We start from the raw sequence: 55,206 nt of genomic DNA, 5'->3' as shown, positions 1-55,206 counted from the left end.
ACGGCACCTCGTAGTCTTCGGACGGAGCCGTCGGCTCCTCTGCTCGCGTTCCCCCGTCTGCGGGTTCTTCGGTCATGACGCCCCTGGAATCCCTCTTTGTTCGGCAGGCTATGCGGTGATCCAGGCGATCGGGAGTCCCTTCATCAAGAAGAGATCAAACGACTTACCGGTGAAGTGACCGAAATACCCCCTAGGATCCACTATCGGATCTCTGGAACGGGGGGACGATGGATCTCGCCATTGGGCCGTATCGCGTGATCAGCAGGCTTGGACAGGGCGGGACGGGAGAGGTTCTCCTCGCGCGCGGCCCCGACGGGCGCCAGGTCGCCATCAAGATCATCAACCCCTACCTGACCGCCGACCCGGGCTTCCGGCAGTGGTTCCAGCACCACGCCGAGACGCTGTCCCGGGTCGCCCAGTTCTGCACCGTCCCGGTGCTGGAAGCCGGACTCGACGGTGACCGGGCCTACCTGGTCACCGAGTATGTCGAGGGGCCCGACCTGCGCCAGCGGGTCGGCCGCCACGGCCCCCTGACCGGGTCGAGCCTGGACTCGCTGGCCGTGTCCACCGCCGTCGCCCTGCAGGCCATCCACGCCGCCGGCATCATCCACCAGGGGTTGAAACCGTCCAACATCCTGCTCGGCCCCCTCGGGCCCCGGGTGACCGGCTTCGGCATGACCCGTTTCCCCGGTCTGTCCGGCGTGCCCGCGCACACCGCTCCGGCGTATGTGTCGCCGGAGCAAGCACGGGGCGAGGAGGCCACCGAAGCGTCGGACGTGTTCGCCTGGGGCGGGGTCATCCTCTACGCGGCGACCGGGCGTGAGCCGTTCGGCGGCACCGGCCTCGACACGGCCGCCCCGGCGGCTCACGCCGGTCCCGACCTGACCGGCCTGCACGGCACGCTCCATGACCTCGTCGGCCGCGCCCTCGCCGGGGAGCCCGGCCGGCGCCCGAGTGTGCGGAACATCCTCCAGAGCCTGACCGGCGTCAGCGACCCGGCCGCCTCTCTCGCGAAGCCACCCGCGCTCCCCGCAACAAACACGCCCCCCGCGCAACTCGTCGCCGCAGACACACCCCCGGCACAACCACCCACCCCGGACACGCCCCCGGCACAACCACCCGCCCCGCTCCCCACCCCGGACACAGCCCCGGCACAACCACCCGCGCCACTCACCTCAAGCACGCCCCCGGCACAACCACCTGCCCTGTTCCCCGTCGCAAGCACGCACTCCGCGCAACCACCCGGCCTGGCCGGTGCCGGCGACACCGACACCGACACCGACACCGACGACGACCCGACCGCGTCCGTCGCGAAGTCACTCGTGCCGTTCGCCGCAGGCGCTTCTCCCGCGCAACCGCCCAGCCCGTTCTCCGCCGCAGTCACGCCGTCCGCGCAACCACCCGCCCTGTCCCCCGGCTCAAGCGCGCTTTCCGCGCAACCGCCCAGTCTGTCTCCTGCCATCCCCGGTGGCGGCTTTCCGAGCCGTTCCACCGAGAGGAGGCCCATCACCCCGGAGCGAGGACCCTGGTCACCTCTCATCCCCCTCGTCGCGGGAGTGGGGGTCGCACTGGTCATCGCCGGCATCGCCTGGTTCCTGCCACGGGACAAGGCCACCGCCGGCCTCACCGCACCGTCCCAGTCCGCCGCGGCAGGCAGCATGCCCGAAGCCACGCCTGAACCGACGGCCGACCCCGCGGCCGACCCCGCGGCCACGGCATCCGCGGCTCTCCACTCCCCCTCCCCTCACCCGACCGTCTCACCGTCGCCGTCGCCGTCGCCGTCTTCGGCGAAGGCCACGGCCAGCCCCACCCCGGTGCGGGCTCTGCCGCTCCAGGACGACTTCAGCGGCACCGATCGGGGCTGGACCGCGGCGGCATGGGGCAAGGGAAGGCGGCAACTGGGCCGCGGCGCCTACCGGATCACCACCAAACCCGACGGTTATCTGCCGCTCATCGCCCCCGGGACCGCCGAGGTGGAGAACACGACCATCATCGCGAAGGTCCGGATGCTGGGCGGCAAGGGCAACTTCGGAGTCTTCTGCCGAGGCCGGGACGACGCGGCCAAGCGCTATGAGTTCTCGCTCACCAGCAACGGCAACGCGTACATCCTCAAGAGCGGCCAAGCGGCCTCCTCGGTGAAGCACGTCCCGATTCCGGGCTTCCGCGCCACCCGGCTCACCAGTCTGGGGGCGACCTGCCGCAACAGCGCGGAAGGGACCAGGCTGATCCTGAGCGTCAACGGCAAAAAGCTCGTCTCCCAGCTCGACAGGGCGAAACCGTTCACCGCCGGCTCCATCGGCATGTTCGCCTACGCCTGGTCCGACGGCTCCGGGGTGGACGTCAGCTTCAACTCCTTCGAGGCCCGCCCCTGAGCACGGAAACCCCGGGCAACACACGGCCCCCGCACCGACCTGCCCGCCGGCAGGGTGACCTGCCGAGGTTTCCCGTGAAGTTCACCCTCAACCGCACCCCGAGAAGAGAGCACCGTCGCGACAGGACGCACCGGTACAAACAAGGTGCGCGCACTTGTACAGACAAATCAATAACTTGTACTTACTTGAGCAGCTGATACTGGTTTCCAATGCGCGCAATCTGGGCGACGATTCGCGTACATCCGGCCTTTACCAGGGCACTCCACGCTGATGTCTCCACGCGAACACGGAAGGAGCCTGGATGCGCCGGGTACTGATGGTGGCGGCAGCCGTACTGGCATTGGGCCTGACAAGCGCGCCCGCGACGGCCGAGGCCGACGGCACCCTGACCGCCGCCTCGACGTCGGTGAAGGCCGGCGAGCCGATCAGCCTCACCTACTCCACTCCTCGCCCCGACCCCAAGAACTGGATCGGCCTGTACGCAGACCCCGGCAACGGCCCCGTCAACGAGGCATACGTCGGCCCCTCCCTGAAGTGGGTCTATGTCCCCTCCGCCGGCGGCACCGCCACGCTGCCCACCGACGGCCTCGAACCCGGTAACTACGCGGCCTACTTCCTGGCCAAGGACGGCTACGCCTGGCTCGCCCGGCCGGTCAAGCTGCGGATCACGAGCAACGCGCCGCTCCACTTCGTCAGCGACCGCTTCCCGCTGCGCAACGCCCGCGCGCTCAAGCCGTACGCCGCGACCGTCAAGGGCCTGGTGCGCGGCGACGACCAGGGGCTGACCTTCCGCAAGACCGCCGGTCCCCGCTGGGTCACGGTCGGCGCGGACGGCGCGATCTCCGGCACACCCCGCACTCCCGACGCGCCGCGCCCCACGACCGTGACGATCGAGGCGCGCAACGCCGCCGGGGAGACCGCGTCGGCGACCGCCGAGATCGAGGTGAAGGCGCCCGGCGCCAGGCTCGTGCCGGAACTCAAGGCGATGAGCTGGAACCTCTGGCACGGCGGCAGCCAGGTGAACGGCGCCCGTGAGAAGCAGCTCAGGTTCCTGCTCGACCACGACGTGGACGTGGTCGGCATGCAGGAGACCTCGTCCACCTCCGCCAGGGATCTCGCCGAGTCGCTGGGCTGGGACTACTTCCAGGCCGGAAGCGACATGGGCATCGTCAGCCGCTACCCGATCGTGTCGCGGGGTCCGGTCCCCGCCGAGTCGGGCCTGGCCGGGATCACCGCCCGCGTCCAGGTGGACGAGCAGCGCAAGCAGGACGTCGCCGTCTGGAACGTCCACCTCGGCTACACGCCCTACGGTCCCTACGACGCCTGCTTCGGGAAGATGACCCAGAAGGAGTTGCTCGCCCGCGAGACCGCCTCCGGCCGTACCCCGCAGATCCAGGCGATCCTGACCGCCATGGAGCCCGACCTCAAGGACGCCGGGCGGACTCCGGTCCTGCTGACCGGCGACTTCAACGCCCCCTCCCACCTGGACTGGACGCCCGCGACCAAGCGCTGCGGCTACGACTCGGTGGCCTGGCCCACCTCGGCCCTGCCCGAGCAGGCGGGCCTGAAGGACTCCTTCCGCGTCGCCAACCCCGACCCGGTCGCCGCCCCCGGCATCACCTGGTCGCCGATCTACCCGACCTTCACCGGCGGCTACGGCCACGACGCGCACAAGGGCGAGCCCGAGCCCCAGGACCGGATCGACTTCGTGCACTATGCGGGAAAGCTCCGGGTTCTTGACTCCCGCGCCCTGGTCGAGGGCACGCCCAAGGCCATTCCGAACCACCGCGACAATGCCTGGACCTCCGACCACGCGGCGGTTCTGACGACCTTCCGCATGCGCTGACCCTTCTGCGGGAGATACGGAAAAGGGCGGCCCGCGCCGCCCTTTTCCCATGCCCGCGAGGAGTGCGAGGCGGAAACCGCCCCGACACGGCCGCGCAACACTTCGGAAACCGCCGATCTCTATGGTCCGGGAATGCGGCTCACACCACACGAGCAAGAACGCCTGCTCATCCATGTCGCAGCCGGTGTCGCCCGTGACCGCAGGGCCCGGGGGCTGCGGCTCAACCACCCCGAGGCCACCGCGATCATCGCGTCCTTCCTGATGGAGGGGGCCAGGGACGGGCGGACCGTCGCCGAGCTGATGGAGGCGGGACGCAACGTGCTGTCCCGGCAGGACGTCATGGACGGTGTGCCCGAGATGCTGGAATCGGTGCAGATCGAGGCCACCTTCCCCGACGGCACCAAGCTGGTCACCGTCCACCAGCCGATCCCATGATCCCGGACCGGAGACGACACGCCCCCGGCACGACGGGCGAGGAACGGTGGGCGAGCGATGAAACCCGGTGAGATCCAGTACGGCGAGGCGCCCATTCCGCTCAATCCGGGCCGCGAGCGCGTCACCGTCCGTGTCGTCAACACCGCCGACCGGCCGATCCAGGTCGGGTCGCACTACCACTTCGCCGCCGCCAACCCCGGTCTGGAGTTCGACCGCCGGGCGGCCTGGGGCACGCGCCTGGACGTCCCGGCCGGTACGGCGGTGCGGTTCGAACCCGGCGTCGAGCGCGACGTGAACCTCGTGCCGATCGCCGGCCGCCGGATCGTCCCCGGGCTCCGCCCCGAGTGGGCCGGACCTCTCGACGGGAGTCCCCATGTTCGTTGAACGGGCGCGCTACGCCGCCCTCTACGGCCCCACCGCCGGAGACCGGGTCAGGCTGGCCGACACCGACCTGTTCATCGAGATCACCGAAGACCTGTCGACGGGCCCGGCGGGGGCGGGCGACGAGGCCGTGTTCGGCGGCGGCAAGGTCATCCGGGAGTCGATGGGCCAGGCCAGGACCACCCGGGCCGAGGGCTCGCCCGATCTGGTGATCACCGGCGCGGTGGTCCTCGACCACTGGGGCGTGGTCAAGGCCGATATCGGGATCAGGGGCGGCCGGATCGTCGCGATCGGCAAGGCCGGCAACCCCGACACCATGGACGGCGTCCACCCCGGCCTGGTCATCGGCCCGTCCACCGAGATCCTCGCGGGCAACGGGAAGATCGTGACCGCGGGGGCGATCGACTCTCACGTCCATCTGATCTGCCCGCAGATCCTCGACGAGGCCTTGGCCGCGGGGGTCACCACGATCATCGGCGGCGGCACCGGGCCGGCCGAGGGCACCAAGGCCACGACGGTGACCGGCACCTGGTATCTCGCCCGGATGCTGGAATCCCTCGACTCCCACCCGGTCAACGTCGCGCTGCTCGGCAAGGGCAACACGGTCAGCGCCGAGGGTCTCCTCGAACAGCTCCGCGCCGGAGCATCCGGCTTCAAACTGCACGAAGACTGGGGCACCACCCCCGCCGCGATCGACACCTGCCTGTCGGTCGCCGACGCCACCGGCACCCAGGTGGCGCTCCACACCGACACCCTGAACGAGGCCGGGTTCGTGGAGTCCACGCTGAAGGCGATCGGCGACCGGGTGGTCCACGCCTATCACACCGAGGGGGCGGGCGGCGGGCACGCGCCGGACATCATCCGGGTCGCCTCCTACGGCAACATCCTGCCCTCCTCGACCAACCCGACCCGCCCGCACACCGTCAACACGCTGCACGAGCATCTCGACATGCTGATGGTCTGCCACCATCTCAACCCCTCGATCCCCGAGGACCTGGCGTTCGCCGAGTCCCGGATCCGGCCGGCGACGATGGCCGCCGAGGACGTGCTGCACGACATGGGCGCGATCTCGATGATCGGCTCGGACTCCCAGGCGATGGGCCGCGTGGGTGAGACGATCATCCGGACCTGGCAGACCGCGCACGTGATGAAGCGCCGCCGGGGCGCGCTGCCGGGCGACGGCGGCGCCGACAACCTGCGGGCCCGGCGCTACGTCGCCAAATACACGATCTGCCCGGCGGTGGCCCATGGCCTGGACGGCGAGGTGGGCTCGGTCGAGACCGGCAAGCTGGCCGACCTGGTCCTGTGGGATCCGGCCTTCTTCGGGGTCAAACCGGACCTAGTGATCAAGGGCGGCGTCATCGCCTACGCCCAGATGGGCGACGCCAACGCCTCCATCCCCACCCCGCAGCCGGTCATGCCCCGCCCGATGTTCGGCGCCGCCCCGGCCACCGCCGCCGCCACCTCGGTCCACTTCGTCGCGCCGCTGGCCATCGAGGACGGCCTGGCCGACCGCCTTGCCGTACGGCGGCGCCTGCTGCCGGTGGCCGACGTCCGCCGCCGTGGCAAGGAGAGCATGCCGCTCAACGACGCCATGCCGACGATCGAGGTGGACCCCGACACCTTCACCGTGCGCGTGGACGGCGAACCGGTCGAACCCGCCCCGGCCGAGTCCCTGCCCATGGCGCAGCGCTACTTCCTCTTCTGACGCCCTGATGAACGCCGCACTGCTGCTGCTGACCGATTCCCGGCTGCCCGCCGGAGGCCACGGGCACTCGGGGGGCATCGAGGCGGCCGTCAAGGTCGGGGCGGTCCACGACCTGCCCGGCCTCGCCGCGTTCCTGCGGGGGCGGCTGGCCACCGTCGGCCTGGTGGCCGCCGGTCTCGCGGCGGCGGCCTGCCGGCTCGGCACGGGCTCCCTCCCTTCTCCGCCGGCGGCGGAAGGCCGGCAGGCGAGCGGCACCGGGCCCCCTCCGCCGGCGGCGGAAGGCCGGCGACCGAGCGTCGCAGGGACCGCGCGCGACCTGCCGGAGGAGGGAACCGGCCAGGCGGCGCCCGCGAGCCGCTCCGGGCGGTGGGCCCTGCTGGACACGGAGGCCGACGCCAGGACCTCCTCCCCCGCCCAGCGCGAGGCGAGCCGTACCCAGGGCAGGCTGCTGCTGCGAACCGCACGGCGGATCTGGCCGTCACCGGTGCTCGGCGTCCTGGCGGGGGCCGTACCGCAGGGCGCCCATCACCCGATCGCGCTCGGCGCGGTGGCCGCGGCCGCGGGGTGCGCCCCGGAAGAGGCAGCGCTCGCCGCGGCCTACACCTCCGTCACCGGACCGGCCACGGCGGCGGTCCGGCTCCTCGGCCTCGACCCGGTCGCGGTGCACCGGCTGCTCGCCGATCTCATCCCGGACCTGGAGCGGGTCGCCGTGGAAGTCCCGGCGGACTGGGAGGCACTGCCCGCGCACGCCGCACCCGCACTCGACCTGCTCGCCGAGCGGCATGTCCGCGCCGAGCCGAGGCTCTTCGTCTCCTGATCGCCTGAAAGGACGGTGACGCCCATGGGCGCCAACCACGACGACCACCACCACCCGGCCGATCCCCGCGGCCGGGCGCTGCGCCTGGGCATCGGCGGGCCCGTCGGCAGCGGCAAGACCGCGCTGACCGCGGCACTGTGCCGGACACTCGGCCAGACGCTCAGCCTCGGCGTGGTGACCAACGACATCTACACCACCGAGGACGCCGATTTCCTGCGCAGGACGGGCGTGCTCGACCCGGAGCGGATCGCCGCCGTGCAGACCGGGTGCTGCCCGCACACCGCCATCCGCGACGACATCGCGGCCAACCTCGACGCGGTGGAGACCCTGGAGGAGCGGTTCGGCCCGCTTGACCTGGTGATCGTGGAGAGTGGCGGCGACAACCTCACCGCCACTTTCAGCAGGGGCCTGGCCGACAGCCAGATCTTCGTGCTGGACGTGTCGGGCGGCGACAAGGTTCCCCGCAAGGGCGGTCCCGGCGTGACGGCGGCCGACCTGCTCGTGATCAACAAGACCGACCTGGCCCCGATGGTCGGCGCGGACCTCACGGTCATGTCCCGCGACGCGGCGGCCGTACGAGACGGCAAGCCCGTGCTGTTCACCTCGGTCAGGCAGGAGCCGGGCGCGCACGCGGTCGCCGAATGGGTCACCGGTCTCGTCCGGTCCTGGGCCCACGACCGCACTCGCGCCCGGGTCCCGCGACCGTGACCCATCCGCCGGAAGATCATCCCTTTTCCGGGTCTGTCCCCCGGCGCTCGATGGCGGCCCGGGCGGCGATCGTCACCGAACGCGGCCCGGACGGCCGGACCGTGCTCACCACGATGCGGTCCGACCCACCGCTCACGTTGCGCCGGACCGCACCGGGCCAGGTGCATCTGGTCTCCACCGCGGCGGGGCCGCTCGGTGGTGACGACCTCGCGCTCGACATCGAGGTGGCGCCGGGCACCGTGCTGGACGTGCGGTCGATCGCGAGCACGCTGGTGCTGCCCGGTCCGGGCGAGTCTCTGATGACGGTCACCGCCCGGGTGGGCGCGGGAGCGTCGCTGCGATTCGCACCCGAGCCGACCGTGCTCGCGGCGGGCTGCCGGCACCGGATGGCGGTACGGCTGGCACTGGCCGAGGACGCCCGGGTGTTCTGGCGCGAGGAGATCGTCTTCGGCCGGTACGGCGAGCGGCCCGGCCACTGCCACTCCCGCTTCGACGCCACGGTCGCGGGCAGCCCGCTGCTCCGGCAGGAGTTCGTCGTGGGTGACCCCGCGATCGACACGAGCCCCGCCGTGTACGGCGCCGCCCGCTGCGTCGGCAGCGTCCTGGTCACCGCGCGGGCGCCGGAACCGGTGATCGGGGACGGCTGGGCGGTGCTGCCCCTGGCCGGACCCGGCACCCTGATCTCCGCCCTCGGGAGCGACGCCGTCGAGCTGCGACAACGTCTGGAAAGCGGTGAGTCACACCTGCCGGCGACATGACCAGGGGATTCTCGCGGTGTCCTGCCGGTCGTGGGGGCCTTCTGTCAGTCGTAGAAGCCCAGGCGGCGCAGCTGCTTGGGATCGCGCTGCCAGTCTTTGGCGACGCTGATCCGCAGGTCGAGATAGACCCGGGTGCCGAGCAGCGCCTCGATCTGCCGGCGGGCCCGGCTGCCGACCTCCTTGAGCCGGGTGCCCTTGTGCCCGATCACGATGGCCTTCTGCGACGGGCGCTCGACGAACATGTGCGCGTAGATGTCGAGCAGGTCGTCGCGGCCTTCCCGGGGAAGCATCTCGTCGACGACGACCGCGATCGAGTGCGGCAGCTCGTCCCTGACCCCTTCCAGTGCCGCCTCGCGGATCAGCTCGCCCACCAGCACCTGCTCGGGCTCGTCGGTGAGCTGACCGCCTTCATACAGCGGCGGGCTCTCGGGGAGCCGCTTGATCAGCACGTCGCCCAGCACGTCGAGCTGCTCCCCCGACTCCGCCGAGACCGGGACGATCTCATCGAATTCGGCGAGCTGGGAGACCGCCAGCAGCTGCTCGGCGATCTGCTCGCGGGTCGCCAGATCACACTTGGTCACCACGGCGATGACCGGGGTCTTCTTGACCGCGGCGAGCTTCTCGGCGATGAACCGGTCGCCCTTGCCGATGGGCTCGTTGGCGGGCACGCAGAACCCGATCACGTCGACCTCGGTGAGGGTGGACAGCACCAGGCTGTCCAGCCGCTCGCCCAGCAGGGTGCGGGGCCTGTGCAGCCCGGGCGTGTCCACGATGATGAGCTGGGCGTCCGGGCGATGAACGATGCCGCGGATGACCCGGCGGGTGGTCTGGGGCTTGGACGAGGTGATCGCCACCTTCGTGCCGACCAACGCGTTCATCAGCGTGGATTTGCCGACGTTGGGCCGGCCGACGAAGCAGGCGAAACCGGCATGGAAATCAGCAGCTGAAGAACTCACGCCAACCATTGTCGCCGATATCGGCCTCAGCTCTGACGCAAGGTCCCGTCGGGACCGGCCACGAGCAGCGTCTTGCCGCCCATGTCCCGGACCGCCTGCACGTCCGCCTCGGCCGGGCCCTCCCCCGCGGTGACCAGCGCGGCCGCCTCCAGGGACTCGGCGCCGCTGGACACGGCCATCGCCACGGCGACCTGCAGCGCCGACAGCGTCAGCGACGGCAGCGCCACGTTGGTCGCCGAATAGGTCCGGCCGGTCTCGTCTCGCACGGCCGCGCCTTCGGCGGCGCCGTTGCGGGCACGAGTGGAACGGGCCAGGACGATGATCTTGTTGTCCTCGGGATCGAGGGTCGCGTCACTCACACCACAAGGGTATTCAGCTTGCGGGAACCGGCGCGACCGAGGTCAGGCGGCCGCCCGGCCGGCCAGGAACCGGGCGAGCTCCTGAGTGCGCCGGACATCGACGTCGGTGACCCCGGCGTGCACCAGCGAGACCAGGGTGTGCCCGATACGGGCGAAGACCATGTGCATCTCGTAGGGGTATCCGTTCAGCCGGCCACGCAGCCGCCGGGCCTCCATCTCGTCGCCGACGGCGTCCATATCGAGACTCGAGACCGCGAAGGAGGTGCCCGCGCTCACCCGGCGGCTCATCACGACCCTGCAGTCGTTCAGCGCCTCGGTGAGCTTGGCGAAGTGAAACCGGGCGTCGTCTCCGGCGTAGGACATCAGGCCGACCCCGGCCAGCTCACCCAGCTTGTCGCCCGGGTAGGTCGCGGCCACCTGCGCGCCCAGCGCCTGCTTCGGCGGCCTGCCCCCCGCCGTGTCGAGGATGAGCCGGCACTCGCGGTCACGCGGCCGGAACGGGGGCTTCCACCCGTCGCGCAGCCTGGCCGAGAATCCGTCCGGCAGTTCTCGTGCCTGCGGCAACAGTCTCTGGAGTCGCGTCAGCTCCCCCACGGCCTCCTTCCGGGTGTAACCCGTTTCGCTGCCGCACGCAGTCGAAACCCCGGCCAGGGCCCCGCAGACAGCGATCGCAACGGCAACTCGCATCCCCCGCGTCATGACTAATCCCCCGATGTCACGTGCGAGGTGTCTTGCCCCGCCGATCCGCTTTCTTCCCCACAGGAAAAAGCGGCAATCATCGGGAAACGCGTAAGGGTGCCCTCATCCGCGTCATGCGGTCGAGGACACCCTTAAGCGAGCGACACGGGACCTTTGAGCAGCCGTCCCACGTGCTCTTTCTCCCCATGGGGCCATCCCTTCGCCGCGAACCCCTCCCGGCTCCGAGGACCTCCCCACCAGCTCCCGCGCGACCGGGTGCCGTGAGAAAACAGTGTCACGCGCCGCTTGCAGCCCGCTTGCGGACCGCTTGGCAAGACGCTCCACCGGCCCGGATCCGCCCACGACTCCGCCGACGCCGCTGCCACGCGGCTTACGCCCGACGCTCGCACCAGAATGCTCGTACTGCCGCCCGGGGCTCACGCTTCCATTCGAAGGCCGCCGCCCGGACCCGGACGCTCATGCCGGAGTCCGGCAGGCACACCGCTCAGCTCCGCCCGCCCGCTCCGGCCCGGTCGCGTTCAGGTTCTGCTCTGGTCATGCTCCTCCGGAGCTTCGGCCGAATCGGACTCGGCCGAGGCGATCCGCCTGACGAGAACCGTGCCGATCCGGTTGCGGCGCCCGGCGAGGCTCTCCGCCGTCAGGGTCAGCCCTCCCACCACGGCCTCGGCACCGGCGATCGGCACGCGGCCCAGCGCGTGCGCCAGCAGGCCTCCGACGGTCTCGACGTCGTCCACCTCAAGCTCGATGTCGAACAGGTCCTCCAGGTCGTCCACGGAGAGCCGGGAGGTCACCCGGACCGAACCGTCCTCCAGCGGCTCCACGCGGGGAGCCTCCTGGTCGTATTCGTCCGTGATCTCGCCCACGATCTCCTCAAGGATGTCCTCGATCGTGACCAGGCCGGCCGTCCCGCCGTACTCGTCGATGACGATCGCCTGGTGGATCTGGCGGGCCTGCATCTCCCGGAGGAGCTGGTCGATCGGCTTGCTCTCCGGCACGTAGGTGGCCGGACGCATGATGGTCTCGACCTGTGCGGCGCGGCCGTCGTCTCCCGCCTCCTGAACCCTGCGCACGATGTCTTTGAGATAGGCGATGCCTATGACGTCGTCCTCGTTCTCGCCGACCACGGGAATTCGGGAGAAACCGCTGCGCAGAGCGAGCGACAGGGCCTGGTTCAGCGTCTTGCCGCGCTCGATGAACACCATGTCGGTGCGGGGAACCATGACCTCTCGGACCAGGGTGTCCCCGAGCTCGAAGACCGAGTGGATCATCTCGCGCTCGTCCGGCTCGATGACCCTGCGCTCCTCGGCCAGATCGACCAGGTCCCGCAGCTCGGCCTCGGAGGTGAACGGCCCTTCCTTGAAGCCCTTTCCGGGTGTCACGGCGTTGCCGAGCAGGATGAGCAGCGTGGGAAGCGGCCCGAAGATCCGGGTCAGGCGATACACGAGGGGGGCGCTGGCGAGCGCGATCGGCTCGGCGTGCTGGCGGCCCAGCGTGCGCGGGGAGACCCCGACGATCACGTAGCTGATCACGATCATCACCGCCGCGGCGGCGGCGTAGGCCCAGCCCTGGTCACCGAACCAGTCGATGAAGAGCAACGTGGCGATCACCGTGGCGCCCAGCTCACAGCTCAGCCGGAGCAGCAGCAGGAGGTTCAGGTAGCGCGGCGGATCGGCGACGATCATCTGCAGGCGCAGTGCACCTTGGCGTCCGTCACGGACGAACTCCTCGGCCCGCACCCGCGAGATGCGCGTCAGGGCCGTCTCCGCGCTGGCTATCAGGCCGCCGACGACGACGAGGACGACAGCCGAGAACAACCACCCATTGGCCAGGTTCACCGCTGGGGGCGCACCTCCCGCCATGACTCCAGGAGCTCGCCCTGGAGGCCGAACATCTCCTTGTGCTCGTCGGGCTCGGCATGGTCGTAGCCGAGCAGATGGAGGATGCCGTGCGTGCACAGCAGCTCCAGCTCGGCCTCGGTGCTGTGCCCGGCCTCGGTGGCCTGCTTGGCGGCCACCTGCGGGCAGAGCACCACGTCACCGAGGAGCGCGGGGTCGGCGGGTGCGTCGCCCTCCTGCCGGGCTCCGCTGCCGGAGCCGGGCCGCAGCTCGTCCATCGGGAAGGAGAGCACGTCCGTCGGGCCGGGCTCTCCCATCCACTGCTCGTGCAGCACCGCCATGGCCTCTTCGTCCACGACCAGGATCGACAGCTCGGCGAGCGGATTGACGTCCATCCGCTCCAGGACGTGCCCCGCCAGCGCGACGATGAGCCTCTCGTCGATCTCGACGCCGGACTCGTTGTGGAGCTCGATGCTCATTGGTCGCTCCTCGCTCACGTTCTTCCCCGAGGACGCTTGACCACGCCCTTGATCGCCTGCGGCGCGCTCTGCCGCTGCGTCTCGTCATAGCGCCCATAGGCGTCCACGATGTCGCTCACCAGCTTGTGCCGTACCACATCGGCACTGGTCAGCCGGCTGAAGTGGATGTCAGGGATGCCATCGAGGATGCCCTGCACCACTCTCAGGCCGCTCTGCGTGCCATCCGGCAGGTCGACCTGGGTGACGTCACCGGTGACGACGATCTTCGAGTTGAAGCCCAGCCGCGTCAGGAACATCTTCATCTGCTCGGGCGAGGTGTTCTGCGCCTCGTCCAGGATGATGTAGGCGTCGTTGAGCGTACGGCCGCGCATGTAGGCGAGCGGGGCGACCTCGATCGTGCCCGCCGCCATCAGGCGGGGGATCGAGTCGGGGTCGAGCATGTCGTGCAACGCGTCGTAGAGCGGACGCAGGTAGGGATCGATCTTCTCGTAGAGCGTGCCGGGCAGGAAGCCGAGCCTCTCGCCCGCCTCCACCGCCGGGCGGGTGAGGATGATCCGGTTGACCTTCTTCTCCTGGAGCGCCCGCACGGCCTTCGCCATCGCGAGGTAGGTCTTGCCCGTGCCGGCCGGGCCGATGCCGAAGACGATGGTGTGCTTGTCGATCGCGTCGACGTAGCGCTTCTGGTTCACGGTCTTCGGCCGGATGGTCCGGCCTCGCGAGGAGATGATGTCGAGGGAGAGCACCTCGGCGGGACGGTCGGAGGTCATCCGCAACATCGCGATGCTGCGCTCCACCGCGTCCGCCGTGAGCTCCGCACCCCCACGGACCAGCTCCATCAGCTCCTCGAAGAGGCGCACCACGGTGCCGCTCTCCTCCGGGCTCCCGGTGATGGTGATCTCATTGCCACGGACGTGGATGTCGGCGCGGAAGGAGCCCTCGATGACCCGCAGCAGCTCGTCGCGCGAGCCCAGCAGGCTGACCATCGAATGATCATCAGGAATCACCACCTTCGCCTGGGTCCGGCTGGGACCCTTCGACCTCGGTGGGGGCGTTCTGCTGGAATCGTTTGTCTCGGACATAGGCGGGCCTTTCGGCCTGTTCGCCTCCAGATATCGGCGTGGGACTTCTACGCCATCGTATCCGTGATCGACGGGATCGCGCTTGCCGGTTTTATCCGGGCGGCCAGGTCAGACCGCGCCCGCCGAGCACGTGCCCGTGCACGTGAAAGACGGTTTGACCGGCCCCGGGGCCGGTGTTGAAGACCAGCCGGTAACCCGAGTCGGCGATCCCCTCCTGCTCCGCGACCGCGTGTGCCGCCTTGAGCACGTCGTCGGCGAGCCCGTGGTCGGCCGCGGCCAGCGCCGCCGCGTTCGGGTAGTGCTCCCTGGGAACCACGAGCACATGGGTCGGCGCCTGGGGATTGACGTCCCGGAAGGCCAGCGTGCGATCGTCCTCATAGACGATCTTCGCGGGGATCTCCTTGGAGACGATCTTGCAGAACAGGCAGTCGGCTTCGCTCACCATGCAGGCACCCTACCGCCCGCGACGTTGTCAATCGGTGATGATTCATCGTCCGCAAAGAAAGATCCGCCCAGATAAGGTGGGTATGCAAAACTTCAACAACTACAGACCAATGCAATTCGCACGATATGGCCCCCCTGGCGAGGACACGACTGGGTCATGCCCCCTAATGAACCGGAAGAGCGTAAACCCTCTGGGAAGGCCGCGCGTCCCACTGATGTGACCACCGAGACCCTCGTGGCCGACAGGTCGCTCGGGGCGGTGCCCGTCGAGTGGGACGCCGACATGGCCGTTACCGCGCTGTACAGCGCGCACTATCGGTCTCTTGTGCGTCTTGCTGTGTTACTCGTCCGCGACATGGCAACCGCGGAGGAAGTCGTGCAAGACGCGTTCGTCGCCATTCATGGCGCCTGGCGCCGGCTTCGCGACACCGACAAGGCACTCGCCTACCTGCGCCAATCGGTCGTCAACCGATCGCGCTCGGTGCTCCGGCACCGAGCGGTCGTCGAGAAGTACGCCCCTAAAGGACTGCCCGACGCGCCGAGCGCCGAGAACGGCGCGATCGGCGAGTTAGAGCGATCCGCCGTCATCGAGGCACTACGCAGTCTGCCCGCACGCCAGCGAGAGGCATTGGTCCTGCGCTATTACGGTGATATGTCCGAGGCGCAGATCGCTCATGCGATGGGCATCAGCAAGGGCGCGGTCAAGAGCCACACGGCTCGCGGTATGGCCGCCCTACGAACCACACTGGAGCAACTGTCATGACCGAGTCCCCCGACGAGTACGGCGAGCTGCTCCGCCGTGCCCTCAGCGCGGAGGCGAACTCGGTCGTTCCCTCCCCCGACGGATTGGAGATCATCCGCGCTCGCATAGAACGACGCGGGCTCCGCGGGCTGGTGTGGTGGCGCGCCGGAGCCTCTGTCGCAGGAGCGGTCCTCGTGGCGGCCACTGTCGTCATGATGGTCCCGCAGTTCCGCGAGCAGGTGATCCAGCAGGTCAACAGCGGAGAGGTCAACTACACCAAGTCGACCCCACCCGACTTGTCCGCCACCTCGCGGCCCCCGGTGGACGACGGAGAGCAGGCCCCGATCGTCCCCAGGCCGGAGACGTCGGCGCCGCTCCCCACCCAGTCCAAGCCCGCGACGCCGAGCGAGAAGCCGACCCCGAAGCCGACGGCGACGCCAACACCGACGGCGAAGCCCACGCCTTCGCCCACCTGCCCCACGGCTCCCGGTGAGGAGACGACGGTCGAGCCCGAGGAGAACCCCAAGGACTGCAAGCCCCGGTCCACCCCGACGCCGACGGAGTCCACCGCCCACACGGAGAGCCCGTGCCCGGCCGACGGGTGCGCACCGCCGGACGAACCGCTCCCGACGCCGACGGAGGCGACGACCGTCACCTCCAACAACGGTTAGCGGGTCACCAGCGGCCGGTGCGCGTCTGGAGCACCGCCGCCGCGGCCACCCCGGCCGTCGAGGTGCGCAGCACCGTCGGCCCGAGCAGCGCCGGTACGGCTCCCGCCTCCCGGAACGCGGCGATCTCCTCCTCACCCACCCCGCCTTCGGGACCGACCACCACGACGATGTCACCGGCGCCGGGAAGCTCCAGGGTGGAGAGGGGTGAGGCCGCCTCCTCGTGCAGCACGATGCCCAGTGAGGCGGCCGACAGCAGTGCGGCGACCTTCGCCGTGGTCGCGAGATCGGTCACCTCGGGCAGGTGGAATCGCCGAGCCTGCTTGCCCGCCTCCCGCGCCGTGGACCGCCAGCGGGCCAGCGACTTGGCCGCCCGTTCGCCCTTCCACTGGGTGACGCACCGGGCCGCGGCCCAGGGCACGATCGCGTCGACACCGGCCTCGGTCATCATCTCCACGGCCAGCTCGCCCCGATCGCCCTTGGGCAGTCCCTGAACCACGACCAGACGAGGCCGCGGCGCGGGCACGTCGTAGCGGCGCAGCACCTCGACGCGGAGCGAGTCCTTTCCCGCGTCCCGCACCACGCACTCGGCCACGGCGCCCGCGCCGTCGGTCAGATCGAGCCGCTCTCCGGCCCGCAACCGCCGTACGGCCGCCGCGTGGCGTCCCTCGGGGCCGCCGAGCGTGAACTCCGCCCGAGCCAGGTCGGCCGGATCGGCCAGGAAGACCGGAACCGTCATCGGCGGCCGGAGACGTGCCGGCCCGGCCTGCGGGCCGCCGGCCGGGCGACCGGTGAACGCCTGCCGTCAGCGGCCATTGAACGCATCTCGCAGACGGGAGAAGAACCCCTGCTGGCCGGGGGCGAACTTACCCGGCGGGCGCTCCTCGCCGCGGAGCTTGGCGAGCTCGCGCAGGAGCTCCTCCTGAGCCGGGTCGAGGCGGGCGGGGGTCTCCACGTTGACGTGGATCAGCAGGTCGCCACGGCCGGTCTCGTTGAGACGCTGGACGCCTCGGCCGTAGAGCGGGATGGTCTGCCCGGACTGGGTGCCGGGCCGTACGTCCAGCTGCTCCATGCCGTCGAGCGTCTCCATGGTCAGGGAGGTGCCGAGCGCGGCCGCGGTCATCGGAATCTGCACGGTGCAGTGCAGATCGTCGCCGCGGCGCTCGAAGATCTCGTGCGGACGCTCGACGATCTCCAGGAACAGGTCTCCGGGCGGGCCCCCGCCCGGGCCGATCTCACCTTCGCCGGCGAGCTGGATGTGGGTGCCGTCTTCCACACCGGCCGGGATGCGGACCTTGATGGTCCGCCGGGTGCGGACCCGGCCGTCGCCGGAGCACTCCTGGCAGGGGTTACGGATGATCGAGCCGAATCCACCGCACTGGGGGCAGGGGCGGGAGGTCATGACCTGGCCGAGGAAGGACCGGGTGACCTGGGAGACCTCACCGCGGCCATGGCACATGTCGCAGGTTTCGGGGTGGGTGCCGGCCGCGGCGCCTGAGCCCGTGCAAACCTCGCAGAGCACGGCGGTGTCGACGACCAGCTCGCGCGTGGTGCCGAAGGCCGACTCGCGCAGGTCGAGCTCGACCCGGATGGTGGCGTTACGGCCCCGGCGAGCACGCGACCGCGGACCGCGGCCACCGCCGCCGGCCGCGCCGAAGAAGGCGTCCATGATGTCGCTGAACGGGAAGCCCGCGCCGAAGCCCCCCGCGCCGGCGCCGGCGCCCGAGGCGAACGGGTCGGCACCCATGTCGTACATCTGTCGCTTGTTGGGATCGGACAGGACCTCATAGGCCTGAGTGATCTCCTTGAACCGCTCCTGGGTCTCAGGATCGGGATTCACGTCGGGATGCAGCTCGCGCGCCAGGCGACGGTATGCCTTCTTGATTTCTTCCGCACTGGCGTCGCGGCGTACCCCGAGGGTGCCGTAGTAGTCGCTCTTAGCCACTTAGTTGACCTCTTAGGATGCAGCCAGGATCTGGCTGACGTAGCGTGCCACCGCGCGCACCGCGCCCATCGTGACCGGGTAGTCCATTCGTGTCGGACCCAGCACACCAAGCCGGGCCAGTTGTTTGCCTCCCGAACCGTATCCGGCGACGACGATCGACGTGCCCTGGAGACCTGTGTAGGGGTTCTCCGAGCCGATCCGCACCGTCAGCGCCGAAAGGTCCGACGTCTCGCCGAGCAGGCGCATGAGCACGACCTGCTCTTCCAGGGCCTCCAGCACGTCGCGGAGCCCGACGGTGAAGTCGGCTCCCGCGAGATTGGCCGCCCCGGCAAAAACGATCTTCTCATCATGCCGGTCCACGAGGGACTCCAACAACACCGACAGGACCGTGGCCGCGAACGGCCGATCGTCGACCGGAAGGCGGTCGGGCAGGTCGGCGACCATGTCCGGGACGTTGACCAGCCCGCAGCCGTCCAGGCAGGCGTTGAGAGTCGCCCGCAGATGGGCGATGCGATTGTCGTCCACCACGTCGGGCAGCTCGATCACGCGCTGCTCGACCCGCCCCGTGTTGGTGATGAGCACGAACATCAGCCTGCGCTCGCTCAACGGGACCAGCTCCACATGCCGGACCGTGGAGTTGCTCAGCGTGGGGTATTGCACCACGGCGACCTGGCGGGTGAGCTGTGCCAGCAGCCGCACCGTGCGTGTCACGACGTCGTCGATGTCCACCGCGCCGGCCAGGAAGGTCTCGATGGCCCTCTTCTCGGCACCCGACAGCGGCTTCACCTGCGAGAGCCTGTCGACGAACAGCCGATAGCCCTTGTCCGTGGGCACTCGGCCGGCGCTGGTGTGAGGCTGGGCGATGTAGCCCTGCTCCTCCAGCACCGCCATGTCATTGCGGATGGTCGCGGGTGAAACTCCCAGGTTGTGCCGCTCCACGAGAGCCTTGGAGCCTACCGGCTCGTTGGTTGACACATAGTCCTCGACGATGGCGCGAAGCACCGCCAGCTTGCGATCGTCGACCAACGCGCTCACCTCCTTGCCCGCACCGAACAGGAAACCACCGGTGCTGGCACTCTGTGTTCCCGAGTGCCAAGTGTACGGCTCTTGCCCACAAGGTGCGATAACGCGGCGGCAGGATGATGGGACCAAGCCGCCGTCAAGTCAACTGCTATCGCCGTACAAGCGGTAACCGACACAATTCCCGTCATGTCCAACGATTTCGTCTCCCCCTCAGGCGATGCATCCTCGCACGCGCCCGGTGGCTACGGTGCGCCCCAGCAGCCCTACGGCCAGCCGTACCAGGCCGGTCCTCCCCCGGGCTACGCGCCCGGCGGTTACGGCGCGCCCCAGGGGCCGCCGCCCGCGCCGAAGATCAAACCCAGCGTCGGCTGGATCGTCAGCGCCTGGCTCGTCTTCGTGCTCAGCGTGATCGTCGGCTTCGGCGGCTTCGTCGGCGGCATCTTCAGCGCGGTCACCGACGCCGCGCCCACCGAGACGTTCGGCTCGGGCCAGACGGTGACGGTCTCGCTCGATCCGGCCGACAACCCCGCCATCTACGTCGCCACCAGCGGGCGCACCGAGTTCACGTGCGAGCTGCAGGACGGACCCGCACCGGCCAGGCTCCAGCAGCCGCGCGGGCAGCAGACCGTCGCCTCCACCGACGGCGTCGCCTGGGAGCTGGGCCTGCGGGTGGGGGTGGACAAGGCCGGCGACTACAAGCTCACCTGCACCACCGAAGGGGCGAACGCCAGGTTCGGCGTGGGCAAGGAGATCGACCCCGGCTCGGTCGTGGGCGGGGCGGTCGCACTGGTCGCGGTGCCGGGTGCGGGCTTCCTGCTGGCCGTCGTCGTGACGATCGTCGTGCTGGTGAAGCGGAGCGGGGCCCGCAAGCGCCAGGCCGCCGCGGCCGCCGCGCAGTGGGGACAGCCGAGTCCGTACGGCAGGTGATCGCGGCCTTTGCTAGCGTCCACTTGATCCCTGGCGAGAGATGGTGGGCGGTCGGCGATGTACGAACGTGATGTGCTGGCGGGAAACTGGCGGCGTCCCCTCAAGGGGAAGATCCCTCAGGTTCCCGCGGAGCTCGACCTGGTCGTGGAAGACGCCGACGGCGGCTTCTGCGGCGCCGTGGTGGCCTGCGACAAGGAGGCCGTCACCCTGGAGGACCGCTTCGGGCGGCGGCGGGTGTTCCCGCTGGAGCCCGCCGCGTTCCTCCTGGAAGGCAAAGTCGTGACGCTGGTACGGCCCGCCGCCGGACCACGGGGTCCGAGGCGTTCCGCCTCCGGCTCCATCGCGGTGGAGGGTCTGCGGGCCCGGGTGGCCAGAGAGAGCCGGATCTACGTGGAAGGCGCGCACGACGCCGCGCTCGTGGAGAAGGTGTGGGGTCACGACCTGCGGGTGGAGGGCGTGGTCGTGGAATACCTCGAAGGGGTCGACCACCTGCCCGCGATCGTCGAGGAGTTCGAGCCGGGCCCGGACCGCCGTCTGGGCGTGCTCGTGGACCACCTGGTCCCCGGCTCGAAGGAGAGCCGGATCGCCGCCCAGGTCTCCTCCCCGGACGTGCTCATCGTGGGGCATCCGTTCGTGGACATCTGGCAGGCGGTCAAGCCGTCGGTGCTGAAGATTTCCTCCTGGCCGGCGGTTCCGCGCGGCGTACCCTGGAAAGAAGGGGTCATCACCGCCCTGGGCTGGCACCTGGAACCTGCCGACGCATGGCGGCGCATTCTCGGGTCGGTCACCACATACGCCGATCTGGAGCCGGAACTTCTCGGCCCGGTGGAGGAATTGATCGACTTCGTGACTGTTCCCAGCGAGGATGACTAACCCCGCACCCATCAGGAGGGGCCATGAGCGTCAATCCCGAGGATCCGCGGCCCGAGAGCGCGGGCGACGACCAGACCCGGCGGGCCGACCGGCCACCCTCGCCCGGCTTCGCCACGCCCGGCCAGGACGACTCGCCGCCCGCCCCGCCCCCTTCCGCCTCGTCGTACGGTTCGTACGGCTACGGTTACGGCTACCAGGACGGCCGGCCGGGGAGCCCGCAGAGCCCGTATCCCCCGCCCGGCTACGGATTCCAGGGACAGCCGGGGGCGTACGGCCCTCGGCCGGGCAGTGACGACACCACCCTGGCCATGCTCGCCCATCTGCTGGGCCTGCTGACCTCGTTCGTCGGGCCGCTGGTGATATATCTCGCGAAGAAGGACGAGTCTCCTTATGTTCGGAGTCAGGCGGCCGAGGCGCTCAACTTCCAGCTCACCCTGCTGATCGCCTACTTCGTCTGCTGGATTCTGGCGTTCGTGCTGATCGGCTTCCTCCTGATGTTCCTGGTCTGGATAGCCTCGATTGTCTTCATGGTCATCGGCGCCATCGCGTCCAACCGCGGTGAGAACTACCGCTATCCGATGAACATCCGCTTCGTCAGCTGATCACGTCAGGTCGCGCACCAGGGCGTCGGCCAGGAGGCGGCCGCGCAACGTCAGCACGGCGCGGCCCGCCTTGAAGGGCTCCACCTCCAGCAGGCCGTCGGCCAGCGCCTGGGCGATCACCGGCGGCCGGTCGATCTCCTTGAGAGGGAAGCCCTGGGTGAGCCTGAGCTCCAGCATCAGCCGCTCCACCGCCCTGTCCTCCGCGGTCAGCACCTCGCGCGCGTGCGCCGGCGAGACGCCGGAGGCCAGGCGCTGGGCGTAGGCCGCCGGGTGCTTGACGTTCCACCACCGGGTGCCGCCGACGTGACTGTGCGCGCCGGGACCGACCCCCCACCAGTCGCCGCCGGTCCAGTAGAGCAGGTTGTGCCGGCAGCGCCCGGCCTCCGAGGTCGCCCAGTTGGACACCTCGTACCACTCGAACCCGGCCTCGGCGAGCATGGCGTCGGCGATGAGGTAGCGGTCGGCGGCCACGTCGTCGTCGGGCATCGGGAGCTCACCGCGCCGGATCCTGGCCGCCAGCCTGGTGCCGTCCTCCACGATCAGCGAGTAGGCCGACACATGGTCGGGCCCGGCCTCGATCGCCGCGGCCAGCGAGGCCCGCCAGTCGTCGTCGCTCTCTCCCGGCGTGCTGTAGATCAGATCCAGGTTGACGTGGTCGAACCCGGCCTCCTTGGCCTCCCGTACGGCACGCGCGGGCCGGCCCGGAGTGTGCCGGCGGTCCAGCACCTCGAGCACGTGCTCGCGGACGCTCTGCATGCCGAAGCTCATCCGGGTGAACCCGCCGCGGCGCAGCTCGGCCAGGTAGGCCGGGTCCACGGACTCGGGGTTGGCCTCGGTGGTCACCTCGGCGTCCGGGGCGAGCCCGAACTCCGCCTCGATCGCGCCCAGGATGCGGACCAGGTCCCCCGCGGGCAGCAGGGTCGGCGTGCCTCCGCCGAAGAACACGGTCTCGACCGGAAGGTCCACGTCACCGAGGTTGGCACGCGCCCGCCGTACCTCGTCGATGGCGGTGTCCGCATAGTCCTTGTGCGAGGCGCCGGGACCGAGCTCGGACGCCGTATAGGTGTTGAAGTCGCAGTAACCGCAGCGGGTCACGCAGAAGGGCACGTGGACGTAGAAACCGAAGGGCCGCTCGCCGAGCCCGCGGAGCGCGCTGCCGGGGAGCCGGCCCGAGGCCGGTACGGGATCGCCGTCGGGAAGAGTGGATGGCACGACACCAAGTCTGCCGCTCCCGCCGCGATGCCCGGAACGACGGGACCGGGCACACGCTCGGCGGAAAGCCCACCCGCGAGATCCGCAGGACCCGCCCGGCCCGCCCGCAGAACCCGCCCACCTGCTTCGGCCCCACCCGCAGGACCCGCTACTTCGCCCCTACCCGCAGGACCCGCTCGGCGACCTCGTCCCACAGGGCGGGGTGGCCGGGGTAGGCGAGCAGGCGGCGCATCAGGTCCTTGTCTCCGTGGTAGGCGCGGAAGGACTCGGTGACCGTGACGCTGTCGTCCGGGCGGGAGACGATCTCGACGGCGTCGCCGCGGCCCAGCTCGCCCTGCTCGATCACCTGCAGATAGGCACCGACCCGGCCGACCTGGGTGAAGCGCTTGACCCAGCCCCGCTCGTCGAGCCAGTTGCGGAACACCACACACGGCACCCGCGGGCCCGTGACCTCCAGGAGGGCGGTGCCGATCCGCCAGCGCTCGCCGATCTTCGCGCCGTTGACGTCGAGCCCCTCGGTCGTGAGGTTCTCGCCGAACTGGCCGTTGCGCAGGTCGCGGCCCAGCTCGCCCTGCCACCAGTCGTAGTCCTCGCGGGCGTAGGAGTAGACCGCGTGGTCGAGCGAGCCGTGGTGCTTCGTGTCGGCCCGCTCGTCACCCGCCAGGCCGTTCTCCCCCACCGCGACGCGGCCGTCCACGGCGGACTTGTCGATCGCGGTGCGCTTGAGATCTCCCGCCCACTCGGCGTCGACAGCCCGGCCCACGTTCACGGCGAGAATACGCATGAGTGTGACGGTATCCGACGCCTCGACCGCACAGCCAGCCGATATTCCCGGCTCCGCCCGCTCGGACCGTTCCCGGCTCCGCCCGCCCACCCGGGCCGGCACGCCATGGCACCGGCCGGGCACACGAGGGGCCCGCTTCCTCCGCGGCGCAGGCTCGCGTGCGGAAACCTACTTCTTGGTCTTGTCGGCGGAGGACGACTCGGTGGACAGCGCGGCGACGAAGGCCTCCTGGGGCACCTCGACGCGGCCGACCATCTTCATCCGCTTCTTGCCTTCCTTCTGCTTCTCCAGCAGCTTGCGCTTACGGGAGATGTCACCGCCGTAGCACTTGGCGAGGACGTCCTTGCGGATGGCGCGGATGTTCTCACGGGCGATGACGCGGGCGCCGATGGCGGCCTGGATCGGCACCTCGAACTGCTGTCTCGGGATGAGCTCGCGGAGCTTCTTGGCCATCTCGACGCCGTAGCCGTAGGCCTTGTCCTTGTGGACGATGGCACTGAAGGCGTCCACGGCCTCGCCCTGCAGCAGGATGTCGACCTTCACCAGCTCGGACTCCTGCTCGCCGAAGGGCTCGTAGTCGAGGGATGCGTAACCACGCGTGCGGGACTTGAGCTGGTCGAAGAAGTCGAAGATGATCTCGCCGAGCGGCATGGTGTAGCGGATCTCGACGCGGTCCTCCGACAGGTAGTCCATGCCCTGGAGGTTGCCCCGGCGGTTCTGGCAGAGCTCCATGATGGCGCCGATGAACTCCGACGGGACCAGCACGGTCGCCTTCACCATCGGCTCGAAGACCTTGTCGACCTTGCCCGTCGGGAACTCCGAGGGGTTGGTGACGACGACCTCCTTGCCGTCTTCCATGATCACTCGATAGATCACGTTGGGCGCGGTGGAGATGAGCGAGAGGTTGAACTCCCGCTCCAGGCGCTCACGGACGATCTCCATGTGGAGCAGGCCGAGGAATCCGCAGCGGAACCCGAAGCCGAGGGCCGCGGAGGTTTCCGGCTCGTAGATCAGGGCGGCGTCGTTGAGCTGAAGCTTGTCCAGCGCCTCACGGAGCTCGGGGTAGTCGTCGCCGTCGATCGGATACAGGCCCGAGAACACCATGGGTTTAGGGTGCTCGTAGCCGCTGAGCGGCTCAGTGGCCGGACGCGCGCCGGAGGTGACCGTGTCACCGACCCGCGACTGGCGGACGTCCTTCACGCCGGTGATCAGATAGCCCACCTCGCCGACGCCCAGACCCTTGTCCGCGACCTTCGGCTCGGGCGAGATGACCCCGATCTCCAGGGTCTCGTGGGCCGCGCCGGTGGACATCATCTGGATGCGCTCGCGCTTGCCCAGGTGCCCGTCCATGACCCGGACGTAGGTGACCACGCCGCGGTAGGTGTCGTAGACGGAGTCGAAGATCAGCGCACGGGCGGGCGCGTCGGCGTCGCCGACCGGGGCCGGGATGTTCTGCACGACGTGGTCGAGCAGCTCCCGGACGCCCACGCCGGTCTTGCCGGAGACCTTCAGCACGTCCTCCGGCTCGCAGCCGATGAGGTGGGCGATCTCCGCGGCGTACTTCTCCGGCTGGGCGGCGGGAAGGTCGATCTTGTTGAGCACCGGGATGATCGTCATGTCGTTGTTCATGGCCAGGTAGAGGTTGGCCAGAGTCTGCGCCTCGATCCCCTGCGCGGCGTCGACCAGCAGGATCGCACCCTCACACGCCTGGAGCGAGCGGGAGACCTCGTAGGTGAAGTCCACGTGCCCGGGAGTGTCGATCATGTTGAGGACGTAGTCGGTGCCGTCCACCTGCCACGGCAGCCGGACCGCCTGCGACTTGATGGTGATGCCGCGCTCGCGCTCGATGTCCATCCGGTCGAGGTACTGAGCGCGCATGGAGCGGTCGTCGACCACGCCGGTGATCTGCAGCATACGGTCGGCAAGCGTGGACTTGCCGTGGTCGATGTGCGCGATGATGCAGAAATTGCGGATCACCGCGGGATCGGTCTGGCCAGGCTGAATGCGCACCGGTGTCCGTTTCGACGGGATTGACGACGATCTACGACTGGCATACCAGCCGTCTTCCATGGTGACATGTCCGGGTGATTGCCCGGACCAGAGCACGGCGCGGCCTGCGGTTTCTCGCGATGGTGGCGGCCGTGATCCTTATACTTCCCGGGGTGGCCGCGGCCACCCTCACGCTGCAGTTTACCGGGACACCCGCTCCGTGGGCGAAGACCACCGGTCACGACGCCCTGTGGCTGGGACACGCGTGGGTCGACGGCCGCAAGAGCGCCGCCGACGTGAGGAATCTGGCCGCGCGACTGCGCAAGACGGGCATCAGAGACGTGTACGTCCACTCGGGCCCGTTCGACTCCGATGGATCGCTGCCCGCTACAAAGCACTCCAACGCCGGAAATTTCCTGAAGTGGTGGCGTGCCGAGCTGCCGAAGGTCCGGGTGTCGGCCTGGCTCGGCCAGAAGGTCGACGGCTTCCTGGATCTCGATGATCCAGCCTCCAGGCAGCGCGTGCTGGACGGCGTGCGCGACATCATGGCGCTCGGCTTCGACGGCGTGCACTACAACTTCGAGCCGCTGGGAGACGGCGACACCGCGTTCCTGGACCTGCTGACCCGGACCCGCCAGCTCGTCGGCGACGGCCTGCTCTCCACCTCGACCCCGCAGATCGAGCCGTTCCCGCTGACCCGCCCGATCGTGCGCACGGCCATCAGCCACGACAAGTACTGGTCACCCGACTACTTCCGTCAGGTGGCGGCCCTCACCGACCAGGTGGCGATCATGACCTACGACTCCTATCTCCCCTCCGAGCTGCTCTACGGGGGCTATGTCGTACGGCAGGGCACCCTCGCACTGGAACTCGTGCCCGAGGAGAAAACCGTGCTGATCGGCGCACCCGCCTATCACGATCACGGCATATCGTGGGGCGACGCGGCGGAGAGCGTCGCGACCGCCGCCGAGGGCGCGCGGCTGGCGCTGACCGCTCACGGCAAGCCTCGCGAGCGGTTCGGGCTGGCGCTCTACGTCGACTTCGCGGCCACGGCGGAAGACTGGAAGGAGTACGACCAGTTCTGGTACCGCCCGTGAGGACAACACGGTAAACTGATCAGGCATCCTTCTGTCCTGCAAGTCGATTTGAGCGACCCTCCGGACAGTTGGTAGCCTGTTCAACTGCGTGTGGCGCGCCCTCTCTGCCCGCGCGCCCCACTCCAACGACATTCACCGAGGCTTCTTCGTGGCGAACATCAAGTCCCAGATCAAGCGCAACCGGCAGAACGAGAAGGCCCGGCTGCGCAACAAGGCTGTCAAGTCGTCCCTGAAGACGGCGATCCGCAAGTTCCGCGAGGCCGCCGACCAGGGCAACGTCGAAGAGGCTGTCGCGCTCCAGCGCGCCGCCTCCCGTCAGCTGGACAAGGCTGCCAGCAAGGGCGTGATCCACAAGAACCAGGCCGCCAACCGCAAGTCGGCGATCGCCCAGCGCGTCGTCGCCCTGTCGGCCGCGAAGTAATCCAGGTTCTTCCGGACGCCGCACCCCTCATGGGGTGCGGCGTTTCCGCGTTACCCGCCATATGGCTCCGCCGCCGCGCCACTCCGCGCCGGCCCAGCGCACCACTCCACGCTGGCCCAGCGCACCACTCCGCTGTCAGACCGCCCCGCGTCACCCACCGCACCGCTCCCGCGCACCCAGCAGAAACTCCCGGCTGGGGCGGGAAGTGCCCCGCGGATTCCCGCCGTCCCGCGCGGCGCCCATATGGCACCCCGCCCCGCGAAGACGCCATGCAGGCTCCGGTTCGCCGCGATCGCCACGTTCGCCGCAGGCCCGAGCTTGATCTCGGCTTCGGTGGCGAGAAGTCGATGCGTGTTCGCCGCGGGCTTCGAAGATCAGGTCCACGGCCGCGGGCATGGCTCGCGGCGACTCCCGCATCCCTGCGAGGCCGCCCGTCTGGAGCGTCGCTCGCGGCGGGCGGGAACCGTACGGCGATCCCTTGATCCGCACGGCGGCAACCGGTCCGGGCCTCCCGCAGGCCGCCAGGCAGAGCCTCCCGCGGGCCGCGGACAGGGCTAATCCAACTCGCCGAGCAGATCCCTGAGCAGGTCACCGAGACGCTCGCGGTCCTTCTCGGACAGCGCGGCCAGCGCCTCGTGCTGAGGCTCCAGCCCCGCGACCACGGCCTGGTCGATGACCCGGAGCCCTTCGGCCGTCAGGCTGACGCGCAGCGCCCGGCGGTCGTCGGGGTCGGGAGTACGGGCGAGCAGCCCGGCGCGCTCCAGCCGATCGAGCCGTCCCGTCATGCCGCCCGAGGTCAGCATGAGCGTGGCGGTCAGCGCCTTGGGCGACAGCGTGTACGGCTCACCGGCCCGGCGAAGCGTGGCGAGCACGTCGAACTCGCCCCTGTTCAGGCCGTACGCCCCGTACACCTCCTCCATGCGATCCGCCATGAGCCGGGAGATCCGGTAGATCCGCCCGAAGATCCCCATAGGTGACGGCTCCAGATCGGGCCGCTCTTTCCGCCACTGCCCCATGATCCGGTCAACCGGGTCCTCTGTCATGGCCACAAGCATAGCTTGACGGTAAATAACTTAGTGCTAAGTTACTTGCTGTTGAGTTTGTTTTAAGGAGTCCCATGTTCGCCCCGCGCCTTGCCCTGATAGCCGCCACCGCCTTCGCCCCCACGGTCTGGGGCACCACCTACATCGTGACCACCGAGCTGCTCCCCCCGGGTCGCCCGCTGCTCACCGCCTTACTCCGCGCGCTTCCCGCCGGGCTGCTCCTGATCGCCGTGACCCGGACGCTTCCCAGGGGCAGCTGGTGGTGGCGGGCCCCGGTGCTGGGCGCACTGAACATCGGCATGTTCTTCCCCCTGCTCTTCCTGTCCGCCTACCGGCTGCCCGGCGGCGTCGCCGGGGTGCTCGGCGCCGTCCAGCCGCTTATCGTCGCCGGGCTCACCCGTGCCGTGCTTCGCGAGACCGTCCCGATCCATCGCGTCCTCGCCGGGATCGCGGCCGCGGTCGGCGTCTCCCTCGTCGTGCTCAAGGCCAACGCCGCTCTCGACACCATCGGCGTCGTCGCGGGCCTCATCGCCGCGGTGGGCATGGCCAGCGGGGTCGTCCTCACCCGCGCCTGGGGAAAGCCCTCGGGCGTGGGCGATCTGGCCCTCACCGGCTGGCAGCTCACCGCCGGCGGTCTGATGATCGCCCCGATAGCCCTCACCGTCGAGGGGATGCCGCCCGCGCTGGACGCGGCCGCCATCGGCGGTTACCTCTGGCTGGGTCTCGTCGGCACAGCCGCCGCCTACACCCTGTGGTTCCGCGGCATCACCCGGCTGCCCGCCTTCCAGGTCTCCCTGCTCGGCACCCTCAGCCCGCTCACCGCCGCGCTGCTCGGCTGGGCCGTCCTCGGCCAGTCCCTGAGCCCACTCCAGCTCACCGGCTTCGTTCTCGCCCTCTCCGCGACCGTCCTCGGCCAGCTCCCCTCACTCCGGCGCCCCCGCACCACCCCGTCCCCGCAGCCCGCCTAGGGTCTGTTCGCGGATTCTCACCTACGCAGCGGGTCGCCTAACGGCCGGTACGGCTGGCGACGACGGTCTGGATCATGTGCTCCAGCGCGTAGGCAGGGTCGGCGCCACCGCCTTTGACCTGCTCGTCAGCGGCCGCGGTGGCTTGGAGCGCGCGGGCGATGCCATCGGGACCCCAGCCGTTCAGCTGCCGCTGGACCCGGTCGATCTTCCAGGGCGGCATCCCAAGATGGCTGGCGAGCTGCCCGCCTCGCAGGTTTCGCGGAGCGCCGCCCACCTTGGCCAGCGAGCGCAAGCCTCCGGCGACCGCGCTCACCAGCAACACGGGAGCCGTCCCCGTGGCCAGGGCCCAGCGAAGCTGCTCCAGAGCGTCACCCAGACGACCCTCAACGGCCGAATCGGCCACGGTGAACCCGCTCACCTCCGCCCGGCCCCGGTGGTAGCGGGCGACGGCGGCCTCGTCGATGACCTTGCCCGGCGTGTCGAAGGCGAGCTGGCTGCAGGCGGCGGCGAGCTCCCTGAGGTCGTTGCCCACCGCGTCGAGCAGGGCACCGGCCGCGTCGGCACCGATGGTCCGCCCGGCACGCTTCAGCTCAGCCTTGATGAACGCGAGCCGTTCCGCCGGTTTGGTGATCTTGGTGACGGTGACCACATGAGCGCCCGCCTTCTTGACCCCGTCGACCAGGGCCTTCCCCTTGACCCCGCCGGGGTGGGCGAGGACCAGCACGGTGTCCTCCGCCGGATGAGAGGTGTAGGAGACGATCTCGGTGATGACCTCTTTGACGAGGTCCTGAGCCGAGCGGATCACCACCACCGACCTGTCGCCGAACAACGACGGCGAGGTCAGCCGGGTCAGCTCCCCCGGCTCCACCTTCCCGCCGGTCAGATCGTGCACCTCGGCGTTCGGGTCCGCCGCCCGCACCGCCGCGATCGCCTCGCCCACCGCCCGGTCGGCCAGCAGTTCCTCATCGCCGAGTACCAAGGTCACGGGTGCTGGATCGGTTGCCGCCATGTCCAGCAGCATGCCACGTACCGGTGACCGAATCGCAATCAGCAAGCCATTCGCAATCGGAATGCAGGCGACGTGGGGCACTCTTGGAGCAGCCAAAGGAGGTGAAACCTCGATGAACTCCGTTACCTGCCGTCATGCCTGCCCGCACTGCGGAACGACCCTCGACGAGGGTCCCATCATGTATCGATGCGCTCCCTGCGGCCGTTCGTTCTACGCCGCCGATGTGAACACCGAGTTCCGCCGCCCGGCCAAGGCCTCGGTCTAGCGGGGCGATCGCGGTGCTGGGGTCGCGGGCGACGCGCGGGCCCGCCGTACGCCTCCGACGCCGAGATCCGCAGGCGGCGCGACGTGGTGGAGCGAGCCACCGCGCGACTCAGGTGGCGGCGCACACCGGTCTCGCGTCACGCCGGATGCGCCGAGGGTCCGGCATGGCGGTCAGGCGCTTCGCGCTTGGGCCACCCCGGTGGCGTCCATATAGTCACGGCAGTGGACGATGTGTCCGTTCCTGACTCGGAGGATCAACAGGCCGGGCACCCGGAACCGGCCGCCGGTGGTGGCCACGGTGCCCAGCACCTCGTGCTCGACGACTATCACCTCGGAATCCGTGGTCTCGTATGTGACCACGTCGCGAATCTCCTCCACCTGTGCCGGGCTCGCATCCCATATGGCCCGGTAGCCGGCGCGGATCTCCTCCCGGCCCTCGAATCGGGGCGGCAGGCCGGGAAAGGCGAAGGGGAACTCGTGGACGGCATCCTCAGCGTAGAGATCGGCGAGAGCATCGGCCGACTTGCGATGCATCGCGTCGTGATAGCGGGTGACGATGTCCGGGATCTGCATGACCACTCCATTCACTCAACGCTCGTTGAGCAATCACTCAACGAGCGTTGAGTGTATGGATCGCGATCTCTTGAGTCAACGGCTGTAGAGTCCCCGCATGAACCTCTCCCGGGCCGAACGGCGTCGCCGTTCCGAGCAGCGCATCCTTGAGGCGGCGCGCCTGCTGTTCGCCGAGCGGGGCTTCGATCGCACGACCATCAGGGCCGTCGCCGGAATGGCCGGTGTCGATCCGGCCCTTGTCATGCAGTATTTCGAGTCCAAGCAGGAGCTGTTCAACCAGGCCATCCAGGCCTCTCCCGCGCCGGAGGGCGCCGCGGAGCCGGGGGAGCTCGTCGAGCGGATGCTGGAGACGCTCGGCGCGAAGCTGAGCGGCCTCCCCCCTGCCTCGCTGGCGATGATGCGCTCGATGCTCACCAACTCCGACGCGACCGCCTCGGCCAGGGCCTCGCTCGGCAGGCAGATCGATCAGATCGGCACGGCACTTCCCGGGGCCGACTCCCGGCTGCGTGCGGCGCTGGTGTCATCGATCATGCTCGGTGTCACCATCGGCCATCAGCTGCTCGAACTCGATCCCCTGCGCGAAGCCTCCCGGGAGGAGATCGACCGTCTTATCCGCCCCTGCCTGCTCGCGCTCCTGCAGGACACCGCATGACGTCTCATGGCCACGATGTGTTCGGTCGCGACACGTCTTCGTCATGGTCGCGTTCGTCATGGTCGCGACGCGTTCGGCCGGGCTCCGCACCTGACCGGCCGGAGATCCCCCGCGTGCGCCCCGCCTCTCCTTGACGCCTCTTCTTGAACGGCTCTCCACCCCGCCGCTCGACGCGACGGGGCGGATTCATCAACGTTCTCACCGAGAACGGCGGAGCCTTCTCGGCTCCGGAGTCTAAGCCCGCGCCGACAGCTCACCCCATCGGGGCGATTGAAGCTGGGTCCTCGACTCCCCCGAACCGAGGACGACAGGCACTCTATCGGCGCGGGCAGCCCAGCGGGTCGCGAACCGGCGAGCTCGCCACGGTGACGGGGGAGAATACGCTCACCGTCTCGCCACGGAGGTCACTCCGCGTGCACCGGCCACGACCGTGGTGAAGGATCGCCGGACTTGACCGTCGGCAACGGACCCTTGCCGGTCCCGTCAGCGACGGCTATCCGGCCGCCCTGGCACGGTTCAGTGACCGCAGGTTTACGAGGGGCCCGTGAGGTGACTGGCGATCAGTCCCTCAAGCTGGGTGGTCGCAGATCGCCAGTCGGAGGGCAGCTCGTGGCAGCGGGTGGCCTGCCGGCCGCGGTAGCTCAGGGTGCGGGTGAAGTGATCGGCGACGTCACAACCCGCCGACGAGGAGCTCCACGTCGAGACGTTGCCGAGCCTGCGGCGCAGGGAGCGGAACTCCTCGTCGGTGAGCTGGAAGTCGGCGGTCGTGGCGGCGGCGGCCACGTGGGCCTCGCCGTACTGACCTATCGTGATGCTCTGGCGAATTCCAGCGAAGCCACCCGACTTCTCGTAGCTGATCATCGCCGCTGAGCGGACGGTCACGGTCGGCGCCGAAGTCTCGGCCCAGGCCACCGCCGGGCCCGCCGCCATCGCCGCCACGATGGCCGCAACGGCCACGCGCTTCAACATGAATATGTCCTTTCCACGGGTGTGGAGCGTTTCGGATTTCACCGATGCAATTCTCTGACAACCCGATTCAGGGCGTCGTAAAGTGATAACAACGCCATTCACGGGAGTCAATTTGTTTACACATCGGCAACGAGAGAATTACCGGGAAGATGTTCCGTGTTTACGATCGGCTGCGGCTCAGAAAGCGAAGAGAACGCCTCCGGTGGCACGAACCGCCGTGCACCGGTTCGGATATGTCCGCTCGTATCGGATTTTCCGGCCGTTCCAGGTTCCAGTGGCGGAGAGACGGACCGGGGCATATTCCCGGGTGCACATGCCGGGATCCTCGGGAATTCTCCCGATCCTGCCGCCGGCGCGACGGAGCTGGTCACAGGCCGTCGTCGAGTTGACGTGCGTGCCGCCGTCCGGGTCGCACGCCAGAGTCGCCGTCCCGAGCGGTTGCGTACTTCCCTCGGGAGTCACCGTGAGGACATACGAGCCGACGGGGTGGGACGACGCGGAGGGGGCGGCCATGGCCGGTGCGGCACCGAGCAGCGACACCAGACTCGCCGCGGCGACCACGGAAAGTCGCCCGATACGACCGTTAATGGGTCGTGGAATTTGCATGAATGCCTCCAATGAATGCTTACCGCGGTCGCGGTATTCGGCGCGACGAGGCGACAGGTCTGTGGTTGACGCCTCATCCGCGGAGGAAAGGTTCGAGGATCCGCCGGCCGGTAGGCCATAGATCCTTTCGCCTTTGCGATGCTAGAACGAGAATATTCATCAAGCAACTCGACAACTGTCCTCAATCGGCCAACTCGTTGATGATTCAATGGAAACAAAGTTTCTTTACAAGCATGCCATGTGACCGTAAAGACGTGTCACGCTCCCGAATAAAGTTCGATTTCACCACGGCGGCCCAGGTCATACCTCCGCCGGAAACCGGCAGGGGCATACGCAAGGATTTTGATCGGTCAGCCATCCTCACTGACCCTTTCTCGTTATGGTGAGATAGGTCACAACTTGGCCGCCGCCGCGCCGCGCCCCCGGGACTTGACCGCCGTCACATCCCTGGATACAAGGGCCTCGACAACCCGATCCGCGGAGACCTGCCGCCATTGAGCACCCCACCGGGCCGGGTGGCGTGCCGTTCCCTATGCCAGTCCAGGCCAGGCCGTGCCTGGCCCGCCTCGCGCGGCCGCGCGTACCGCCCGATCTACGCCGCCCCTTGCTGGAAAATCAGCCAGTGGCCGGTCTCAGCGGCTCGCCGTACTGAGCCAGGCGCCGATGGCGGTGAACACGCCGGCAAGGGCAGACACGGTGACGAACGCGGTCGCCGCGAGGGTGAGAGCGGCCTTCACCGCCGCCTACGGCCACCGCTCCGCACGACAGGCGGCATGGGCCGACTCGTCAGTAGTTCCCTTCGGCGACCTGAACCACGGTGAGCCCGAGGGCTCGCCACATCGCCACGACCCTTGCCCAATCCTCGATGACCGCGGCGACCTCCCGGTGGGCGAAATGCTCCCGGTAGACCTCGGCTTTCCAGACGGTGTCGGGGCGCCGGTCGCCGTTCTGCCTCAGCCACAGTCCTTCGGCGGCGTCGAAGTGCCCGACGTGGGCCCGCAGCCAGCGTTCCGTGACCCGGCGAGTCCTCTCGATCCGGCCTGACACGTAGGCGATCGGGTGACCGGCCAGGATGAGTGCCCGGACGATCGCGACGACGGGAGGGTTCGGAAGATCCTCCCCTACGCGGTCCCACTCGTAAGGGCCCCGGTCGCCCCGCAGGGCGAGGGTGCCCTCGATGTCCACGATCCACACGGCGTCGCCTCCGGCGCTCACCGCGCCCATCCTTCCTGCCAGCCCGGACGGTGGCGGTAGCCGTACGCCTTGATGCCGATCATCCGGTTCACGAAGGCGTCCCGGCCGCACGTACAGACCGGGTCTGCCCAGACATCGGGTCTGACCATGGGGCACCCGTACGGAGGCCGGTTGTCCCACCCGTGGTGCGGCATAGCCTTGAGCTCGTTCAGCTCGGCGAGCTCGGCCATGCAGCGGGCGACGGTGTCCTGGGGATCGTGGATGGCGATGTGCGCCAGCGTCGCTGGATCGTCCGAGGCGGCGGCCTCTCGACGTCGAGCCGATCGGGAGGCCACCACGACCTTTCCGCCCGCCGGCGAGTCTGGTTCGGCGGCCCAGCGCTCGGCCTGCGTCGGCCAGACGGTGACCTCTTCGGGCTTGGCACCATCATGCTCGATGCCCAGCGCCGCGCCGCGCCGTTCGGAGTGGCCGGGCAGCCGGTTGGACGCTCGGAGCGCTGCGGCGAGATCGCCTTCGATGGTGGCGCGCAGCCAGGTCAGCATTTCGTTCATGAGGTGACCTGTCCCGCCGGGACGGGATAACAGAAGGTCCGAAGCCGACAGCCGGGGTGGGTGTGACGCAGAGCGAAACGCACCGGCTTCCCTTCATCGTTGTCCCGCCACCACTCTAAAGCGCTCCAGTACGGCAAGGGCGTCCAAGCGTCGGCGCACACCTTTGTGCGCGGAGGTGGGTACAGGTGAACATGCACATTCTGCAGTATCAAATCGAACGGCTGCTCGATGCGCATCCAGCCCAGCTGGACGCCCAGATCCAGCGCGAGCGTGCCGCCGGGCCCCGGCACCGGTACGGCGAACTGTGACGCACTCTCAACCACCGCCCACGAGCAACCACCCGCCGTACACGACCAGCCAGGCGTCCCGCCGTACACAACCAGGCATTACGGCAGGGCACGAAGAACTCCGAGCGGTGAAGATCCGGCACCTCCATCACACCGGGGTCTTCGCCGTCGACCAAGCGCAACTGTCGGCAACGCTCATGGTCAACACACCTAGCGGCCTCGGGGGATGACGGCCAGGCCTCCTTCACGGGCTACCACGGCGAGATCTCCCGACAGGTCGGTCCGATAGGTCCGCGCACCAAGCCGGTTCAACCGGGCCAGGGTCGATGGGGCCGGATGGCCGTAGTCGTTGTCCGCTCCGACGCTGATCAGCGCCGCGCGGGCACCGGTGGCCGCGAGGAAACCGAGGTCGTGTCTGGCCGAGCCGTGATGGGGGACCTTCAGGATGTCGGCCGGAGGGAAGCCCCGCCGGAGCAGCTCCGCCTGGGCCTCGGTCTCGATGTCTCCGCTGAGCAGCGCCGTCCCGGCGGCCCAGCGGACGTGCACCACGACGCTGGCGTTGTTGACGGCTGCCCCTTCCCGGCTCCCGGTAAAAGATGCCTCGGCCGGCGGACCGATGATCGTGAGCTCGGAGGGGCCGAACCGCCAGCTCGCGCCTGGCCGCGCCACCCACTCGACCACACGGCGGCGGGCGAGATCTCCGCTCAGCCGGGTGTTCTCGCGTTCTGTGGATCCGAGCGGGGTGACCACCACGGCTCCCACGGCACGCCCGCGAAAAACCCCGTCCAGGCCACCGACATGGTCGAAGTGAGGGTGAGTGAGAATGATCAGTGGCACCTCCTTGACTCCCATCGACCGCAGGCACCGGTCGATCAGCACCGGGTTGGGCCCCGCGTCCACCACCACGGCTCGGCCGGGCCCCGCGGCGACCAGCAACGCGTCTCCCTGACCGACATCGCACGCGACCAGCAACCAGCCTTCAGGCGGCCAGCGGACCACGATCGGCCCGGTCACGGTGACGGCGGCGATCGCTCCGGCCGCCACGATCAGAATGATCCGGCGTGACCACCGATGTCGTAGCGCCAGGATGACGACCGGAGCCGCGACGGCCAGCGCGAGCAGCCCGGTGATGCCGCCCGGCCACGGGATCACCGCCATGGGGAGCCCTGCCGCGCGTTCGGCCACCTCGATGATCCATCCGGTGGCCAGACCCGCCGGACGGACCAGCAGCTGAGCGACTCCCATCTGCAGGGGCGCGATCAGCGCCGCGGCGAACCCGAGCAGGGTGGCGGGCGCGACGGCGGGGCCCGCGAGGAGGTTGGCGGGAATCGCCGCCGGTGCCAGCTGCCCGGACATCAGCACCAGCACAGGGGTGACGGCAGCCTGGGCCGCCGCGGGCACCGCGACCGCCTCGGCTGCCCAGCGGGGCATGCGCGTGGCGAGCCGATCCCGCCAGCGGGGAGCGAGGGTCAGGATGCCTCCGGTGGCGCAGACCGACAGGGCGAATCCGTAGGACCGGGCGAGAACGGGATCGAAGAGGATCAGCCCCAGGACGGTCACCGACAGAGCCGCGACACCGTCACGCGAACGGCCCGTGCCGAGTGCCACGGCGGCGACGATGCCCATGAGAAGAGCACGAAGCACACTGGGCGACGGGCGGGCGACGACGGCGAAGGCGAGCATGGCGAACGCCGCCAGCACCGCCCGGGCCGCCAGGGGAAGCCCTCCGATCCGGGCCAGGGCGATCGCCGCCCCGGCCACAATGGCCAGGTTTGCTCCGGAGACGGCGGTGAGATGGCTGAGCCCGGCTTCCTTGAAATCGGCTCTGACCTGATCGTCCATCCGGGAGACGTCGCCGACCACCAGACCTGGCAACAGGCCACGCTCGGGCGCCGGCAGCACATCGGCCGCTTCCCTCAGCCCCGATCGGAGTGCCCCCGCGATGCGCTGATCCCATGAGGGCCCGCTCAGGACCCTGGGCGGCCCCCGCACCAGGACCACCGCCGCGAGCAGCTCCCCGGGGTCAGCCGGGCCGAAGCGCCCCTGGACGGTGATCCGCTGACTGGGCAGCAAGGACCGCCACTCCCCTCCTGAGCCGAGCAACATCACAGGAGCTCGCAACGCCACCCTGCCCGTCTCCGTCTCGACCGACTCGACTCGTGCGGGCACCACGAAACTCTCCTTCCGGAACGTTCCCCCGCGTTGCGCCAAGCGCCGGGGGTCGTCCGTCAGGACCGCCTCCACCACTGCGGAGGCTTGTCTCTCCACCAACTCGGCCACCGGTCCCGTGCTGACCGCGTGCACCCGGAAAGCCACCGCCCCAGCGACGGCCGCCGCACACCCCAGCACCGCGATCGTCGCGTTCCGCCAGCCGGCCATCCCTTCGGGAGGAACCATCATGACCATGAAGAAGCCGCCTGCGGCCGTGACCGCAGCCGCTGAGGCACAGACCAGGGCCGGACAGCCCAGAAGGACGAGGGCGGTCATCCATGAGACGAGGGCCGCCGGAACCAGGTGCGTGGCGTGCGCGCGCAGGCCCTTTTCGGCTTCGCCGTCATCACGGACGGCGGTGGATCGGAAGTGGCGGGTCACACGCGAACCTTGTCTTTCATCTCGGCGTACTTCCGATCTCCGATGCCGCTGACCTCGCGAAGCTGCTCGACGTTACGGAAGCCTCCGTGGCTGTCGCGGTATTCGACGATGCGCTGGGCGAGCACCTGGCCGACTCCCGGCAGTTGTTCGAGTTGTTCGGCGGTGGCGGTGTTCAGATCGAGAACGACCGTGGCCGGATCGGCCGGGGCGGGCACCGTGACGGTGGGGGTGAGAGCGCCGACAACGATCTGCTCGCCGTCGACGAGCTTGCGGGCGAGGTTGAGGGGACCGGTTACGGCTCCCTTTCGGACACCACCGGCAGCCTCGACCGCGTCGGTGACCCGGGAACCGCCAGGCAGGGTGATGACGCCAGGGCGGCGGACCTTGCCAGTGATATGGACGGTGACTTCGATGGCGGCGGGCTCCGATCGCGAGGCGGAGGACCTCGGCAGAAGAGGGGAGCCGGAGACGGGGGCGGGCGGGGCGAGAAGCTCGGGCTCCGGCTGGGACCGCCAGGCGTAGACGCCACCGGCGACCAGCGCGGCCAGCGCGATGAGGAGAAGCAGCCGCAATCCGGGCCGGCTCGGGGCGAGCAGGGGTGCCTGGGCGGTGACGACCCTGCGGAGGGCTTCAAAGGAGGGTGGAGCCGGCGCGGAGCGCATCTGGGCGGCGGGTCCGTCAGGCCGGACCGAGTTGCCCAGCCTCGCACCCCCACCGAGCGCATCAACGCCACCCAGCCGAACGCCACCGTCCAGACTCATGGAACCATCCGGCTCAGCCGCGCCACCCAGCCGAACGACACCACCCAGACCCGCAGAACCGCCTGGCTCAGCGCCACCCGGGCCTGCGGAACCACCCGGCTCCGCCCCTCCACCCGGCTCCGCCAAGCCGCTCAGGCCGACGGTGCCGCTGGATCGGACCGGATCGCTCATGCCTGCGACGCCATCGGATCGGGCGAGAGCCTCTACACGGGACAGGTGGGGTGGGCGAGGCAGGAAGGGCGTGCGCTCAGGGGCGTCGAGTGCCGTCAGCACTCGCAGCCGTGACTCGGCTCTGAACCGCTCGATGGTCCGGTCTGTGGTCCGCACGTCCGGGACACTATGGCGGTGTCACCAGGCGCACCTCGGCCGAATCCGGCTCTGGGGACAAGCTGCCCGGCCAACGGCAGAGCTGTGGACAGAGCCGATCAGGAAGCAGAGCTGTGGACAGATGCGATCAGGAAGCAGAGCTGTGGACAGATGCGATTCAGGAAATGGGCAGACCTCACCACAGATCTCGTCACAGACCTCACCACAGATCTCGTCAGGGAATCGGGAAGGCCTGCCAGAAGATCGGACCAGAAGGTCAGAGCTGAGGAGAGACGGTCAGTCCGAGCATGCCGGGACCGGCGTGGGCGCCGATGACCGCGCCGACCTCGACCACGCTGGTTTTGACGAGTTCGGGGATGCGCTGGGACAGGTGTACGGCGAGGGCCTCAGCGCGGGACTGGGCGTCGATGTGCTGGACGGCGACGTTCACCGGCCCGGTCCCGGCGGCCTGGACGGCCAGGTCTTCGAGGCGGGCGATGGCACGGGCGGCGGTGCGGACCTTCTCCAGCGGCACGATCGCGCCATCGGCGATGTGCAGCAGCGGCTTGATCATCAAAGCGGATCCGAGCAGGGTCGCCGCCGCGCCGATCCGGCCGCCCCGGCGCAGGTATTCCAAGGTGTCCACATAGAAGAAACTGCGGGTGGAATCCATGCACCGGCGAGCGGCGTCGGCGACCTCGGCCCGGGTCGCGCCCCGTGCGGCCGCTTCGGCCGCGGCGAGGACGGGAAACCCGAGACCCATGGCGATCGATCTGCTGTCGATCACGTCGACCGGGATCGGCGAATCCTCGGCCCCGGCACGGGCCGCTTCGACCGTGCCCGACATCTTCCCCGACAGATGGATGGAGACGACACCGGCCGCACCCCGCGCCGCCGCCTCACCGTAGGCGTCGGCGAAGCGCTGAGGGGTGGGCCGGGAGGTCGTCACCGGGACCCATTTCCTGAGTGCGTCGCTCATTCTGGCGCCATCGATCTGCGCCACGTCGTCGAGTGCCCGGCCGCCCACCACCACCTGGAGCGGCACCGTGATGATCCCCAGGTGGGAGATCTCCTGCCTGGGGAGGTAGGCGGTGGAGTCCGTGACGACGGCGACCGTTGGCGACATAGGCAGAGGCTAACCAGAGGGGATCGGTCAACCGAGACCGGAGCCGCCGCGAGACGGCTCTCCGTGTCTCGGTGTTACTGGACGGGGGTGCCGCCGCGCCAGACCCGGCGGGGCTTGAGGCCGAAGGACCAGGCGAAGGCTCCTTCGTGGTCGGCGTCCCACTGGACGATGTCGGCCAGGCGGCCGGGAGCGAGGACGCCTCGGTCGGGGGCGCCGAGGACGGTGGCTCCGCCGAGAGTGGCGGCTCGGAGCGCGTCGCCGACGCTCATACCGAAGGCCGCCACGGCGAGGCTGATGACCAGGGACATCGAGGTGATCCCGCAGTGACCTGGGTTGTGGTCGCTGCCGAGGGCCACGGTGACGCCCTGGGCGAGCATGCGGCGGACCGGTGGCAGGCTGCCGCGCTGAAGCGCGGTTCCCGGGCACACCACGGCGGGGACGCCGTAGCGGGCCAGGATCGCGATGTCCTCGTCGGAGGTGTGGTGGAGCAGGTCGGCGGAGGCGCAGCCGAGTTCGGCGGCGAGCTGGACGGCGCCGCGGCGGCTGTAGGCTCCGGCGTGCACGCGGGGCAGCAGGCCGACGTTGCGGCCGGAGGCGAGGACCCAGCGGGCCTCGTCGGTGGTGAAGTGGCCCTCGTCACAGTAGACATCGACGCTGTCGGCACCGGCCGCGGCGGCGTCGGCGCACCAGGCGCCCACGGCTTCGACGTAGTCGCGCTGACGGCCGAAGTATTCCGGCGGAACGACGTGCGCGGCGAGGAACGTGACGTGCACACGCGGCATCATCGGCTCTTTTTCGAGCTCGCGCAGAAGCCGCACGTCGGCCAGTTCGCCATCGCGGGTGAGGTGGTAGCCGGTCTTGGCCTCAACGGTGGTGGTGCCGCTGAGCAGCCAGGCGCGCAGGCGCTCGCGGACACCGTTGCACAGGGTCCACGGGTCGGTGCCCCGGGTCACCGTGACGGTGGAACCGACGCCACCACCCGCCGCGGTGATCGCGGAGGGCGTGGATCCGCCGGAGCGCATCGCCATCTCCGCATAGCGGTTACCCGCGTAGACGGGATGGGTGTGGGCGTCGATCAGGCCGGGTGTCACCAGCGCGCCGCCCAGGTTCTCGACGTGGTCGACATCAACGATGTCGTCCACCACGCCGGGCACGCTCTGTGGCAGATCGGCGGCCCGGCCGACCCAGGCGATCCGGTCGTTGTGAACCAGGATCGCGGCATTGCTGCACACGTCGTTGCCGGTCCAGAGCCGGCCGATGTTGGTCAGAAGGCGGACCGTCATCGCATCACCGCCTTGGGCGCAGGGGAAGACGTCGGGAGGGAGACCTTTTTCTTGCAGGATGCGCGAACCCAGCAAGCGTCAGCCGCCATGCTCACCGGGGCCGCTGTGAGTCCGGACGACATTTGGGGGTCTCCTGCTCTCATCCGCATATTCATTGTGCGGCGACGGTATCGCCGGGATCATGATCAGGCGATTTCAGTTCAGTTACGTTATTTCACAAGTGAGCTCGCTGTACAGGCTAATTGGGAAGAACGCCGCTTCACCGCGACCACACCCGGCGCATCGACTCTGTGGCCACACTTGGCCCTGAGCATGTTTCCACAGCTCAGGGTGCTTCTTTCTCACCTGCAACAGCAGTCGCCAGGGTAACTTGCACCCCAACATCTCACTAGATTTGCCTTATGGTAGCAATCCAAACCCGAGCCGACCACTGTCGTTTTTGTCGCTTTTGTACGGTTTTCGAGGGCCATTAGTTCAACCCAAGAAGCCCTTCCACCGCAAGCCCCGCCGTTGAAATGTCACGCGTAATCCATCTAGCCTGAAAATAGAGGGTCAAGCCGCGATCTTGGTCATTCCGCATCGCCGATCGGTCATGACGGTCACCGACACCGACGACGGCATAGGCCGGCGCCATACATCACCATGGTCCGATCGTCGGCCCCTCCACTTTGGGGGCGGAGCTCACAGCCCCTTCCGCATGACGGTGCAGGGCCGCCCGAGCTCCAGGTCCTTACGGTGGTCGAGCACCTCATACCCGAGGGCGGTCCAGAAGGCGAGACCCTTCGGATTGTCGTCGAGCACGGCAAGGCGGACCGCCGTCCTGCCCGCCGCCCGGAACCGCTCTTCGACAGTCCTCGCCAGCTCCCGTCCATACCCGGAGCGGTGCACTCGCGCGTCGATCAGCAACAGCCCAATCCACGGGTCCGGGTCGGCCGGACTGGGATGACGCGCCAGCGTGATCGTGATGCCCACAAGCCGCCCGTTCGCCTCCGACCGGCCGAGCAGCACCTCGGTGTCCGGATTCGCCATCTCCTCGACGAGCGGGGCCGCGACCTGCTCCGGCCGGATGTCATCGGGGTCGGGGAAGTCCCCGCTGAGCGCGAAGAACTCCCGGTTGGCGACGTAGAGCGCAGTGAGCTCGGCGAGCAGCGACTCCGGCAGCACACCGTCGGCGGGCGCGGCCAGCGATTCAATGATCATGCGGGGCAGTTTCCTGAGTGTTCATCCGGAGAGTCGCGATGACCGGCTGATCACACAGTTCGGCGCCCGAAGGGCCGCGCGACATTCGTGGCATACCGATGCAAGGTCATCGATTGAAGCCCACCGGATCGCCACCGCATCACGCCGGGCCGTACCGCTCCCATGCAGGAGCCGGTACGGTCCGGCGTGATGCGACGGCCGAGGTCAGACGGTCTCGACCGGCTTGGCGGTCTTCTCCAGCTCGGCGAAGAGGCCGGGGAGGACCCTGGCATGCAGGATCGTGCCCTCCTCGGTGTGCTCCAGGCCGAGAACCTCGCCCTCCTTGTGGGCCCGGGAGATCAGGTCACCGCGTTCGTACGGCACGAGCAGCCTGACTTCCCGGTCGAAGCGGGGCAGCTCCCGCTCGATGAGAGCCCTCAGCTCGCCGATCCCGGCACCGGTGCGGGCCGAGACCACGACGGTGTGCTTCTCCCGCGCGGTCAGCTGGGCCAGCACCACCGGGTCGGTGACGTCGGCCTTGTTGATGACCACGATCTCCGGGATGTCCCGGGCGCCCTCGATGTCACCGATCACCTCTCGCACGGCGGCGAGCTGCGACTCCGGGTCGGGGTGAGAGCCGTCGACCACGTGCAGGATCAGGTCGGCGTCGCCGACCTCCTCCAGCGTGGAACGGAAGGCCTCGACGAGCTGGTGCGGCAGGTGCCGGACGAATCCGACGGTGTCGGCCAGCGTGAAGAGGCGGCCCTCGGGCGTGTGCGCCCTGCGGACGGTCGGGTCCAGCGTGGCGAACAGGGCGTTTTCGACCAGCACGCCGGCACCGGTCAGCCGGTTCAGCAGCGAGGACTTGCCCGCGTTGGTGTAACCGGCGATGGCCACGGCCGGAACCTCGCGCTCCAGCCGCCGCGCCCGCTTGGTCTCACGCGCGACGGTCATCTCCGCGATCTGACGGCGCAGCTTGGCCATCCGCTCGCGGATCCGGCGACGATCAAGCTCGATCTTGGTCTCACCGGGACCACGGCCGCCTATGCCGACGCCGCCCGCGGCGCGTCCGCCGACCTGGCGAGACAGGTTGCCACCCCAGCCACGCAGTCGCGGCAGCAGGTAGTTGAGCTGTGCGAGCTCCACCTGCGCCTTGCCCTCGCGGCTCTTGGCATGCTGGGCGAAGATGTCGAGGATCAGCATGGTCCGGTCGATGACCTTGACCTTGACGACCTCTTCGAGCTGGCGGAGCTGGCCGGGGCTCAGCTCACCGTCACACACGACGGTGTCGGCGCCGGTGGCGGAGACGATGTCCGCGAGTTCCTGCGCCTTGCCGGAACCGATGTAGGTCGCCGTGTCAGGCTTCTGACGGCGCTGGATCACGCCCTCCAGCACCTCCGAGCCCGCGGTCTCGGCGAGGAGCTTCAGCTCGAGCAGTGAGTTCTCGGCGTCGATCGCCGTACCCGAGGTCCAGACACCGACCAGGACGACCCGCTCGAGTCGCAGCCGGCGGTATTCGACCTCGGTGACGTCCTCAAGCTCCGTGGAGAGCCCCGCGACCCGGCGTAGTGCCTGGCGTTCGGCCAGGTCCATCTCGCCGATCTCGGGAAGGTCGTCGAACTGGTCAATGTCCAGCGGCTCACGAGTGTCTATGTCGTTGCTCCATTCAGATGCGTGGTTCATGTGCGTCTTCATCTATAGAGTTGAACGCCTGAACCCCTTGGGTCTCTTCCCTGATGGTGCCACGCGAACGCCCTGTTCTCACCCGGTTATTACGTCCGTGTCCTTACCCGGTTGCCGATGGCTCCGTGTCTGCGGGTTCCTCCGGAGAGTGTTCCCTCTGTCCCTTTGCGGACCTTGCGGGCCGAAGGGGTTTCAGGAGGCGAGGACGTTGGCCTGCCCGGAGCCGGTCCGCACCGAAATCTTCTTGGGTGAGGACGGGTCGTTGGTGACCTTGACGGTCTTGCCGCCGGTGCCACTGTCGGCGGTCACGTCGTAGGGGCCCTGGGGCAGCCGTACCGTGGCGTCGCCCGAGCCGGTCTGGATTTCAACCTGGTCCGGCGCGACGGCGAACTTCGCCTCGATGTCGCCGGATCCCGTCTCGGCGACGAGTTGCCTGCCGCCCAGGGCATCGGCCTCGACGTCACCGGAGCCGGTGTTGGCGTTCACCTCTCCGGTGAGCGCGCGCAGTGTGATGGTGCCCGAGCCGGTGTCCACCTTGGCCGTGAGGCCTTTCGGGATCTCGACCTTGTAGTCGACCGAGCAGTTCCCGGTGGGGCACTCCTGACGCAGCGTGAGCGTGCCGCCGTCCACCTTGTGCTCGGTCTTGGGTTTGTTCTTCTTGTCGCCGTTCCAGTGGAGCGTCTCGGTCACCCGGGTGTCGGATCGGTCCGATCCGGTGACCACGATGCTCCCGGAGCCTGTGTGGACGTCCAGGGCGGTCAGTTTGTCGGAGACGCCGTAGGAGACGACATCCTGCTCCCGCTCACCGAAGGCGACGTCCATCTGGCAACCGGACAGCAGGAGCACCGAGCCCACGAGCGCCCCCGCGACAAGCATGTTCTTCTTCATGAGCCCAAGTCCTCGACTTCCGGGAGGCCCCCGGCCTCCCTTTCCGACTGTTCCCCGTTCCCCCTTCCGGATCTCCGGAGGAGTCAAGTCCAACTGTGACCGATCAGGGTTTCCGAAACATCAGGGACCCCCCCGACTCTCCCCTGAGGGCCCCCGCCTTTTGACCCCGAAGTGACCATCCAGTAGCGTCGATTCCACAATTCAGAAGAGTTTTTCCATGATGTGGAAAGGAAGCTCATGGACGGCGTTGAGATCACCGGCCCCGCCGGAGACCGGTTCGACGAGATCCTCACGCCGGAGGCGCTGACCTTCGTGGCCGCTCTCCAGCGCGAGTTCGGCGCCCGGCGCCTTGAGCTGCTGGAGGCCCGCCAGGCACGGCAGGCGGAGCTGTCGGCCGGCGGCACCCTCGACTTCCTGCCCGAGACCAGGCACGTGCGCGAGTCCGAGTGGCGGGTCGCCCCGCCCGCGCCCGGCCTGGTGGACCGCCGCGTGGAGATCACCGGCCCGGTCGACCGGAAGATGACGATCAACGCGCTGAACTCCGGGGCGAAGGTCTGGCTGGCCGACTTCGAGGACGCCAACGCCCCCACCTGGGAAAACACCATCAACGGCCAGCTCAACCTGCGCGACGCGCTGGATCGGACCATCGACTTCTCGGCCGGGGAGAAGACCTACGCGCTCAGGCCCGACGAAGAGCTCGCCACCGTCGTGGTCCGCCCGCGCGGCTGGCACCTGGAGGAGAAGCACATCGTCGTCGACGGCGCCCCGGCCTCCGCCTCCATCGTCGACTTCGCCCTCTATTTCTTCCACTGCGCGCGCAGGCAGATCGCCAAGGGCAAGGGCCCCTACTTCTACCTGCCGAAGATGGAGTCGCACCTGGAGGCCCGCCTCTGGAACCACATCTTCGTCAAGGCCCAGGACCTGCTCGGCATCCCGCAGGGCACGATCCGCGCGACCGTCCTGATCGAGACCTACCCGGCCGCGTTCGAGATGGAGGAGATCCTCTACGAGCTCCGCGACCACTCCGCGGGTCTCAACGCGGGCCGCTGGGACTACCTGTTCAGCGTGATCAAGAAATTCCGCACCCGGGGCCGGGAGTTCCTGCTGCCCGAGCGCAACGCGGTCACCATGACCGCCCCGTTCATGCGCGCCTACACCGAGCTTCTGGTCCGCACCTGCCACAAGCGCGGCGCCCACGCCATCGGCGGCATGGCCGCGTTCATCCCCTCCCGCCGCGACCCCGAGGTCAACAAGGTGGCCCTGGAGAAGGTCACCGCCGACAAGACCCGCGAGTCCGGCGACGGCTTCGACGGCTCGTGGGTGGCCCACCCCGACCTGGTCCCGATCTGCCGCGACGTCTTCGACGGCGTTCTGGGCGACAGGCCGAACCAGCTCGACCGCCTGCGCGAGGACGTCTCCGTCTCCGCCGCCGACCTGCTGTCGGTGTCCAAGACCCCGGGCGACATCACTGAGGCGGGCCTGCGCAACAACGTGGACGTGGCGCTGCGTTACCTGGCCGCCTGGATGGGCGGGCTGGGCGCGGTGGCGATCCACAACCTGATGGAGGACGCCGCCACCGCCGAGATCTCCCGCTCCCAGGTCTGGCAGTGGATCCACAACGGCATCGAGCTCGCCGACACCGGCACCGTGGTCACGAAGGAGCTCGTCGAGCGGATCATCGACGAGGAGTTCGCCAAGATCAAGGCCGAGCCCGGCTACGACGAGTCCCTCTACGCCCAGGCCACCGCCTTGTTCAAGGAGGTCGCCCTCGACGACGACTTCGCGGAGTTCCTCACCCTTCCCGCCTACGCGCGGATGCCGTGACATGACGGGTTCCGAGGTCAGGCGTCCTCTTCCAGCGGGAGAGACGCCTGGCCTCGCGTTCCGCCGCCTCCCGGAGCCCACACCGCCGCCAGGCGCGGAGGAACCGGAGAGCGCCACACCCCCGGCGCTGCGCGAGAATGCGACATAAGAGAACAATCATTCTCGGTCAGCCGATCCGCCACGAGAGCGAGAGCGCTGCCGAGCTCCCGTGTACGCGGGAGGAGGAACCATGGTGATGAAGACACTCGACGAGCTGTCCCGGCGGTTCGAGGAGTTCCTCGATCACAAGTCGGTGATCACCGATCCGGTCCGGCTGCGCACCTACGAGTGCGACGGGCTGACCCATCACCGGGCCACTCCCGGCGTCGTCGTGCTGCCGGAGACCGCCGAGCAGGTCGCGGCCGTGGTGAGGATCTGCAACGAGTACGGCGTGCCGTTCGTGGCCCGGGGCTCCGGGACGGGGCTGTCGGGCGGAGCGCTGCCGCGAACCGACGGGGTGCTGATCGTCACCTCGAAGATGCGGCGGATCCTGGAGATCGACGTGGCCGACAGGCGGGCCGTGGTGGAGCCGGGAGTCACCAACCTGGCGATCACCGAAGCGGTGCGCGACCAGGGTTACTACTACGCGCCCGACCCTTCCAGCCAGCAGATCTGCTCGATCGGCGGCAACGTGGCGGAGAACTCCGGAGGCGCGCACTGCCTGAAGTACGGCTTCACCGTCAACCATGTCCTCGCATTGGAGATCGTCACCCCTGACGGCGACATCGTGGAGCTGTCGGACGTCGATCCCGGCTATGACCTGCTGGGCGCGTTCGTCGGGTCGGAGGGCACGCTCGGCATCGCCACCAAGGTCACCGTACGGCTGACGCGGGCGCCCGAGGCCGTGACGACACTGCTCGCGGCGTTCGGCGGCACCGAGCAGGGCGGCCAGGCGGTGTCGGCGATCATCGGCGGCGGCATCGTGCCCGCGGCGATCGAGATGATGGACGCCCTGGCGATCGAGGCGGCCGAGGCCGCCGTGGCCTGCGCCTACCCCGAGGGCGCCGGGGCCGTGCTCATCGTGGAGCTGGACGGCCCCGAGGCAGAGGTGAGGCACCAGTTCGACGAGGTGACGCGGATCTGCCGGGAGAGCGGCGCGTTCGAGCTGCGGACCGCCGCCGATCCGGCGGAGCGTGCCGCGATCTGGAAGGGCCGCAAATCCGCCTTCGCGGCGGTGGGCCGGATCAGCCCCGCCTACATCGTGCAGGACGGGGTCGTCCCCAGGACCGCCCTGCCCGAGGTGCTGGCGAGCATCGACCGGCTGTCGTGGGAGCACGGCATCCGGGTCGCCAACGTCTTCCACGCCGGGGACGGCAACCTGCATCCGCTGGTGCTGTTCGACGACGCCGAGCCCGGCGCGGGCGAACGGGCCGAACTGGTCTCGGGGAAGATCCTCGACCTCTGCATCGAACACGGCGGGTCGATCACCGGGGAACACGGCGTCGGCGTGGACAAGTCGCGATATATGCCGAAGATGTTCTCCGACGACGACCTCGACACCATGCAACTGGTGCGCTGTGCCTTCGACCCCCGGGGCCTGTCGAACCCGGGCAAGGTCTTCCCCACCCCGCGCCTGTGCGGCGAGGTCCCCGGGGTCCGCAAAGGCGTGCACCCGCTGGTCGAGTCAGGACAGGCGGAGCAGTTCTGATGGACACCTCACACGAGATAGGCGAAGCGGTCCCGGGCGACGCGCTGCGCGAGACAGGCGTGACGATCCGGGAAGCCGGACCCGACGACGCCGTGGCCGGGGTCCGGCCCCGCTGGGTGGCGCTACCCGAGACCTCCGGAGAGGTCGCCGCGCTGATGCGTGTCTCGGCCGAGCACGATCTCGCCGTGGTGCCGGTGGGAGACGGCACGAAGCTGGGATGGGCGGGGCCGCCGGAGCGATGCGACCTGCTGGTCGACACCTGCTGCCTGACCCTGGACGGCGGAACCGTCGTCGAGCACTCCTCGGGTGACCTCGTGGCCAAGGTCAGCGCGGGACTTCCCGTCGACGTCCTCAGCTCCACGCTCGCCCGCTCCGAGCAGGAACTGGCCCTGGACAACCCGCTCCCGGCCGGCACCGTCGGCGGCACGCTCGCCACCGCGATCGCCGGCCCCCGCAGGTTCCGGTACGGCACCGCCCGCGACCTGCTGATCGGCATCACCGTCGTGCTGGCGGACGGCACGATCGCCAGATCCGGCGGCAGGGTCGTCAAGAACGTCGCGGGCTACGACCTGGGCAAGCTCTTCTGCGGCTCCTACGGCACGCTGGGCATCATCACCGAGGCCACCTTCCGTCTCCATCCGGTCCCGGCCGACCGCCGCTGGGTCGTCGCCGAGCTTCCCGCGTTCGAGGTCCGGGCCGCCGAGAGCACGAACGGGGCCGGCGCCCCGGCCTTCCCCGGGCGGCCCGGTCCTCCCGGCGGCCTGGACGCGCTCGTCGCCGAGCTCGCGGCGTCCCAGGCCGAACCGAGCGCGATCGAGGCGGACTGGCCGGATGGGCCGGATGCCCTGGGCGGCCCCACCCTGGCCGTCCTGGTCGAAGGCACGGCGGCCGAGGCGCGGGCGCGGGCCGTACAGGCCCTGATCGGCAGGCGCGGAGCCGCGCGGGTCACCGGCGAGCCGCCTGGCTGGTGGGGGACGCTGCCCGGCGAGGACGTGCTGCTGGAGGTGCGGATCCCGCCCGCGCGCCTCGGCGGCGCGCTGCGCGCGATCGCGGCCGGTGAGCTCCCCGTGCGGATGCGCGGGTCGGCGGCGTCGGGGGTCCTGCGGATCGCCCTGGCCCCGGACGTCGGCGAGCGGGCGTTCGCGGGGTTCGTGTCACGCGTGCGTGACCGCCTCGGCCACCTCGGCGGCAGGCTGATCGTCGTCACCGCACCGCGGGAACTCGCGGGCGGGGTCGACCGCTGGGGGCCGGCGGGCGCGCTGCCGCTGATGCGGCGGATCAAGGAGCGGTTCGACCCCGGCCGGAGGATGTCTCCCGGCCGGTTCATAGGAGGGATCTGACATGGATCCGGAGCTGATCAGCGACTGTGTCCACTGTGGATTCTGCCTGCCCACCTGCCCGACGTACGTCCTGTGGGGCGAGGAGATGGACTCCCCTCGCGGCCGGATCCACCTGATGAAACAGCACGTCGAGGGAACGCCGCTGACGCCGGAGATGGTCGGGCACTTCGACGCGTGTCTGGGATGCATGGCGTGTGTGACGGCCTGCCCTTCCGGGGTGAAGTACGACCGGCTGATCGAGCAGACGCGGGCCGAGGTGGAACGGACGCATGTCAGGAAGCCCGACGACCGGGCGTTGCGTGCCCTGATCTTCCAGCTTTTCCCCTATCCCCGGCGCCTGCGGGCGATGCGGCTGCCCCTCCGGCTCAGCGCGGGGCTGCGCCGGAGGCTCGCGCCGAGGCTGGCGCGGATCAACCCCTCTCTGGCCGCGATGGCCGACCTCGCCCCTCAGGTTCCCGCCAGGGTACGGCTGCCGCACAGGGTGGAGGCGAGGGGCGAGCGCAGGGCCACGGTCGGGATGCTCACCGGATGCGTTCAGGGTGAGTTCTTCCCGCAGGTCAACGCGGCCACGGCCCGAGTGCTCGCGATGGAGGGATGTGATGTGGTGATCCCGCCGTCACAGGGCTGCTGCGGGGCGCTGTCGTTGCACTCGGGGCAGGAGGAGCAGGCCGAACGGTTCGCCAGGCGGACGATCGCCACCTTCGAACGGGCGAGCGTGGACACGATCGTGGTCAACGCGGCGGGATGCGGATCGACCATGAAGGACTACGCCGAGATTCTCCACGGCGAATGGGCCGACAGGGCGCGGGCGATCCGCGTCGTGGACCTGGCCGAATATCTCGCCGCGCTGGGCCCGGCGGCCGAGCGGCATCCGCTTCCGCTCACCGTCGCCTACCACGACGCCTGCCACCTGGCTCACGCCCAGGGGATACGATCCCAACCTCGTCAACTGCTCGCCGCCATCCCCGATCTGGAGTTGAGAGAGATCTCCGAGTCAGCCATCTGCTGTGGTTCCGCGGGAACCTACAACCTCCTCCAGCCCGAAGCCGCCCGCGAGCTCGGCGACCGCAAGGCCGAGCGGGTGCTGGCCACCGGCGCCGACCTGCTGGTCTCGGCCAACCCGGGCTGCACCATGCAGATCACCTCCGCCATCCACCGCCGAGGCGCCAAGGCGATGCCCGTCGCGCACATCGCCCAGGTCCTGGACGCCTCCCTGCGCGGCCTGCCGGAAGTGCCGTTCACGGAGGGGATCGCATGAGTGGGGTGCAGTCGGTCGACCGGACGCTGGACGTGCTGGAGGCGCTGGCCGAGCAGGGTGGGGAGGCCGGGCTCTCGGAGATCGCGGTCAGGACGGGCCTGCCGTACGGGACGATCCACCGGTTGCTGCGCACGCTGCTCGCCCGGGGATACGTCCGTCAGGAGTCCGATCGCCGTTACGCGCTGGGCGGTGCTCTCGTACGGCTCGGCGGAGTGGCCGAGCGCATGGTCGGCGCCTGGGCGCAGCCGTACCTGGCGAAGATGGTCGAGCTGTCCGGTGAGACGGCCAACCTGGCGGTGCTGGAGGGTGACTTCGTCGTCTACGTCGCCCAGGTGCCCTCCCCCCGGCGGCTGCGGATGTTCGCCGAAGTCGGCAGGCGGGTGCTGCCGCACAGCACGGCTGTGGGGAAGGTCCTGATGGCCGATCGGGCGGATAGCGAGGTGACCTCGCTGATCGGGCGGACCGGCATGCCCCGGCGGACCTCCAACACGATCACCGATCTGCCCGCCATGCTCGCCGAGCTGGAGCGGGTGCGGGAACGGGGATACGCGATGGATTTGGGCGAGGAGGAACTCGGCGTGCACTGCCTGGCCGTGGGGGTGCACGACGGTGCGCGGACGGTCGCCGCGATGTCGGTGTCCGGTCCGGCCGAGCGGATCGACGCGCTCGACCGGACCGATCTGGCCGAGGCCATGCGGAGGATCGCACGTGACTTCGGCGCCGAGCTGGGGCCCGCTCAGACGGGCGAAGGAGCGTGACGGACGCGGGCGTCCCGCCTGGACGCCCGCGGCGGGGAGAAGCTCAGCGGCTCGGCGGGGTGATGTTGAGGTTGCTGCCCTGGGGAACGGGGACCACCGAGACCTGCCCCTTCTGGATGGCCTGCCAGAGCACGGCTCCCTGCGGGCCGAGAACCTTGACGAGGTCCCTGATGGATTCGAGCTCGGTGCGGACCTTGGCGTTGCGCTGAGCCTGGGCCACGTTCTCGGCCTTGGCGGCCTGCTCGGAGGCGAGGGCGTTCACCAGGGCCTCCGGGGGCTCGGGCTTCTGGATGGTCAGGGAGATGTCCCCGCACTCACCGGTACCGGAGTAGTTCTGGTTGCAGAAGTAGTCGGCCCCGGCCGTCTCCTGGATGAACTGCCGGGCCAGCACACCGACTCGTGCCTCCCAGTCCTGCTTCACCTTCGGGTCGTTGAACAGCCCCCGCCACTCGAACTCCTGTGACGCGGCGTCCAGCGCCCGGTCCAGCGGCACCCGCAGGTAGGTGTTGAGCATTCGCCGCCACCCCTCGGAGCGGCCGTCCTCGTAGAAGGCGCGGTACTTCAGCCCGATCTTCTCGTGGAAGCGCTGCAACGTCTTGCAGTCGGTGTTCAGCGTGAACGTCGCCACCCCGGACACGCTCATCTCGACGTTGTCCTTGGAGACGACGGACAGCGGCTTGGACTCGGCGTCCTCGGAGCCGGAGAAGTCGTAGGTCCGCTGGCCGAACGGGTAGGAGTACCCCGTGTCGCCGGGGCCGAGCAGTGTGGCACCGCTGGAGGGGTTGATGCACTTCTCGAACTTGATGGCCTCGAACATGCCACCCGCGTAGTGCAGCACCACCTCGTCGGGCGGGGTGCTCACCCGGGTGCACCCGCTGAGGAGGAAGCCGAGCACCACCACTCCGGCGACCGCCGCCAGGAACCCTTTCACCAGCAGCCGTCCGCCGGACTTCTGTGCCTTTTGCGCACTCATCGCCATCCCTTTGCGTCTGCTTTGTCGAAAGCGGATCCTAGTACCGTCGCATTCCAGGTCATAGACGTGAACCGGGCCGCCCCCGGGAGTCGGGGCGATCCCGGGAAATCACGGGAACCGGATGGCGCCGAGCGGCGGAGTAGGGGTGAGGGCGCGGACGCGCCCCGGAAGGAACCCCCTGATGACTGGACGAAACGGGTGATGGCACTGGCGCTTCCCCATCGAGCCGGGACGCCCACGCTGCCCACTCCCTCCGATGACGCGAAACTGATCGAGGAGTCGCTGGCGGATCCCGACAGGTTCGCCGCCCTTTTCGACCGGCACGCCGATGAGATCCACCGGTATGCCGCGCGGCGGCTGGACGACGTCACGACGGCCGACGACGTGACGGCCGAGACGTTCCTCGTCGCGTTCCGCAAACGCGCTCGATACGACCTGAGCAAGAGCGACGCCAGGCCGTGGCTGTACGGCATCGCCTCGAACCTGATCGCCGGCCACCGCAGGGCCGAGATCCGCAGGCTCAAGGCCCTCGCCCGGCAGGCCCCGGAACCGGCCGACGGTTTCGAGGAGCGCAGCGCCGAGCGGGTCACCGCGGACCAGCTCAGGCCGGCGCTGGCGGCCGCGCTCGCCAAGCTCGGCTCCGCCGAGCGGAACCTGCTCCTGCTGGTGGCCTGGGCCGAGCTGACCTACGAGGAGGCCGCCCAGGCGCTCGGCATCCCGGTCGGGACCGTGCGGTCCCGGCTCTCACGAACCCGAACCAAGATCCGCCGTTTCCTGGAGTCACACGCATGATCGACGATAAGGATGAGATCGAGATGGTGGCCGGCATCCGCCCGGACGCGCCGCCGTACGACCACGAGGCGAAGGCCACGGCCCGGCGGGGGCTGGCCGCGGCCGCCGCGGGGCGCAGGCCACTGTGGCGCAGGCCGTACACGATGGTGCTGGCCGGGGCGCTCGCGGTGGCGGTCGGCGTGACCGTGACGGTCATGGTGTCGGCGCCGGACCGGAAGGCGGGCGGCACCGAGGTGGTCGTGGCGATGCCCAAGATCGCCCCAATGTCGGCGACCGAGGTGCTCGGCAGGGCCGCGCGGGCCGCCGAGCGCAGTGACCTCGATCCGCGTGACGACCAGTTCGTCAAGGTCGAGTCGCAGACGATGTACGGCTCCTTCTCGTTCGGAGGCACCGGCACCGAGCAGGAGAAGCGCTACCTCTACCGGACCAAGCGGGCGATCTGGTTGTCCGCCAACGGCGAGAAGGAAGGCGCGCTGAGGATCGAATACCTGGAGCCGCACGCCTATCCCGGCTGGCCCATCCCCCAGGAGGCCTACAACGAGCAGGGCACCGAGTGGCTGCGGCTGCCGGTCTGCGGGAAGCCGCCCGCCCATCTGCGCACCGACTACGCGAGCCTGAAGCGGCTGCCCGGCGACGCCGAGGGGATGCGCGCCCACCTCTACGCCGGCAGCGATGACGACAACGGCGACAAGTCCGAGGAAAAGGACAAGGACCGGACCGCATGGACCGCCGCGGGCGACATGCTGCGCGAGACCTACATTCCTCCGGCCCAGCGAGCGGCGCTGTTCAAGGCCGTGGGGGCGATCCCCGGGGTGAGCGTCGTGGAGGACGCCGAAGACGCGGCGGGCCGCAGGGGCATCGGCGTGGGCCGGGTCTCCATGGGCGTGCGGGAAGATCTGATCTTCGATCCGGAGACCTACGAGCTCCTGGGCGAGCGGGGGGTCGTGGTCGACGAGAAGATCGCCAAGTCCCCGGTGGGCAGCCTGGTCGCCTCGACCGCCCAGCTTTCCGTCACCGTGGCCGACTCCCCACCGGACGCGCCCGAGCTGAAAGCCGACAAGGCCTCCGGCTGCGGGTGACGGCTGCGGCCGGTGGAGGGGTGCCGATCAGTCGGTGACCTTGTGGACGGGGAGGCCGGAGGGTGAGCACAGCACTTCGACGTTGACCTCGGACCTGTCCGACTCGAACTCGATACGGCCTCGGCGCCCCGGCCCCCGGTCCACGCTCTTGATGTGGAAGTTCGGTGCCGGGCTCCAGGCCCGCAAGATCACCAGTCCCGCCTCGCATCGGGCGATCACGATTCCTCCCCTCGACCTGAACGCCTGACTGGGGCCGGCATAGGGCTCGGCGGGTGCGGGCGTGGGGAGGATCGTCGCCATCGGCGTGGCGCGGACGAGCGCCTCATCGATCTCGTTGGAGGGAAACGGGCGGTTCTTGGAAGCCGTCTGCGGCTCGCCAAGGAGACCGATCACCGCGATACT

At 69.3% G+C, this 55,206-nt stretch carries 56 protein-coding genes (2 of these 56 running past the window's edge); 26 read left to right on the top strand and 30 right to left on the bottom strand.

Annotation, left to right across the window (positions count from 1 at the left end; genetic code table 11):
* Positions 1 to 76, bottom strand: partial view of a transporter substrate-binding domain-containing protein gene (locus ACFY2X_RS38465; RefSeq protein ID WP_389948006.1) — the 5' portion only. 998 nt of this gene lie to the left of the window's left edge; the window shows 76 of its 1,074 coding nt (coding positions 1-76); it begins with the start codon at positions 74 to 76; its stop codon lies beyond the left edge, outside the window.
* Between the two features lie 151 nt (positions 77 to 227).
* Between ACFY2X_RS38465 and ACFY2X_RS38460 the strand changes: the two genes are divergently transcribed.
* The 8 genes from ACFY2X_RS38460 to ACFY2X_RS38425 all read left to right on the top strand — a co-directional run bounded on the left by ACFY2X_RS38460 (position 228) and on the right by ACFY2X_RS38425 (position 9,025).
* Positions 228 to 2,372: a serine/threonine protein kinase gene (locus tag ACFY2X_RS38460; RefSeq protein ID WP_389948005.1), complete on the top strand. Its 2,145-nt coding sequence runs from the start codon at positions 228 to 230 to the stop codon at positions 2,370 to 2,372.
* A 301-nt stretch (positions 2,373 to 2,673) separates the two neighbouring features.
* Complete coding sequence (locus ACFY2X_RS38455) at positions 2,674 to 4,218, top strand: endonuclease/exonuclease/phosphatase family protein (RefSeq protein ID WP_389948004.1); 1,545 nt, start codon at positions 2,674 to 2,676, stop codon at positions 4,216 to 4,218.
* 132 nt (positions 4,219 to 4,350) lie between these two features.
* On the top strand, positions 4,351 to 4,653 hold the full coding sequence (locus tag ACFY2X_RS38450; RefSeq protein WP_389948003.1) for an urease subunit gamma: 303 nt from the start codon (positions 4,351 to 4,353) through the stop codon (positions 4,651 to 4,653).
* 57 nt (positions 4,654 to 4,710) lie between these two features.
* A complete protein-coding gene (locus ACFY2X_RS38445; protein WP_389948002.1) occupies positions 4,711 to 5,037 on the top strand; it encodes an urease subunit beta in 327 nt (108 codons plus the stop codon).
* Positions 5,027 to 6,742 (top strand): urease subunit alpha, encoded by a 1,716-nt coding sequence (locus ACFY2X_RS38440; protein ID WP_389948001.1) that lies wholly within the window; start codon positions 5,027 to 5,029, stop codon positions 6,740 to 6,742. Before ACFY2X_RS38445 ends, ACFY2X_RS38440 begins: the two co-directional genes overlap by 11 nt.
* 7 nt (positions 6,743 to 6,749) lie before the next feature.
* Positions 6,750 to 7,559, top strand: a complete 810-nt coding sequence (locus tag ACFY2X_RS38435) for an urease accessory protein UreF (protein WP_389948000.1) — start codon at positions 6,750 to 6,752, stop codon at positions 7,557 to 7,559.
* A gap of 24 nt (positions 7,560 to 7,583) precedes the next feature.
* Entirely contained in the window at positions 7,584 to 8,267 is a 684-nt protein-coding gene (gene ureG / locus ACFY2X_RS38430) for an urease accessory protein UreG (protein ID WP_389947999.1), read from the top strand.
* Between the two features lie 50 nt (positions 8,268 to 8,317).
* Complete coding sequence (locus ACFY2X_RS38425) at positions 8,318 to 9,025, top strand: urease accessory protein UreD (protein WP_389947998.1); 708 nt, start codon at positions 8,318 to 8,320, stop codon at positions 9,023 to 9,025.
* Positions 9,026 to 9,069: 44 nt separating this feature from the next.
* Here the strand turns inward: ACFY2X_RS38425 and era are convergent, their stop codons facing one another.
* The 7 genes from era to ACFY2X_RS38390 all read right to left on the bottom strand — a co-directional run bounded on the left by era (position 9,070) and on the right by ACFY2X_RS38390 (position 14,874).
* Positions 9,070 to 9,990, bottom strand: a complete 921-nt coding sequence (gene era / locus ACFY2X_RS38420) for a GTPase Era (RefSeq protein WP_389947997.1) — start codon at positions 9,988 to 9,990, stop codon at positions 9,070 to 9,072.
* 17 nt (positions 9,991 to 10,007) lie between these two features.
* A complete protein-coding gene (locus ACFY2X_RS38415; RefSeq protein ID WP_389947996.1) occupies positions 10,008 to 10,340 on the bottom strand; it encodes a cytidine deaminase in 333 nt (110 codons plus the stop codon).
* Positions 10,341 to 10,382: 42 nt separating this feature from the next.
* Positions 10,383 to 10,934, bottom strand: a complete 552-nt coding sequence (locus ACFY2X_RS38410) for a hypothetical protein (protein ID WP_389947995.1) — start codon at positions 10,932 to 10,934, stop codon at positions 10,383 to 10,385.
* A 623-nt stretch (positions 10,935 to 11,557) separates the two neighbouring features.
* A complete protein-coding gene (locus tag ACFY2X_RS38405; RefSeq protein WP_389947994.1) occupies positions 11,558 to 12,874 on the bottom strand; it encodes a hemolysin family protein in 1,317 nt (438 codons plus the stop codon).
* Positions 12,871 to 13,353 carry an rRNA maturation RNase YbeY gene (ybeY, locus tag ACFY2X_RS38400; protein ID WP_389947993.1) on the bottom strand — a complete coding sequence of 161 codons (483 nt, stop codon included), beginning with the start codon at positions 13,351 to 13,353 and terminating at the stop codon, positions 12,871 to 12,873. The genes ACFY2X_RS38405 and ybeY overlap by 4 nt, the downstream gene beginning before the upstream one ends.
* A 14-nt stretch (positions 13,354 to 13,367) precedes the next feature.
* The gene (locus ACFY2X_RS38395; protein ID WP_389947992.1) at positions 13,368 to 14,432 is read right to left on the bottom strand and encodes a PhoH family protein; all 1,065 of its coding nucleotides are present in this window, start codon (positions 14,430 to 14,432) and stop codon (positions 13,368 to 13,370) included.
* A 91-nt stretch (positions 14,433 to 14,523) separates the two neighbouring features.
* Positions 14,524 to 14,874, bottom strand: a complete 351-nt coding sequence (locus ACFY2X_RS38390; protein WP_389948017.1) for a histidine triad nucleotide-binding protein — start codon at positions 14,872 to 14,874, stop codon at positions 14,524 to 14,526.
* A 285-nt stretch (positions 14,875 to 15,159) separates the two neighbouring features.
* Between ACFY2X_RS38390 and ACFY2X_RS38385 the strand changes: the two genes are divergently transcribed.
* Positions 15,160 to 15,639: a SigE family RNA polymerase sigma factor gene (locus ACFY2X_RS38385; RefSeq protein WP_389948016.1), complete on the top strand. Its 480-nt coding sequence runs from the start codon at positions 15,160 to 15,162 to the stop codon at positions 15,637 to 15,639.
* Positions 15,636 to 16,289 carry a hypothetical protein gene (locus ACFY2X_RS38380; protein ID WP_389947991.1) on the top strand — a complete coding sequence of 218 codons (654 nt, stop codon included), beginning with the start codon at positions 15,636 to 15,638 and terminating at the stop codon, positions 16,287 to 16,289. Before ACFY2X_RS38385 ends, ACFY2X_RS38380 begins: the two co-directional genes overlap by 4 nt.
* A 4-nt stretch (positions 16,290 to 16,293) precedes the next feature.
* Here the strand turns inward: ACFY2X_RS38380 and ACFY2X_RS38375 are convergent, their stop codons facing one another.
* The 3 genes from ACFY2X_RS38375 to hrcA form a co-directional block, all read right to left on the bottom strand.
* Positions 16,294 to 17,025, bottom strand: coding sequence for a 16S rRNA (uracil(1498)-N(3))-methyltransferase (locus ACFY2X_RS38375; RefSeq protein ID WP_389947990.1), 732 nt, complete (start codon positions 17,023 to 17,025; stop codon positions 16,294 to 16,296).
* Positions 17,026 to 17,091: 66 nt separating this feature from the next.
* A complete protein-coding gene (gene dnaJ, locus ACFY2X_RS38370; RefSeq protein WP_389947989.1) occupies positions 17,092 to 18,231 on the bottom strand; it encodes a molecular chaperone DnaJ in 1,140 nt (379 codons plus the stop codon).
* 12 nt (positions 18,232 to 18,243) lie between these two features.
* Positions 18,244 to 19,257: a heat-inducible transcriptional repressor HrcA gene (gene hrcA / locus ACFY2X_RS38365; RefSeq protein ID WP_389948015.1), complete on the bottom strand. Its 1,014-nt coding sequence runs from the start codon at positions 19,255 to 19,257 to the stop codon at positions 18,244 to 18,246.
* Positions 19,258 to 19,440: 183 nt separating this feature from the next.
* On the opposite strand from hrcA, the gene ACFY2X_RS38360 reads away from it, so the two are divergent.
* Genes ACFY2X_RS38360 through ACFY2X_RS38350 form a run of 3 tightly spaced genes read left to right on the top strand, consistent with a single transcriptional unit; the run spans position 19,441 to position 21,656 of the window.
* Positions 19,441 to 20,181 carry a hypothetical protein gene (locus ACFY2X_RS38360; RefSeq protein ID WP_389947988.1) on the top strand — a complete coding sequence of 247 codons (741 nt, stop codon included), beginning with the start codon at positions 19,441 to 19,443 and terminating at the stop codon, positions 20,179 to 20,181.
* A gap of 57 nt (positions 20,182 to 20,238) precedes the next feature.
* On the top strand, positions 20,239 to 21,054 hold the full coding sequence (locus tag ACFY2X_RS38355) for a DUF3097 domain-containing protein (protein WP_389947987.1): 816 nt from the start codon (positions 20,239 to 20,241) through the stop codon (positions 21,052 to 21,054).
* A gap of 23 nt (positions 21,055 to 21,077) precedes the next feature.
* Positions 21,078 to 21,656 carry a DUF4870 domain-containing protein gene (locus ACFY2X_RS38350; protein ID WP_389947986.1) on the top strand — a complete coding sequence of 193 codons (579 nt, stop codon included), beginning with the start codon at positions 21,078 to 21,080 and terminating at the stop codon, positions 21,654 to 21,656.
* Here ACFY2X_RS38350 and hemW read toward each other — a convergent pair whose 3' ends face one another.
* The 3 genes from hemW to lepA all read right to left on the bottom strand — a co-directional run bounded on the left by hemW (position 21,657) and on the right by lepA (position 25,662).
* Entirely contained in the window at positions 21,657 to 22,868 is a 1,212-nt protein-coding gene (hemW, locus tag ACFY2X_RS38345) for a radical SAM family heme chaperone HemW (RefSeq protein WP_389947985.1), read from the bottom strand.
* Between the two features lie 148 nt (positions 22,869 to 23,016).
* Positions 23,017 to 23,652 (bottom strand): MOSC domain-containing protein, encoded by a 636-nt coding sequence (locus ACFY2X_RS38340; RefSeq protein WP_389947984.1) that lies wholly within the window; start codon positions 23,650 to 23,652, stop codon positions 23,017 to 23,019.
* Positions 23,653 to 23,820: 168 nt separating this feature from the next.
* Complete coding sequence (gene lepA / locus ACFY2X_RS38335; RefSeq protein ID WP_389947983.1) at positions 23,821 to 25,662, bottom strand: translation elongation factor 4; 1,842 nt, start codon at positions 25,660 to 25,662, stop codon at positions 23,821 to 23,823.
* Positions 25,663 to 25,793: 131 nt separating this feature from the next.
* Here lepA and ACFY2X_RS38330 point away from each other — a divergent pair, with 131 nt between their 5' ends.
* Positions 25,794 to 26,738: a hypothetical protein gene (locus tag ACFY2X_RS38330; protein ID WP_389947982.1), complete on the top strand. Its 945-nt coding sequence runs from the start codon at positions 25,794 to 25,796 to the stop codon at positions 26,736 to 26,738.
* A 148-nt stretch (positions 26,739 to 26,886) separates the two neighbouring features.
* Complete coding sequence (rpsT, locus tag ACFY2X_RS38325; protein ID WP_389947981.1) at positions 26,887 to 27,159, top strand: 30S ribosomal protein S20; 273 nt, start codon at positions 26,887 to 26,889, stop codon at positions 27,157 to 27,159.
* Positions 27,160 to 27,713: 554 nt separating this feature from the next.
* Here rpsT and ACFY2X_RS38320 read toward each other — a convergent pair.
* A complete protein-coding gene (locus tag ACFY2X_RS38320; protein WP_389947980.1) occupies positions 27,714 to 28,202 on the bottom strand; it encodes a MarR family winged helix-turn-helix transcriptional regulator in 489 nt (162 codons plus the stop codon).
* 74 nt (positions 28,203 to 28,276) lie between these two features.
* Between ACFY2X_RS38320 and ACFY2X_RS38315 the strand changes: the two genes are divergently transcribed.
* Complete coding sequence (locus tag ACFY2X_RS38315; RefSeq protein ID WP_389947979.1) at positions 28,277 to 29,170, top strand: EamA family transporter; 894 nt, start codon at positions 28,277 to 28,279, stop codon at positions 29,168 to 29,170.
* Between the two features lie 37 nt (positions 29,171 to 29,207).
* On the opposite strand, the gene holA is transcribed toward ACFY2X_RS38315, so the two are convergent.
* Positions 29,208 to 30,191: a DNA polymerase III subunit delta gene (gene holA / locus ACFY2X_RS38310; RefSeq protein WP_389947978.1), complete on the bottom strand. Its 984-nt coding sequence runs from the start codon at positions 30,189 to 30,191 to the stop codon at positions 29,208 to 29,210.
* A 100-nt stretch (positions 30,192 to 30,291) separates the two neighbouring features.
* Between holA and ACFY2X_RS38305 the strand changes: the two genes are divergently transcribed.
* The gene (locus ACFY2X_RS38305) at positions 30,292 to 30,444 is read left to right on the top strand and encodes a hypothetical protein (RefSeq protein WP_389947977.1); all 153 of its coding nucleotides are present in this window, start codon (positions 30,292 to 30,294) and stop codon (positions 30,442 to 30,444) included.
* A 170-nt stretch (positions 30,445 to 30,614) separates the two neighbouring features.
* Here the strand turns inward: ACFY2X_RS38305 and ACFY2X_RS38300 are convergent, their stop codons facing one another.
* Positions 30,615 to 31,016 carry a nuclear transport factor 2 family protein gene (locus ACFY2X_RS38300; RefSeq protein ID WP_389947976.1) on the bottom strand — a complete coding sequence of 134 codons (402 nt, stop codon included), beginning with the start codon at positions 31,014 to 31,016 and terminating at the stop codon, positions 30,615 to 30,617.
* Between the two features lie 97 nt (positions 31,017 to 31,113).
* Here ACFY2X_RS38300 and ACFY2X_RS38295 point away from each other — a divergent pair, with 97 nt between their 5' ends.
* Positions 31,114 to 31,668, top strand: coding sequence for a TetR family transcriptional regulator (locus ACFY2X_RS38295; RefSeq protein WP_389947975.1), 555 nt, complete (start codon positions 31,114 to 31,116; stop codon positions 31,666 to 31,668).
* A 531-nt stretch (positions 31,669 to 32,199) separates the two neighbouring features.
* On the opposite strand, the gene ACFY2X_RS38290 is transcribed toward ACFY2X_RS38295, so the two are convergent.
* The 4 genes from ACFY2X_RS38290 to ACFY2X_RS38275 all read right to left on the bottom strand — a co-directional run bounded on the left by ACFY2X_RS38290 (position 32,200) and on the right by ACFY2X_RS38275 (position 34,988).
* Positions 32,200 to 32,637 (bottom strand): hypothetical protein, encoded by a 438-nt coding sequence (locus tag ACFY2X_RS38290; protein ID WP_389947974.1) that lies wholly within the window; start codon positions 32,635 to 32,637, stop codon positions 32,200 to 32,202.
* A gap of 177 nt (positions 32,638 to 32,814) precedes the next feature.
* Positions 32,815 to 33,150, bottom strand: coding sequence for an SSI family serine proteinase inhibitor (locus tag ACFY2X_RS38285; RefSeq protein ID WP_389948014.1), 336 nt, complete (start codon positions 33,148 to 33,150; stop codon positions 32,815 to 32,817).
* 879 nt (positions 33,151 to 34,029) lie between these two features.
* Positions 34,030 to 34,458: a hypothetical protein gene (locus ACFY2X_RS38280; protein WP_389947973.1), complete on the bottom strand. Its 429-nt coding sequence runs from the start codon at positions 34,456 to 34,458 to the stop codon at positions 34,030 to 34,032.
* Positions 34,455 to 34,988 carry a DUF6221 family protein gene (locus ACFY2X_RS38275; protein ID WP_389947972.1) on the bottom strand — a complete coding sequence of 178 codons (534 nt, stop codon included), beginning with the start codon at positions 34,986 to 34,988 and terminating at the stop codon, positions 34,455 to 34,457. Before ACFY2X_RS38275 ends, ACFY2X_RS38280 begins: the two co-directional genes overlap by 4 nt.
* Before the next feature lie 185 nt (positions 34,989 to 35,173).
* On the opposite strand from ACFY2X_RS38275, the gene ACFY2X_RS38270 reads away from it, so the two are divergent.
* A complete protein-coding gene (locus ACFY2X_RS38270) occupies positions 35,174 to 35,296 on the top strand; it encodes a hypothetical protein (protein WP_389947971.1) in 123 nt (40 codons plus the stop codon).
* Positions 35,297 to 35,485: 189 nt separating this feature from the next.
* Here the strand turns inward: ACFY2X_RS38270 and ACFY2X_RS38265 are convergent, their stop codons facing one another.
* The 7 genes from ACFY2X_RS38265 to ACFY2X_RS38235 all read right to left on the bottom strand — a co-directional run bounded on the left by ACFY2X_RS38265 (position 35,486) and on the right by ACFY2X_RS38235 (position 45,093).
* Positions 35,486 to 37,867 (bottom strand): ComEC/Rec2 family competence protein, encoded by a 2,382-nt coding sequence (locus tag ACFY2X_RS38265; protein ID WP_389947970.1) that lies wholly within the window; start codon positions 37,865 to 37,867, stop codon positions 35,486 to 35,488.
* Complete coding sequence (locus ACFY2X_RS38260) at positions 37,864 to 38,628, bottom strand: helix-hairpin-helix domain-containing protein (RefSeq protein WP_389947969.1); 765 nt, start codon at positions 38,626 to 38,628, stop codon at positions 37,864 to 37,866. Before ACFY2X_RS38260 ends, ACFY2X_RS38265 begins: the two co-directional genes overlap by 4 nt.
* Positions 38,629 to 39,211: 583 nt before the next feature.
* Positions 39,212 to 40,060, bottom strand: coding sequence for a DegV family protein (locus ACFY2X_RS38255; RefSeq protein ID WP_389947968.1), 849 nt, complete (start codon positions 40,058 to 40,060; stop codon positions 39,212 to 39,214).
* A 74-nt stretch (positions 40,061 to 40,134) separates the two neighbouring features.
* Positions 40,135 to 41,343: an imidazolonepropionase gene (gene hutI / locus ACFY2X_RS38250; RefSeq protein ID WP_389947967.1), complete on the bottom strand. Its 1,209-nt coding sequence runs from the start codon at positions 41,341 to 41,343 to the stop codon at positions 40,135 to 40,137.
* 681 nt (positions 41,344 to 42,024) lie between these two features.
* Positions 42,025 to 42,543, bottom strand: a complete 519-nt coding sequence (locus ACFY2X_RS38245; protein ID WP_389947966.1) for a GNAT family N-acetyltransferase — start codon at positions 42,541 to 42,543, stop codon at positions 42,025 to 42,027.
* Between the two features lie 204 nt (positions 42,544 to 42,747).
* Positions 42,748 to 44,205 carry a GTPase HflX gene (gene hflX, locus ACFY2X_RS38240; RefSeq protein ID WP_389947965.1) on the bottom strand — a complete coding sequence of 486 codons (1,458 nt, stop codon included), beginning with the start codon at positions 44,203 to 44,205 and terminating at the stop codon, positions 42,748 to 42,750.
* 192 nt (positions 44,206 to 44,397) lie between these two features.
* A complete protein-coding gene (locus ACFY2X_RS38235; protein WP_389947964.1) occupies positions 44,398 to 45,093 on the bottom strand; it encodes a DUF4097 family beta strand repeat-containing protein in 696 nt (231 codons plus the stop codon).
* Positions 45,094 to 45,330: 237 nt separating this feature from the next.
* On the opposite strand from ACFY2X_RS38235, the gene aceB reads away from it, so the two are divergent.
* The 5 genes from aceB to ACFY2X_RS38210 all read left to right on the top strand — a co-directional run bounded on the left by aceB (position 45,331) and on the right by ACFY2X_RS38210 (position 51,960).
* Positions 45,331 to 46,917: a malate synthase A gene (gene aceB / locus ACFY2X_RS38230; RefSeq protein WP_389947963.1), complete on the top strand. Its 1,587-nt coding sequence runs from the start codon at positions 45,331 to 45,333 to the stop codon at positions 46,915 to 46,917.
* Positions 46,918 to 47,146: 229 nt separating this feature from the next.
* Positions 47,147 to 48,604, top strand: a complete 1,458-nt coding sequence (locus tag ACFY2X_RS38225) for an FAD-linked oxidase C-terminal domain-containing protein (RefSeq protein ID WP_389947962.1) — start codon at positions 47,147 to 47,149, stop codon at positions 48,602 to 48,604.
* Positions 48,604 to 49,944 carry an FAD-binding oxidoreductase gene (locus tag ACFY2X_RS38220; protein WP_389947961.1) on the top strand — a complete coding sequence of 447 codons (1,341 nt, stop codon included), beginning with the start codon at positions 48,604 to 48,606 and terminating at the stop codon, positions 49,942 to 49,944. Before ACFY2X_RS38225 ends, ACFY2X_RS38220 begins: the two co-directional genes overlap by 1 nt.
* A 1-nt stretch (position 49,945) precedes the next feature.
* Complete coding sequence (locus tag ACFY2X_RS38215; protein ID WP_389947960.1) at positions 49,946 to 51,202, top strand: (Fe-S)-binding protein; 1,257 nt, start codon at positions 49,946 to 49,948, stop codon at positions 51,200 to 51,202.
* A complete protein-coding gene (locus ACFY2X_RS38210) occupies positions 51,199 to 51,960 on the top strand; it encodes an IclR family transcriptional regulator (RefSeq protein ID WP_389947959.1) in 762 nt (253 codons plus the stop codon). Before ACFY2X_RS38215 ends, ACFY2X_RS38210 begins: the two co-directional genes overlap by 4 nt.
* 43 nt (positions 51,961 to 52,003) lie before the next feature.
* On the opposite strand, the gene ACFY2X_RS38205 is transcribed toward ACFY2X_RS38210, so the two are convergent.
* Positions 52,004 to 52,933, bottom strand: coding sequence for an SPFH domain-containing protein (locus tag ACFY2X_RS38205; protein WP_389947958.1), 930 nt, complete (start codon positions 52,931 to 52,933; stop codon positions 52,004 to 52,006).
* A gap of 201 nt (positions 52,934 to 53,134) precedes the next feature.
* Here ACFY2X_RS38205 and ACFY2X_RS38200 point away from each other — a divergent pair, with 201 nt between their 5' ends.
* Entirely contained in the window at positions 53,135 to 53,725 is a 591-nt protein-coding gene (locus tag ACFY2X_RS38200; protein ID WP_389947957.1) for an RNA polymerase sigma factor, read from the top strand.
* Positions 53,722 to 54,804 carry a CU044_5270 family protein gene (locus ACFY2X_RS38195; RefSeq protein WP_389947956.1) on the top strand — a complete coding sequence of 361 codons (1,083 nt, stop codon included), beginning with the start codon at positions 53,722 to 53,724 and terminating at the stop codon, positions 54,802 to 54,804. The genes ACFY2X_RS38200 and ACFY2X_RS38195 overlap by 4 nt, the downstream gene beginning before the upstream one ends.
* Positions 54,805 to 54,831: 27 nt before the next feature.
* Here ACFY2X_RS38195 and ACFY2X_RS38190 read toward each other — a convergent pair whose 3' ends face one another.
* Positions 54,832 to 55,206: the 3' portion of a hypothetical protein gene (locus ACFY2X_RS38190; protein ID WP_389947955.1), read on the bottom strand. It continues 39 nt past the right edge of the window; 375 of the gene's 414 nt are visible here — the last part of the coding sequence; its start codon lies beyond the right edge, outside the window; its stop codon occupies positions 54,832 to 54,834.

The sequence above is a fragment of the Streptosporangium sp. NPDC000396 genome (assembly GCF_042898655.1).
In the GTDB taxonomy this organism is placed as follows: domain Bacteria; phylum Actinomycetota; class Actinomycetes; order Streptosporangiales; family Streptosporangiaceae; genus Streptosporangium.
Note: the sequence above shows the minus strand (reverse complement) of the source record. Positions and strands in the feature narration are given on the sequence as shown.

What these genes read in the sequence shown, in the direction of transcription:
- ACFY2X_RS38460 (WP_389948005.1), top strand. Translation starts at nt 228, where the DNA reads ATGGATCTCGCCATTGGGCCGTATCGCGTGATCAGCAGGCTTGGACAG.
- ACFY2X_RS38455 (WP_389948004.1), top strand. Translation starts at nt 2,674, where the DNA reads ATGCGCCGGGTACTGATGGTGGCGGCAGCCGTACTGGCATTGGGCCTG.
- ACFY2X_RS38450 (WP_389948003.1), top strand. Translation starts at nt 4,351, where the DNA reads ATGCGGCTCACACCACACGAGCAAGAACGCCTGCTCATCCATGTCGCA.
- ACFY2X_RS38445 (WP_389948002.1), top strand. Translation starts at nt 4,711, where the DNA reads ATGAAACCCGGTGAGATCCAGTACGGCGAGGCGCCCATTCCGCTCAAT.
- ACFY2X_RS38440 (WP_389948001.1), top strand. Translation starts at nt 5,027, where the DNA reads ATGTTCGTTGAACGGGCGCGCTACGCCGCCCTCTACGGCCCCACCGCC.
- ACFY2X_RS38435 (WP_389948000.1), top strand. Translation starts at nt 6,750, where the DNA reads ATGAACGCCGCACTGCTGCTGCTGACCGATTCCCGGCTGCCCGCCGGA.
- ureG (WP_389947999.1), top strand. Translation starts at nt 7,584, where the DNA reads ATGGGCGCCAACCACGACGACCACCACCACCCGGCCGATCCCCGCGGC.
- ACFY2X_RS38425 (WP_389947998.1), top strand. Translation starts at nt 8,318, where the DNA reads ATGGCGGCCCGGGCGGCGATCGTCACCGAACGCGGCCCGGACGGCCGG.
- era (WP_389947997.1), bottom strand. Translation starts at nt 9,990, where the DNA reads ATGGTTGGCGTGAGTTCTTCAGCTGCTGATTTCCATGCCGGTTTCGCC.
- ybeY (WP_389947993.1), bottom strand. Translation starts at nt 13,353, where the DNA reads ATGAGCATCGAGCTCCACAACGAGTCCGGCGTCGAGATCGACGAGAGG.
- ACFY2X_RS38395 (WP_389947992.1), bottom strand. Translation starts at nt 14,432, where the DNA reads ATGTCCGAGACAAACGATTCCAGCAGAACGCCCCCACCGAGGTCGAAG.
- ACFY2X_RS38385 (WP_389948016.1), top strand. Translation starts at nt 15,160, where the DNA reads ATGGCCGTTACCGCGCTGTACAGCGCGCACTATCGGTCTCTTGTGCGT.
- ACFY2X_RS38380 (WP_389947991.1), top strand. Translation starts at nt 15,636, where the DNA reads ATGACCGAGTCCCCCGACGAGTACGGCGAGCTGCTCCGCCGTGCCCTC.
- ACFY2X_RS38375 (WP_389947990.1), bottom strand. Translation starts at nt 17,025, where the DNA reads ATGACGGTTCCGGTCTTCCTGGCCGATCCGGCCGACCTGGCTCGGGCG.
- ACFY2X_RS38360 (WP_389947988.1), top strand. Translation starts at nt 19,441, where the DNA reads ATGTCCAACGATTTCGTCTCCCCCTCAGGCGATGCATCCTCGCACGCG.
- ACFY2X_RS38355 (WP_389947987.1), top strand. Translation starts at nt 20,239, where the DNA reads ATGTACGAACGTGATGTGCTGGCGGGAAACTGGCGGCGTCCCCTCAAG.
- ACFY2X_RS38350 (WP_389947986.1), top strand. Translation starts at nt 21,078, where the DNA reads ATGAGCGTCAATCCCGAGGATCCGCGGCCCGAGAGCGCGGGCGACGAC.
- ACFY2X_RS38340 (WP_389947984.1), bottom strand. Translation starts at nt 23,652, where the DNA reads ATGCGTATTCTCGCCGTGAACGTGGGCCGGGCTGTCGACGCCGAGTGG.
- ACFY2X_RS38320 (WP_389947980.1), bottom strand. Translation starts at nt 28,202, where the DNA reads ATGACAGAGGACCCGGTTGACCGGATCATGGGGCAGTGGCGGAAAGAG.
- ACFY2X_RS38315 (WP_389947979.1), top strand. Translation starts at nt 28,277, where the DNA reads ATGTTCGCCCCGCGCCTTGCCCTGATAGCCGCCACCGCCTTCGCCCCC.
- holA (WP_389947978.1), bottom strand. Translation starts at nt 30,191, where the DNA reads ATGCTGCTGGACATGGCGGCAACCGATCCAGCACCCGTGACCTTGGTA.
- ACFY2X_RS38305 (WP_389947977.1), top strand. Translation starts at nt 30,292, where the DNA reads ATGAACTCCGTTACCTGCCGTCATGCCTGCCCGCACTGCGGAACGACC.
- ACFY2X_RS38300 (WP_389947976.1), bottom strand. Translation starts at nt 31,016, where the DNA reads ATGCAGATCCCGGACATCGTCACCCGCTATCACGACGCGATGCATCGC.
- ACFY2X_RS38295 (WP_389947975.1), top strand. Translation starts at nt 31,114, where the DNA reads ATGAACCTCTCCCGGGCCGAACGGCGTCGCCGTTCCGAGCAGCGCATC.
- ACFY2X_RS38290 (WP_389947974.1), bottom strand. Translation starts at nt 32,637, where the DNA reads ATGTTGAAGCGCGTGGCCGTTGCGGCCATCGTGGCGGCGATGGCGGCG.
- ACFY2X_RS38285 (WP_389948014.1), bottom strand. Translation starts at nt 33,150, where the DNA reads ATGGCCGCCCCCTCCGCGTCGTCCCACCCCGTCGGCTCGTATGTCCTC.
- ACFY2X_RS38275 (WP_389947972.1), bottom strand. Translation starts at nt 34,988, where the DNA reads ATGAACGAAATGCTGACCTGGCTGCGCGCCACCATCGAAGGCGATCTC.
- ACFY2X_RS38260 (WP_389947969.1), bottom strand. Translation starts at nt 38,628, where the DNA reads ATGAGTCTGGACGGTGGCGTTCGGCTGGGTGGCGTTGATGCGCTCGGT.
- ACFY2X_RS38255 (WP_389947968.1), bottom strand. Translation starts at nt 40,060, where the DNA reads ATGTCGCCAACGGTCGCCGTCGTCACGGACTCCACCGCCTACCTCCCC.
- hutI (WP_389947967.1), bottom strand. Translation starts at nt 41,343, where the DNA reads ATGACGGTCCGCCTTCTGACCAACATCGGCCGGCTCTGGACCGGCAAC.
- ACFY2X_RS38245 (WP_389947966.1), bottom strand. Translation starts at nt 42,543, where the DNA reads ATGATCATTGAATCGCTGGCCGCGCCCGCCGACGGTGTGCTGCCGGAG.
- hflX (WP_389947965.1), bottom strand. Translation starts at nt 44,205, where the DNA reads ATGAACCACGCATCTGAATGGAGCAACGACATAGACACTCGTGAGCCG.
- ACFY2X_RS38235 (WP_389947964.1), bottom strand. Translation starts at nt 45,093, where the DNA reads ATGAAGAAGAACATGCTTGTCGCGGGGGCGCTCGTGGGCTCGGTGCTC.
- aceB (WP_389947963.1), top strand. Translation starts at nt 45,331, where the DNA reads ATGGACGGCGTTGAGATCACCGGCCCCGCCGGAGACCGGTTCGACGAG.
- ACFY2X_RS38225 (WP_389947962.1), top strand. Translation starts at nt 47,147, where the DNA reads ATGGTGATGAAGACACTCGACGAGCTGTCCCGGCGGTTCGAGGAGTTC.
- ACFY2X_RS38220 (WP_389947961.1), top strand. Translation starts at nt 48,604, where the DNA reads ATGGACACCTCACACGAGATAGGCGAAGCGGTCCCGGGCGACGCGCTG.
- ACFY2X_RS38215 (WP_389947960.1), top strand. Translation starts at nt 49,946, where the DNA reads ATGGATCCGGAGCTGATCAGCGACTGTGTCCACTGTGGATTCTGCCTG.
- ACFY2X_RS38210 (WP_389947959.1), top strand. Translation starts at nt 51,199, where the DNA reads ATGAGTGGGGTGCAGTCGGTCGACCGGACGCTGGACGTGCTGGAGGCG.
- ACFY2X_RS38205 (WP_389947958.1), bottom strand. Translation starts at nt 52,933, where the DNA reads ATGAGTGCGCAAAAGGCACAGAAGTCCGGCGGACGGCTGCTGGTGAAA.
- ACFY2X_RS38200 (WP_389947957.1), top strand. Translation starts at nt 53,135, where the DNA reads ATGGCACTGGCGCTTCCCCATCGAGCCGGGACGCCCACGCTGCCCACT.
- ACFY2X_RS38195 (WP_389947956.1), top strand. Translation starts at nt 53,722, where the DNA reads ATGATCGACGATAAGGATGAGATCGAGATGGTGGCCGGCATCCGCCCG.